This is a genomic window from Algoriphagus aquimarinus, assembly GCF_900112005.1.
GTDB lineage: Bacteria > Bacteroidota > Bacteroidia > Cytophagales > Cyclobacteriaceae > Algoriphagus > Algoriphagus aquimarinus.
This window is the reverse complement of the sequence record NZ_FOKK01000014.1, coordinates 57,672-115,342: the sequence shown is the minus strand read 5'-3', so window position 1 is coordinate 115,342 and position 57,671 is coordinate 57,672. Positions and strand designations below refer to the sequence as shown.

Below are 57,671 nucleotides of genomic sequence, written 5' to 3'. Positions count from 1 at the left end.
TATAGGTATAATATTCTCCCTAAGTGGCTGAACATTTTCGATCATATGGGTGAATCTGCCACCTTCAAAACCTAGAAGAGCCACAAGTAAAGTGTCATCCTCATCATTAGGTACAATTGTAGCAAAACCTGGTAATGGCTCTATTCCTTCAATTTTTTCAGATAGATCATTAAATACACTTTCAGCTTTAAATTGTTTTATATTATATGTAGACGGTTCTGCATATATTACGATTACATTTTTAGGAAAATCAATGCTTCCAAGATTATTTATTGCATTTTTTATTAGTGCAGCACATATTCTATTATCAAGCCCCGTAACATCAATATATAATGTTTCCGAAATTTTATTAGTTAATAATCCAAGAATTTGAGATGTGCTCCTAAGGGAAATATTCTGTCCATCATTTGCATCGCATATTGTTTCTTTATCTATTTCTTCTATACGAATAAAGTTAACGTCTGGGAAAAGTAATTTCAAATCATTTGGAAAAAGACTACGATCCTCTGGAGAATGTCCAAAAATATAGGTGCTTTGTTTAGCGAGTTTTATTTTTTCAACTTGGCTATAAATACGCGAATAGAGGTAGTCATTTTTCATTAAAATATACATCAAAAAGATTCATTTGATTAGGCAATGCTCCCATCGAATCAGGTTTAATATTTGATTTTTGAAGTATTTGAGGGATAGCAGTTTTTGGGTTATTAATTATATCGAGAATTTCAGCTGGACTAAAGATGATTTTTCGCTTCCTTCGATGACTATATTGAAAATATGCTGAGTAAAGAGGATGTATCATATAAATATAATCTCTCGTATTATAATCATCCCCCATCTTATTTCCTGGATATCTCACTAGCGCCAGATGCATAACCCCAGCTCTAATTAATTCTTCAAATTCTTCTGTGCTGAGCCCCGATTTTTCAATTTGAAATTGATTTTTCTCAGGCGCAGTTCTGCCCTCTCCTCTGGCCAAAACTTGAAAAATCCTTCCTAACCCAAGTAGAAGCTTAGTAAGTTGTGCGCCGTTTTTCCAAAGCCCTTCCAGCTCCATAAGATTTTTCTGGCCAGTATCTTGAGCAGCTAAGGTTTGATTTCTGGGGGAAATTTCCTTATCAAGCCCATTGTCATCCATTAAATGTTTTTCGTAAGCTCGATATACTAATTCCATCAAGTAACGGATATTTCCATTTGCTAATTTGGTATATGTACTCCAACCTGAATAGTATTTTTGAATTCCAGATTTTCCCCTTCCCCTTCTAATTTTAAAAAGCATCTCATATTTATAGTTCTCATATCTAACATCCCAATCTTTCATATTCTGCTCCCAGTCATCAACCCCCTGACGAATATCCATTTTATGATTGGACGACCAAAATGAAATGAAAAACAAATATAGCTTCGGTAGTGATTGAACTTTCTTTTGATAAAACTTGGGCAATGTTTCAAATTGTTTGACCTGCTGAGAGGTTTCAACTTCTAATAATTTTGCCTCATCTTCAATTGATATTCCTTTTAATGCTCTTTCAATGTCATAGATAGCATTATCTCCATCTTCGATAAGTTTCGCTATCCGCTGCTGACACACGTTTTTAGCGAAATCAGGGAATGTTGAATCATTTGCAGTAAGTTTTTTCTCAATATTAACCAAAACATAATCTGCCGGATCATGTAGTAATTCAGCGGGATTCAAGGTGTGTTTAACACGCCATCCCAATTCCCGAACACCAATTTTGAATGTGTAATTTTCCGAACTATGTTTCAGTAGAGTATTTATAATCTTTTGCTGATAGTCTTCAAAATTTTCATATTCATCTAATAAGATGAAAAAAGTTTTATCCTTAAATTGATTTAAAGCAGTTGCATATTCTGTTACTACCTTTATCGCATCCCCTGCCATAGAAAGCCTTGGAAGATTCCCATCAATTATATTATTAATCTGTGACTGGAAATTATACATTTCGATGTCAAATTTCTCTAGCAATACTTCCAAGCGGTCACAATCACCATCAATGTTTACGCAGTTCCCTATAAGTCGACATGCATGAGCTGAAAGATCTTCGTCTTCAGGTTGCAAATTTTTATGCCATTTTAAAAAAATTAGAATTTCACGGCAGATAAGGAGATTAAAATAGTGAGCGAAAACCCTCTCCCATTCCTTTTCTGTAATATTACCCCCTATAAATGCTCGTACATGATTAGTATTAACTCTATGATATATTCCTATGAAATTTGAATGGTCAAAAATATCGATGCTCTTATTATGGATAGAATATTGACCTTGATAAGACAATCCTCTCAAAGCAGTTGTTTTGCCTGTTCCGCGTCCTCCCTCTAATATACAAGGTCTATGATCTTGCAATGCTGTGAAATAATGAGGTTCTGCGAAAAGATCGAAAACCTTGGCCTTTAACCATTCAGCTCTGTAGCTCCCAAAAGATTCATTAAGCTTTTTTAAAATCTCTTTATTATTCATCTTTCGTAGTGTTTCCTCAGCAAGGGCGTCCAATTATCCGTTTTCCAATAAAAAAATGACGGGATCGCATCAGGCGCACCATGCTCAAAGGAGATTGCTAACCCCTGTCTATCAAATCCCTTTTCATCTCTAGTATCATCACCCTCAGTTGATGGAATACCTAGCAACTTACTTTTCGATAGTATAAGAGAAATGCCTTTACTAAATAATTCTGAATCATTTTTCCAACAGAAACATGTCTTATCAAAAAGATTATATTCAGGTCCTAAAACATGAGTTGCTGATAAATTTAAGGTAGGACAATGAGTTTTCATTACACTATTGCCCTTATAATTGACTATTAGAGGTGAATAAACTGCGCAATGTCCCGCACTATGAACATATTCTTTTAATGTTTTTCCATTACTAAGTTGATTCACATTCCACGCTTTATATACTTGTGATCCTGATCCAACAAAGTCATCAACAAATATTATAGGTGATTTAGGAGGAATTGATCTGATGTCTTGGTAACTAATGATTTTATCTTCAGGAATTAACAATTCATCGCGGAGCTTTCTTGTAAATAAATTACCGCTATCAGTTGGATGTTGACTTTCTCCAGGAATAAAACTATAGAAGCAACGGTCTTTGAAATTAGAATGCTCCCAGTCTGGAAAATAATCTAAAAAAAAATACCCTGAATTGGCGACTGAATTTGCTAGCATTTTATTTACCATCCTAGCCGGATAATGTACGAAAAAATCCAAAATAGAACACGCTATTACCTGCTCTTCCTCTTTACTAAAATTACTTAGCCATCCCTCATAATTTAGCTCCTCATCTAAAGGCCACGCCTGAATAGTTTGAAAAAACCGAGATCGCTGTAATGTTTCTTCGTATTGACGCGTATTGGAAGGCATAAAATCATCAGTTTTCTAATGAAACAAAACTAACAAAAATTGTGAGTATCTCATTATAATGATTAAGATACCAAACATCTTAATTTAGGTGTGGTCAGATTAATAATGGAACTGAGTGGGTTTTGAAATTGCACAGATTGGTACAGTCAAACACCTCGTGGTGACGGGGTTGGATTAGTAATTCTACCCTGATATCCATACCAATTTTCAATTGGTTTTTCTAACCCCACTAATCATCCATTTTCTGAATCTCTGTTTGAAATTCCATTTCAACCACACCTTTGAAGTTTTTCAAAGCTAACTTGTCAAAGAATTCCAAATATTCAATTTTTATACCTTCTGCCAATTCGGGATTGTCTCTCACCAATTCCCTATATTCGGTAGGATCATCAAACATCTCCATCACCTGTGGATAAATGGAGCACAAGGATCGGTCTCTGAGCGCTCGATTAATACTGAATTTTAAAAATTCTTTGGAGTCCTTTGTTGCCAAATACACTTTCATCTTAGTAATCATGCTATCCTCAAATTGCCATTCATTGTCATCTTGCGCTCCCTCATTATAATATTTTCTCGCACCCCAAAACAACCAAAGAGTATCCTTACTTAACCCATGACCGCTTTCAGCCATACGGGTGAAATATGAATATTGATGATTAGTCAACTTTTCTTTGGATAGAACAAACTCGCTACTTTTCTCTTTAAGGCGAAAAATCAATTCATTTTCAAACAGAAATGGAGGCAATGCATTTGAAAAAAGATCATTTATAAAATTGCCATATACAACCTTATCTTTCTTATAAAGAGAATCAGAAATGTAATTATGATAATTAGAGATTTTGGTCAGAAATCCCTCATAATCAAAACGAAACATGCCTTCTTTTTCTACAAACGTTCGTCCAAAAGAAAAAACCCATATTAGAACTTGTTCAAAGTGACGCCTATCTTTGGTAATATCTTCCTGCAGGAATCTCACCATCAATTCTTTATGCAGTCCGACATTAGCACATTGACTCATAAATTCCTGCATACCTCCTAAGGTCTTTGCTTGCTGATATTCTTTGTTAGAAAGATCATAATTTGAAAGTCTGTATCGGAAGTATATTTCAAAATACAGTGGGTAAGAAATTGAATTCTTTTGTTCTGGCCGTTTATATTCGCTACCATTAAAAAGTGACCTAAAAAGCCCATCGAGAATAGACACCTCTTCGTCACCAAATTCTAGTTTCTCTAGGTAAGTTTTAAAAACTGTTACATCTTCAGTTTTGTTTTTAACATCCTCCTGTTTAACCAAAAATGGAGAGTAAAATTGCTCATGAGTTGAAAGAAAGGATCTCTCAAACAAAAACTTATCAGATTGAGAATATATCAGTTCATAGATATCAGGAAAGCGAAATTTGATCAATTCCAGAAGCAGTAAACATTGGAAATCAACTTCCTTTCCAATCAAGTTATAGGCAATCTTAAAACTATTCAGAAAACGTACTACATCACGGTTTTGACGAAGTATTCCAACATAAGCCTTTTCATAGCGGTTTCTGAAACCATTGGGGATTATTGTATTTTCGAAGACATAGTAATGTTCTTCTGACAACATTTTCTTCAAACTTCCCTGTAAACCAACGAGCAAGTCATCCTTCTCATATTTGGGTAGAGGAATCTCCAATTGAAATATCTTATCCAAATAATTCTTTGCATTGCCGTTAAGTGTGCCAATTGCAGACTGTACATAGCCCTTGTCGTATCCAACCAAGTAAACCACATTAAAGAAATTTGCTGTATTGCGGATCAGTTTAAGTACTTCAATAATCTCAGGGGCATACAACCTATCCAAGTCATCAATAGTGATAATAACCTTGCGACCTGTAGCCTTCAGCATTTCGTTTATTTGTGCATATTCGGCTGAGCTCTGTGCAGAATCACTTCTTCTAAAAAAACCAAACCATTTAAACCACGACTGTGAGCGCCCATCAATTCCTGCCAATTTTCTTCCATAGCTATAAACTAGTGAAGACATTTTCATATCAATTGTAGCAACCTTGTCAGCCAGTAAATCAAAAAACTCCCGGCGGATCATATCAGGGTTTGCGACACTCCAAGGATCGAAAGAAATTGGTAGAACATTTTTATCTACCAAGGCAAGATTGATCAGGTTTAAAAAAGATGTTTTGCCACTTCCATATTGACCCAAAATTCCAATCGCAAAAGATTTTTTGTTATTTGTTCTTAGTATCAAACTTGCAATTTCTGTAGCCGCAATCTTTCGCTTGAAATGATCATTTTCGTATAGAATAACTGGATCGTCTTCAATAAAGCCTACTTTTGTTTCTGAAGGTGAAAGTGATTGATCTAGGTGCTCAAATAGAAAAAATAAAGGAATAGTAACCATGCCACTTAATGCTACAAGATCCCAATAAGCAAACATGGGTAGCAAAACGAGTTTGTTAAAATCCCAGTAATTATTCGCCTTCTGAAAGAGATAAAAAAGGATACCTAATGCAAACCCTCTACAAATAAATATAAGAGACTGCTCTTTTGCCAACCATCCTGAGACTATTAATAGTATAATTATGAAAAATAAATCTGCCCAAGCCCCTCCTTCAAAATAAGCAAACAAAGGACTTACAAGCAGCTTATCAAGCAGAATACTGACAGGAACTCTGAAAAACAAAAGAACTGCTGTGAGTAGTACACCACCAAGAATAGGGAATTTATTGAGCTTAAATTTCAAGTTTTTTTAGCTAAAGACATTACTTTATAAACATTCTTACCACAATATTACCATCTAAAATAGACCCCAAAGTTTAGACACTACCTGGAGATAATTTTATGAGCAAGGTATTTTTTACTAAACATCCCATACTTTACTTTCCCGGCTTATGCTTATGTGGCTTAAGGGACGGTGTGTTTCCAGGAGTATCTTTATTATCCCGTTGGCGCTTGTCTGGTTTTCCAGTTAAACTGCAATTCTCTTTGGCCCTGGTTTGATTCCATTTCTAGTGTTCATAATTAGTTGGTTTTGGTGAAACATGTATTGAATCTAACCGAAAAAATGACAGAAACTCCTAATTGACAAGACTTTGGACAGAAAATGTCGGAATATTTAACAATGATGAAACAAATCCCATTAACTAGTCAATAAGCCCCGCTTGGGTGTAGTCAAATCGTCATGGTTAATGGGTGGGATTTGAAATTCCACTCTAAGATTCTTATTAATTTGCAATTGGCCTGTCTATGTCAAAATCATCTATTAAAAGTAAATCAAGAATATCTAACCCGCTCCACTAACTATTTATTTTTTATTTAGAACAAAAACCTGATATAGAGCATTTGTAGAAAGGTTTATTCCATTAGCGGGCTCATATGTTTCATAAGTATAGTTCTCGCCTAAATACCTCAGAGTCTTATCGCTAGTCTTATCGTCGAACTCTTTGCCCTTAGTGATATTATTGAGCTCTTTGTTCAAATCATCCCAATACTTTTTATCTGCAGTTGAAAATGAAACGCTAGATAACTCACCAAAATTATTAACGTGAATCCAATGTTTTGGCTCATTATAGTCAAACATCTCCTCTGAAATGAACACCCCATTAAATTTTTTATTAAAAAAATTCATTTTCAATAACATCAGCAAAGAATCTTCTTTAGCCCTGTTTTCAAACAGCAGTTCTAGGTAATCTAAAGTAATAACAGCCTCCTTACTTGGTGGGACAATGATTTCAGTAATTTTTGTTTCCTGTGGCTGTGATTGGCAAGAAATGATAAAGGGACATAATATCCATCCTATCAAAAGCAAATAATATCTAGTCATATTTTATTTCAAAAATATTGTTAATATTCCCATGATTAAAAGTATCCCCCGTCTAATTGTAGTCAAATCATTAGGGTGACTGGGTGGGATTTGTAGTTCCACCCTGATATAATTACCAATTTGTAATTGGTAATATCGCTTTCTATCCATCATGCTGCCAACAATAACTACTCCCTGAATCTGCTTTTCGAGAACACCTGGATCCCGCTTTTGTAGTTGCTTTGCATTGGGAAGAAGTTGATTGAGCTGGCCTAGTTTCCTTGCTTGGTTCTGTTTTGCTCGATCCTGACGATAAAGGAAGAGGTTTCGTTTGACCTGTTTCCGTTGAGGAAGGTTTGCATACCAAGCAGGCGGTCAGTCCCTTCTTTTTGGCTGCTGCCAGATCTGAAGCCCAGCCTGTTTTGGCGTAGCGACAGGATTCTTTGTGATAATTCGCTCCTGTCTTAGTGATGAAAACGGTCTGCGCACTTAGCTGAGAAGCTAGTAGGAAGAATGCAATAAAGAGGAAAGATTGAAGTAGTCTCTTCGTCAAGGTTAGTTGGGTTGGTGGAACTAGGAACAACTTGTAAGCAAGAAACTGGTTTTTAAACTCAAAAAAAATACCCTGTATAGGGTATTTTTCATTAGTAATCTTCTGATTATCTTGTATTATGAAGATTTTTAATGGGGCATTTCTAATTTTTATATCTGTTTCATTGGCCTTAGGATCTTGTTCTGAAGACCAGAACCCTAGTATTCCAAAAGATCCGCTTATAGTAGAACGAGATAGTCTTCTTGGTATCTATGGAGATCATATTGATGCGAGAGAAATGGAATACCTGAAAGTATTTGAGTTGGGAAGCACAGATCACACTTATCTCTATGGTAAAACTGAGGGAAAATTCTGGCTGGGGTTATTTGCATCGCCAGTTCAAAAAACCGCTGAATACATTCTAGACCTAGACCCTCAATCATCTATTCAGAAAGTATTTTATAATCCTGTGGGCCACAGCTTTCTTACTACAGGATATGAATTGATTGAAATATTAGGATTTGATCCATCAGATAAGACTGAAGAAGCGCCGAATTCAAAAAGCATTATTAGAATAGTCTTGGATAATTTTGACCTTAAAAGCTCTACCTCATACTTACCATTAAACGAATTGACTATACTGGAATATGCAAGAAGGTGGAAGGGAGGGTTTCTGCTTGAGCACAGCGGTATAGTCAGCGAGTTTGGAAAAAGTAATACCCAATACCTGAGCACTGACTTATCAGAAAGTATTCTTTGGGACTGCAGAGCCCAGACCTACCCTCCTCTAGGTGTTTTATATTTTGATGTGGATTTCTATTTGACTGTTAGTGAGCATTCAGTTGGTGGATTTGACTATAGTAACTGTAAATCCTGGACTAAGAATATTTTGGATTTTTATGGAGAAGAAACCTGTCCTGGATGCACCTCCTCAATCAAGCTACTGAATCAGATAGATGATAGCATAACGGTCGAGGTGAATCTGAACGGGGAATTACGGAAAGTGATATTGATATATAGAACCGGAGAAGTGGTGAGTAGCGAGGTAGTAAAAGGATAAATACCTATTAACCAAATAAATATTAATAGAATCTTATAATCGCAAACTTGCACAAAGCTCAATTTTTATTCAATTTTTCCACATTCAGTTTCCCTCTTCAGAAGCTCGTAAAATTATTGTCAAACATAGCAGACTTCCTGATCTCCACATGAGTGTAACTGATTTATGATCAATCTACCCTCACCTCCCAAATAATCCCATCTATTCTTTCCGCTAAAAACTTTAAAGAAGACAAAATCTCCTCTACAGATGGTAAGTCACCATATACCAATCCGCTAAAATCTCTGGAATAAGTAGTCTCCAGTTCTTTCCATACCCCCTCTACATCCGCAAAAATCAATGCCTCTTTAGGATGATAGTTTAACCAAGCATTGTTACTTCTGTATCCTTCTACATCATCCCCGCCCACCCGATTGAGCATCTCTTCAAAATCCGAGGACAGTATAAAGGCTCTGAAATCTTCCTGTTCTAAAATTCTATGTAGATCATAGAGGTGACGAATTTTCATTTTCAGATCTGCAATGGGGTTTTCAGAATGACTAAAACGAACCAGACTCAGAATTTTTTCACACAAAGTCCTTCTGATGTCCAATACTTGGACAGTAAACGGCTTTAATTGATATTCTTCAACTAATGCACTCTGGCCAGCGCCCATCATCATCTCATAGATATAAGAATTTATTTCTTGCTTATGATACGGTTCATAATGACCAAGTGAGGAGGATTCTAAGATCACTTTATCTCTTACTTGGCCAAATTTCCCTGAAAAAAGTACCGGGTATTCATGAGCGGTTTTCCTTATCATTCCCAGTTTATTGGTTATACCCTTTATCTCCACTTCAGGCATGGTACCCTCCACCACGCTGGAGATAGCCTTCAATTTTTTCTTCAATTGATTCCCTGACTCTCCTGCTCTCTTGAGCACAACCAAATCTATATCCTCGGAAAACCGCTCTATCAAACCATAACATTTTGACAACGCTGTTCCTCCCTTGAAAACCACTTCTGAGCCAATCGAATCAGAAAATATAAGATGAAGGGCTCTGGTAACCCAATAGTCTTTTTCCACATAGATATCCAATATCCCCATCCGTTGTGCAGTAGCACGGACAGCTTCCATGAATAATTCGGGGTTTTCATGAAGATTCATACGATATTCCAGTTTTGTGCAGTAGATAAAACATCATCCACCCCAGGTAATTGATATTGTGTAATCGGGTTGAGAGATTTCCGGAGCGTATTCAAAAATTCAGTTCTTCCGAGTTGTTCCAGAATTGCTCCAAGTAACGCTCGACATGCTGGAGGATATTTCTGGGACAAACGTACTATCGTTTTGATTTCTGATTCTTCCATTACAAAAATCAATGCTATGAATCTGAAACAAGAACCAGAGATGGTAGTATCAGGGATTTTCTTCACATATCGCATTGCATCCAACAACTGAAGTAAGGGTATATTATCCTTGGTGATGGTATTTCGTTGTCGAATAAACGAAATCTTATATCTACCTCTCTTGAATGCAGGCCTCACCTCATTCTTCCCAATCTGGATGAGATTGCTTACCTGAGTGGTTAATCCCAGTTGATTATAAACACTGTATCCAGTAAGATACCCAATGACTTTTCCTTCATCCTCTAACAGATCTTTTACAATTTGAAACTGAGGAGGGGCCAATTCTCCAAAAGTTGTTTTCTCGGGCTTAAAATACTTTCCTTTGGAAAGCTTGTTAATCTTCCCAGACAAGGCCATCCTATTCAAAGCTTTGATCACTGCTTCCTTACTTTTCACCTCTCCCATAAAATCAGCATAGGTGAACACATAACCCTTAGGTAGTCTATCTATGCTATTCGCTATGTAATCAGTGATTTTCATGAATTTTGTAGGTTCTCAAAAATACAAAAATGTCCAGTTTTTTAATTAAAAAACTGGACATTTTTGCTCATTTTTAAAAAGAAAAAACTTTTCTGGAACTTTTTTAGTAGTGATCGCCTTATCCGAACGGTTATAACCGTTCGGATAAGGCGATCACTAGCTTCCATAGGATGCTGATCAAAGATCAGCATCCTTATATAAACAGTATTTTCCTTCAAATAACAACCTACCATTTTATCTTTTTGTTCATTATCAATTCAGTAAAAGGGATACTGAAATATTGCCTTAAGTGATTTTACAATAACCCCTTAGTCTATCTTCCATTCCTAACCGGTTGCATTTGATCTAGCAATTTTTCTGCTGAATCGAAATCAAAGTACTTCTGCTTCAAAAGCCTGATTTGATACGAAATGGGCAAGTATGCCGCCCACTTGGAAAAGCTCATAATACTAGGACTGGATTCCACTTTTTGTTGAATCTTTAGATCCAGCTCTACTTGTGAATCCTTCCAACTACCCCAACGTGCGTTAAACTCTTCATCGGAAACTTTAATTTCCAGTGCACTTTTCTGTTCTTCCACAAGATTTACAATTCCCACCATGTCAAATAAGAACTGAATGGTTCTATTAATCCGACTTCCTGTAAAGGTGAAAAACTCTAGCTTTTTTTCTGATACTTTCAAGGGTCTCTGGGAGGTTTGATCTATTATATCAAAGACGGAAAAGTCCTTCCTGAGTACGTTTAATTCAATAGCGCTTGGCTCATCCAGAAAATCATAGGATTCCGTTGAATAAAGTATCTCAAACATTTTCTCCCGGACTTTCGGATGTATGGCACCAGCCCCGCCAAAAAAGATCGGCTTTTTGCCATCATTTGCAGGGATGACTTCTACACGCTTTGCCTGCTCATCCACAAATTTGATTTTCCAGATACGGGCTGCCAGAAGAATATTTTCATTTTCAACCAACTGTGGTGAATAGGGCACCTCGCCGATATTGTTGCCCGCATTCACCACCTTAAAATTATCCTCGGATTGAAACATGCTGTAAAAATTCCGGCTATTGACCAGCTTTTCGCCCTCCACTCCAATAATCACTTCCTGCCTAAGCTTTTCCAATAAATCAATTTCGATCAAATGATCAATGATTTCCTTTATCTCACTCCCTTTGATGTGTTTGAAAGTGGAATTTGTTCCAAGCTGATCAATTAATTCCGCAATGGGTAACCCAGAATGCCCTTTGGTAATCGACAATGCCTGATGCAGCAAAATATCGAACGGTTTCTCCGTGACTTGGGACGGCTCTATAAATCCTTCTCTGTACAACAACCAGCATGCAATAGACTGCAGTAAACTCCAGGGTTCAGTAGCATACAGAAACAGATTACTCTGTTGATCGTCTTTCCTGCCACTTCTTCCTACCCGCTGGATCAGGGATGCAATACTATGGGTGGAATCTATCTGCACCACTTCATCCACTGAACCGATGTCAATACCCAACTCAAGCGTAGAAGTACAGGAAATACAGAAGTTCTGATAGGTGTTATTCTTGGCAAAGTATTCTACATATTCCCTTACCTGCCTGTCCACAGAGGAGTGGTGAGAAAAGTAATTTGGGTGACCCTTGACCCTGTCGGAGATTTTCTTCAGTTTGACGGCAACCTCCTCTGCCCTACCTCTACTGTTGGGAAAAATCAAAACTTTCGAATCCTTGGTCTCTTTGTACAAATCCTTCAACAACTCAAGAGGCAACTCTTCTCCATCGGCTTTGAAAAAACGAAAGACTGCATTTATTTCTTTAGGGGTTCTATCTATCAGAATCTTAGTATGACCCACATCTCCCGTGAAGGATTTAACTTCCAAAAATTTATTCGATTCACTCATAGTAGCAGACAATCCTACAAGTGAAAATCTTGAACTGTTTACTTGCTGGAGTCTTGAAAGAATTGACTGGAGCTGTATACCTCTATCGGTTCCAATAAAAGAATGGATCTCATCAATTACCACATATCTAAGATCAGAAAAAAGTGCCTTTACCTGATAAGGACGATTGACAAACATGGCTTCCAAAGACTCGGGCGTGATAAGTATAATACCACTAGGGTCTTTAACCAGTTTTTCCTTGACAGTTCTGTTAGCTTCACCGTGCCATTTGGTGACTTTTACATCCAGGTATTTGCAGAGGTCTTCCACCCTAGCGAACTGATCATTGATCAAGGCTATAAGAGGTGAAATATAAAGCACCTGAACTCCCTTATCCATAAAATTAACCTTGGAGAGAATCGGGAGAAAAGCTGCCTCTGTCTTTCCTGAGGCTGTTCTTGAGACCAGGATGTAATTATCTTCTGTGCCCAAGATCTTCGTGATAGCGGCATTCTGGATTGGCCGAAGACTTTCCCAGCCCTTGTCCCTAATAAATCTTCGAATAGGCTCTGAGAGCATTTGATAACTCATTACAATTCCTCTATCCCGTCAAGTCCCGATTCATCCGGCCTTTCGTCGGATACTTCTATTTCGCCGAAAAGATTGCTCTTATCGACATCGGGGTTTTGTCTGATGATATTGAGGATATTTAAGAAATCCCGAATGACCTCACGCGGGGTTAGGAATTCAGATGCACCAGGTTGATTGAACAGTTCTTCCATAAACTGCTGGATCTCGTCATCAGAAATATCTATGTGCGTCTTATAATTGAAATCAAAAATCTCTTTTAGCTTCTTAAGCAGTACAAATATTTCATTGTGGTCCAAAGGAAGAAGCTTAATCACTGGCTGTGCAAAATCCCTGATCTCAGCAGTTTCAAATTTATTGGTTGACAGCCTGGTTTTAAGCGCATCATAACTGAAAAAACCTCTCCTCGGGTTTTCAAGAACTTCTTTTGTTCCTGCAAAATTGATAAACAGGTTTCCTACTTTTCCCTGAAAACAGTCGTTGTAAATACTAAGGATTTTCTCGTAGTTTTTTTCTCTCATGGTAGAGGTAGAAATCTTATAGAGATTGATCGCCTCATCCAGATTGATCATAAACCCACTGTACCCCATGCTGACAAAGAGCTTGCAAAAATTCTTCAGCATGTCATAATAATTCAGGTCATTTATCACCTCACGAACTCCTAGGTCCTGACGAGCTTCTGTTTTGGTCTTGTATTCACCCTTAAGCCACTTGAGGGCATTTCTTCTCAGGCTCTCCTCATCTTTGATATATCCCTCATAATATTTCATCACCACAGTCCCAAAATCAAATCCACCAACCTCAGTGATCTCATTGATCGTTTTCATGATGTTGTTTTGAATCAGCATCAAATACTTTTCATCCCTTATCTCGGTTAAAAGAATAGCATTGTCTTCTGCTGTCTTAGTGATGATCTGCTCAATCCATTTTTCCAGAAGTGTAGGCAATGCCCCGCCTTCAGGCTTTGTCTGGATTGCTATGTTATCCATAATAGCCGCATACAAGGCTACTCCCTTTCCGTCATTTGAGTACAACCTATTGTCGGGAGTAAAATCAGCATTAGCTACAACAAACTTTTGTTTTAAAGCAACCGTATTCAAAAGATGGAGCATAAAGGACTTCCCGGATCCAAAATCACCAATCCAGAATTTGACCATGCTATGGCCATTTTTCACTTCTTCCAACGCAGTGACCATGGCATTGATCTCGGAAGATCTACCTACAGTAATATGTTGAACTCCTATTTTTGGGACGACTCCTCCTATAAGAGAATTGATAATAGAGGTGGCTTCTTTTGGTTTAATGTTCATAGTTATTTGTTCGTAATGGTCTGAAAATACATCGCTTCAATCGTATAAAAATCTTCTTCCTCCTCAATCAAAACATCATCTAGCAATTCATAGCAAGCCTCATTTATGCTATCGATAAGTTGGTTCCGAAAGACCCCGTTTGCTTTGGCAAAAGAGTCAATTTCACTAACCGGGATTGAAAAATTATTCTTTGAGAATAATTCCAAAGCTGAATAATGTATTGGTTTAAATTCAATTTCGTCCAAGAACGGGGATTCAGATACTTCTTCTTTCACTGAGGTGATGTGGATTTCTATTTCTTCATTAAAAGAATCCATATCATTTTCTTTCTTCTCGCCATCTTCTTCCTCATCATTTAAAAACTCATTGAGCAACTCCACAGTACCCGCATGCTGCTGCCTTACCTCTTCAATTGAATTTCTATCCAACTTAATCCTTTTCCTTTTAACAGCATAAAGCTCGGAGATAGCCGAGATAGCTTTATCCAAGTTCTGATACTTCAAAAAATCATTAACAATGACCTCGAACTGCTCTACCTGTTCCTGAGACTTAAAAAGGTTTTTCTGTATGGTTTTCGCGAGCCTTTTATTATCAAATTTGGCAGATTGGAGATCGTAATGAAGGTAATGTATATATAGGATCAGGGATGATTCTTTGTGTTTAGAGGCTATGTATTTTGATGCTTCAAAGAATATATTTTCAATCGAAGGATTCTTCGCATTGAGGTCACCTAGTCTCTTTATATCTTCTACAAACCTCTTCTCATCCCCTAAAAAATTATCGCAAATGCTTTGGAACTCATCTTTCCATCTACTGGTATTGAGTGCATTGAGTTCTTTTTGGGTTGCCTCATCCGGTTCAGGAATCTTCACAATAAGCTTATTAATCACATTCGAAAACGGAACGGATATCTTTGCCTTAAAATGCTCGGTAATTAAAGGTTCAGCATATCGAATTTCAGCACTTAACTTTCTCTTGTGACCGTAATGCTCCCTTACAGCATTCTCACATAGTTTAAAAATTGTAGAATATAATTCATCAGAGGTGTTTTTTACACTCATCTTATAATTCGCGCTTCCATTTCGATATCCAAAAATCTTCCTGGCAATCAAGTCGGAAACAATTAGAAATTCATTCTCCAAAGTGGACCCGGATTTTTCACATTGTTTAGCGAAAGCAGCTATAGTGTCTAGGTAAAGTCGTATCACCTGAAAATAACAGAATTCTACTCCACAGAAATTAGTGGTGGATTCCCACAGCTTGTTAAGAAGCTTTACTTCTTCCTCATTTAGCCCGAGTTTCTCTTTGTACTTGCTCCCAACCTTCCAATAGATATAGTCAGGTTCAGCCTCATAATAAAATTCGTCAGCAGGCTTTATTTCTATTTTCTGGCTTGTAAAATTTCCCGCAAACCCTGATTGTATTCCTAATTCTTTCTTGATGTCATTTAGGAACCGAACACCATATGACCTGGTCTTATAGTAGTTATTGCCCAAGCTAATGATTTGAGATTCAAGCAAGTTGAAGTTTTGATGATTTCTGTAGTCATCCAATAAATCAAAAAGTAATACAAAGGCGTAATTGGTATTTCCCAGGAGATCCAGAGAAGTACCATTTAAAAACTTCTGTTTAAAATGATAATAGAATATCTTTTGCTCTGAAGTTGCAGAGTTTAAATCGGATTTTGAATAAATATATTTATGGTTCCAAGTAGGAACCTGCATGAAACCTCGCTTATCATTTTTTGGTACCGGAGAAGGGCTTTCATTTGTAACGTCAATGATAGAGTCATCTCCAGATTTCACGCTATTAATCAATTGACTATCAATCAACTTCCTCAAAGAAGGAGAAAGAGTTCTTAATAGGGTATTTTCACTTACTTCAACCTTCCTCTCTTTATCAATATTGAATTCTGGATAGGAGTTTTGAAAATTTTTAATACTTTTTTGGATTCGCTTTTCTCGCATCCTTCTGGTGATTTCCAAAATAAGAAATAGAGCAAAAAATATAATCAATACCCCTGCAAATGGGTAAGACTCTTTCTCTTCCATCACAGGCACTTCTTCAACAGGATCAGGAGCTACAGGCTCTACAAACCTTACAAATTTGCTTGAGATGTATCCGACCTTTTCTTCAAATTCAATTTTATACCAGTTAGCATTTGACTTATCCAACACTTTAACCTGATCACCAGACTTTGCCACACCTATAGGCTCATTACTTGTTCCTATTCCTGATCTTACAAATACATCACTGGTGACTTCGTAGATTTCCGAAGCAACCACCCTGGTATTGAAAAAGAGAATCAGTAAAAAAATCAGAGTATTAATAAGGACCTTCATTTGAAATAATGGGATTAAACTATGTTTCAATACTTAGACCAGCGAATACTTAAGATCATGATATCCCATAAAATTTTACTATCCTGCTAATAAAAGAAAATTCTCAATTCCAAAAATACCCTATACAGGGTATTTAGGTGTCTTTTAATTTTAGTAAAATGGTAAAAAAATCAAAACTATGGAGGATCACTTTTTTGTCATTGATGTAGAAACTGCCAATCTGGACAATTCAAGCATTTGCCAAATTGGGCTTGCAGAGTATCAAGGGACTGAATTAATCTCTACTTGGGAATCTTTAGTGAATCCTGATCAATACTTTGATCCATATTTAAGCAGATTACATGGAATTACATTTGAACAAGTTATAGAGAAACCTCTATTTAAGGATTTGTCCAACGATATTGCCATGAAAGTTGAAGGTCGTCGATTGTTTTATCATATGCCGTTCGATAAGAATGCCATTAATAGAGCGTGTGAAAGATATGGTATGGAAATTTGGAAACCAAGATGGATGGACTCTGCCAGATTAGTGAGAAGAGCGTGGAGCGAATTTGCTCAATCTGGGTATGCACTGGGAAAAATCACAAAACATTTGGGCATTGAGTACATAGCGCATAATGCGCTACAAGATGCAATCGCTACAGGAAAAGTAATAAATGGAGCGATACTTCACTCTGCAATCTCCCTTCCCGAATGGGACGAGAGAATCTTGCAATCCACAAATCCATTTTACTCAACTACCAGAAAGGAAATAAGCTATAAATCAGAAGGCAATCCTGAAGGCTTGTTGCATGGAGAATCAGTTGTGTTTACAGGTACTTTAAGCCAACCCAGATCTGTTTATGCACAATTTGCCTCCGAATCAGGCTGTAAAGTACAAGATGGAGTAACCAAAGAGACAACAATTTTGGTAATTGGCTGGCAAGACTCATACAGATTAGCTGGATATGAAAAAAGTTCTAAACATCGAAGAGCTGAAAAACTAGCTGAGGCAGGTCAGGGAATACGTATCCTCAGTGAGGAAGATTTTTTGGCAATTACATCAGTTTAAGCCCAAAATATAACTGCACATACACAATAAACCTAACGATTCTGATTTCTCATAGCAGCAATAACGGCTTCAGTTCTTCGGTCGGCATACATTCTATTTAGTGAAGTAACAGCCCATATTGTGGCAGGAATCCATCCAATTATTGTGATTTGAAGAATCAGACATAGGATACCAGCTCCTATTTTACCTTGAAACATCAGAGAAAGCCAAGGAAGTAGAAAGGCAATTACATAACGCATAGTATGTGGTTGAATTAAAAATATGTTCTGCAAAACTATCGTATTAATTAAAAAGTCAAATTCCTTGTCAGGGTATTTTTGGTAAAAAGCCTGGAAATGTATATAACTTGACTTCTGCTTGGAATGCTCTATTAAAAAAGACCAGCAGCCAACGAGAGCGAGAAATAAGACCAGAACTTCATAAACCTGATCAAAAATGAAAAGAGTAATTTTTAAAAAAATAAGGGCTTTTAAAAATTAAATTACTCTAAGTTCTTGAATTTTAAATATCTTCTCAGAAGTAAAATATAGAATATTGGGAATAGGATCAAGAACCCAGGTGACATTGCTTCTGAATACGCAGATACAAAATAGATATATAGAAAAAATAACCAAAAGATAGGTGCCCCAACTAAAAAATAGTGCATTAACCGCATTAATCTTTCAATTTCTTCTGGAGTCTCAGGAAAAGTTTTCATATCAATCAAAATTAGTTATGTATTAAAATCCCGTGTTAAAATCATGTGACTCACGTAGACCTCGGGATAACTTTGAATACGCTAAATGAAATTTTACCATGAAAGTTTCATGTTTATTAACCTGCAAAATGGTCAAAATAGAGCCTAATACTTAGCTTTCATATTCACTAGCCAGTCCCCGTCTATTTTAACAACCTCCATCACTTCAGATCTTCCATTGGGGTTGGCAATGGTAATCCAGGCCCTATTTCCAACTATAGAATCCTTTAACATCTCAAACTTAAAATCAGGATCTACCGGAACAATCCCCATACTACTGGCCATATCCAACATAGTACCTGTGGACTCTGTTGCATACTTTTTAGCTTCCTCTACCTTGCCCTTGGTTAAGTTTTCAGTGAAATTTTTAACGGCTTCCTCCGGTCTTGAGGAACAGGAAATTAGGAAGACTGCTACTACTAAAATTGCGATTGATTTCTTCATGTCCGTACTGGTTAAATAGGTAAACACTACTACTTCTATTAATGCTATCTTTTATTTGCGTATAACTTCAGTTTCCTCTCAGGTTTCAACCCTGATTTATTCGCTTTCGCTTAGGACGAATTGCTGGTTCAGCTGCTATAGTATCAGCCGGGATTATTTGCTCGAGAATTAATTCATTTTGCTGTAAACCTGAAGTGTTGTGGTAAATCACCTGCCCTCCTATGATTACTTCTTTGACAATATGGCCTCTAACCAAATGGTAGTTCAGCACTTCATATGCCCGATCCCAGTCATGTTCATTGAGTCTGATAATATCCTGAAAAGTGATTACCGGTTTATCCATCGTCATAAAAAGATGCAACGAGCATTTTAATATCAGAAAAAATAATCATTAGTCAAACTAAATCAGATTCTTTAAACTTGTTTCACCCTGAAATACAATGTGTTGTTTCGGTCAGCAATACTAAAGATAGGTTTTAAAATCAATCAACATGAACAAAATCGCCCCTTTAAACATATAGGATTGAGAATTAGCTAACTGCTTGTTTATTTAAGACAGGAATGGTCATAACACCTTTTGGATCAAATTCGACCAAGAAGCTAACCAGGATAGAACTACTCTAATCTTCCTTTTTTCCTAGCATCGAGATGTTGTATCCTAACCCAAAACCAATCCAATGTCTACCTGAATAATTCCATTTTCTTCCTGTCTCTCCAAATCCAATGTCCCAACCTAAAAATAAACCAAAATCAAAGTCCATGATGTTATAAACAATGCCGGCGCCACTGGAAAGGGCAACTATTGTTTCTTTTTCTTTCAATGCCTTTTCTGCTTTCAAAGAAGTACTCGTTGAATCCAGTTCCACCACATTAAAACCTAAAAATCCTCCGACTGAAAATGCCTGTCCAGCTGGCTTTATTTTTTCAAAGGCCTGATTTTTATATTTCAGTCTACCCCAAGTCCGACCTATGTAAGTCGACACATTAAACTCAGTAGCAGCCTGGCTGGGAACTTTGGAAGAATTTTTTGAAATACCAGGTCTGTATTTAATAGGGATGGTAAGTGCCGCCATTTCCCAAGCGGCGAAATTTAATTTAATGTATTCCCTATTTTCCAGTTTTATGAATGAATTTTCAGGGTACTTTTTGAAGTAGATTGTAGATTCGTCAGGTTTATCGCCAGGAACCACTATTTTTTCTTTCGCATAAGCTGCCCAAAGAAAATTTTTATTTTGCTTATTGGTATAAATAGACTTCAATTCCTGTTCAAGTGAATTTTCCTTTTTTCTAAGTGCGTTTGCAAAAGTTAAAGCGTAAACTTTCGATTTAACTTCATTAACACCTATTTTCGCTTTTTTATTAGCTTCAAAAATCTTTTTGGCCTCAATATAGTTCTCTTGTTTAATACCATTATATCTCAATGAGGAGACACTATCTAACTTATTCTTGAGTGAATCTATTCTTTCAGGAAGCTTCTCAACAATTTCATAAATGTCAGATGGTACAGTGTAATAGTTTAACCCTTTGCTTTTCTCCAATTTTTCCACTGCCACTTTCTCGTCTTCAAAGTAATAATTCAAAATGGTACCAGTAGGAAAATAAGTTTTCGTCGTCAGCCAATAATCAATAAAAATCTTAGAATACTCATCTTCTTTTACATAGACATTAGCTCTGCCTGAGAGTCTCCGGTCATATGATTTAATTTTATCAAATGTAGTTGTATCATTTGCAGATAGAGTTTTCAGAGAGGTGAAAGTAATTTTCCTACCTCCTTTTTCAACCTCCTTGACTTCTTCAATTGTACTACCAGTTGGCAGGAACAAAGTATCTCCATTTTTAATAGTGTAAGAATCAACCACCAAATATTGTAAAGGGATTTTCTGCATGTATTGAAATCTACGTTTTTGAGCAAATGAGGAAATAGAAGTAAATAAAAGAACAATAAAAAGTAAATTTTTCATAATAATTAAAGTTAGCTTATACTTGAATGTTTAAATAAGTCACACAAGCGAAATTCAGCCTTCTGTAAATATTCCCTCAAGTGATCATCACAAAATTAGTACATGCCAAACCTAAAATAAATACCCTCTAGGGGGTATTTATGTGTTTATTTCATACCACCCCTCTATTAAATTTATTCCCAAAACCGGTTCTCTACTCCCCTGAACTGGCTTCATACCCATCTTGTATGAATTAATTCTGAACGCCTTGCGGCTACACATACCATTTCCTGTTCCAACTAAGATTCAGCAATCATAAATCACATGGCTAATTGCACTTTCCTATAGAAACCTGAATAAAGAATGGATTGGATGAACATATCCAGTATACAAAAGCAAACTGTAATATCTGTGAAATACTTTTTAAAAATATACCACCAAAGGGGTATATAGATTAGCTATATGAGGGGATTGTAAGGTTGCGTCTTAGTGTGGAATTTTGAGTCAAAATAAACATTTACTTACTTACTACATCAAAAATACACATTGAAAGAATACTCCTCTATTTGGCTATTGAATTGAAAAAACAAAAACAACTCAGATAAATTAATGGAGGGCCAAATCTTCTTTGAACCACTGATCCGGTAGAATCAATTTACAAATTAAAGTAAGTTTTATAGTCTAACCTGCAACCCGGTAATCCAAAGTTCAGGATGCTTCAACAACATAAATAATCCAATATTGCCTGGCACGAACCAATAGTTCTACCAGATGTCCAAACTCATTTAATCATAAACTTAAATTCACAAAAACATGAAAAAAATTGTAGTAAGGTTCAAAGAGGGTGAGGAGCCTAAAAACATGGGCAAATTTGCCCCAATGGATGACATTGAGGTTAAATTTAAACCCTTATACTCAATTGAACCGGATGTAACTAAGTTCATTGCCCGAAAAGGGCTAAAAGCGGGTGATTTCAAATCCCATTTAGCATTGTTCAACGAGGAATTGCTACCTCAGAAATCAGAAGAAGAGAAGAAGTTATTCCGTACTTACACCGTTGAAATTGAAAATGAAGAAGAGGCAAAACAAGCTATCTCAAAATTGCAGTCAGATCCAACAATTGAATATGTACAGGAGAGCAAGCTTAACAAACTTTATTATTTGCAGAATGACCCTTTGATGAAGGATTTATGGGGAATAACTAAAATAAATTGCCCTAAAGCCTGGGACAGTGCTCAGGGAGAGAACATTGTCATTGCTGTATTGGATACCGGGGTAGATTACCTTCACACGGATTTGTCCGGAAACATGTGGAAGGACAGTGCCGGTAATTTTGGAAGAGATTTCTCGGACAATAACTATGATCCTATGGATTATCACGGACATGGAACCCATGTAGCGGGAACTATCGCAGCTGTGGGCAACAATTCAATTGGTGTAGTCGGTGTGGCGCCAAAAGCAAAAATAATGGCAGTTAAAATATTTCCAAATGCCACAGATGATGTTTGCGCTGAGGCAATAAAATATGCTGTTGACAACGGAGCCCATGTAATAAATAACAGTTGGGGACCAACTGGAAGAAACCCTGTAAATAAAACGCTTGAGGATGCAATTGATTATGCACTATCCAAAGGAGTGGTAGTCGTATTTGCTGCCGGTAATGAGCACGATGAAGTAAAGTATTATTCTCCTGCAAATCACATGGGAGTAATTTGTGTAGGTGCAAGTGATATAAAGGATAACCGCTGTGGTTTTTCCAACTATGGTCCAGAGGTAACCGTTGCCGCACCGGGAGAGGAAATTCTTTCCACTCAAATAAATGGTGGTTATACAAAAAAAAGAGGGACTTCCATGGCCGCTCCCCATGTCAGTGGATTAGCTGCTTTAGTCATATCCGGAAGACCAACTGCCAATGCCAATCAAATTAAAGGTTTAATTGAGACTAATTCAGATAAAATCTATCCGGATAAACCTATTGGATTGGGTAGAATAAATGCTGCAAATTCCCTATAATCACTACAGTCATGAAAAATTCCGTCTCAGAATTGGTTAAGGAACTTGAGAACAACCCTGCCCTACAGGATGATTTCAAAAAAGATCCTTTGGGAGCAGTCAAAAAATTTGAAAACTCAGGCCCTGTTTACCTAAATGACATTTGGGTTTATAGGATTGTGATCGGGGTATTAGGTTTGGTAATACTTTCTGTTATCATTGGAGTCATTGCGATAATGGCTTCCAACATCGGAGAAGTCGACAGCAAAGTTCCGACTTTACTAACTGCCACCTGTTCAGCGGCAATTGGCGCATTGACAGGATTGTTAGCCCCTGCACCTAACCGAACTAATTAAAAATAATAATGAAAAGGGGAAGCCGAAAACCTTTGACAGAGTAGGCAAAATTCAAAACAAAAGTAATATGCCACACGGAAAACCAGTAAAATTGGATTTCGCCCAAACAAGCATCCAACAATTTATTGCCCAGGAGATTGGTAGAACATCTCAACAGGAAAACCAAGTTGTAGTTGGACACCGATTCGATTTGGCACTTCTAAAAGAATTTATGTTGGAAGTAGACAAACAGATAAGTAAAGGGGTTGAAATAGACAGCATTAGATTTTATCATGGACTTAATGTACGATCCGGAGGTACCACTCCAGAGTATGATCTAATCATAGTTCCTACCCTAAAGAATGGAAAAGATTGTGAGGAGGTTTATCAAAAAATTGATGAAATTAGTCCACTAATTCTTGGGGAGTCCACCCCTTGTCCAAATGTCTGTCAAACGGGCACAAAAACTATAAATTGTATTAGTGAATCTACTTGACTGGAACATATTTCTTGCCCACGTTTCAGATGTTTCTGATTGGCTCCCATTTATTGCATTTATATCATTGCCCAAAAAAGTAAGAGCTGAATTCAATTCACTGGGAGCTTATTTATTTATTATAGGCATTTTAAAAACCATCACTCTTGTTCTGTTGGTTTATAACGGTGTTTTCAACACCATGCAATTTTACCATCTTATGGCCTGTGTGGAAGTCACGTTTCTTTTTGTTTATCTCACACGTTATTTTGGTTTGAAAAAGAGTTCTAAAATTATGATTGTGGTCCTTTTATTACTGATGAACTTTTGTAACACCCTATTCTTTCAGGGTATTTTAGTGTTCAATTCAAATGCCTGGGCAATGAATACAATCATCTTAACAGGTTTGGGCTTATCCTCCTTAGGATTATTATTTAAGGATTTAGAATCCATAGCACTTGAGAAATCCCCCCAGTTTCTAATCATTACAGGGTTGCTACTTTATTTTTCCGGCTCTCTTTTTTTGTATATAGTCTCAAGTGAGGTATTGTCCAAAGAGGCCAATGGTTTTTTTCATAATGCTTGGCTAATTCGTAGTATGGCTGACATCATCAAAAGTTTCATTTTAACCTATGGCTTATGGATAGTATGCTCCCCCAGGATGATTTAGTTACATTGGTATTAGGAACATCTTCCATGCTCCTCATGCTAGCATCCATAATCTTCTTTGCATTTCTGTTTCAACGAAAATTAATCAAAAAACAGCGGGCATTTCGGGAAATAGAAAAGCTGCTGGAAAAGCAGGAACTCAAGTCAGCCTATGCGCTGATTGAGGGACAGGATCAGGAACGTAAGAGAATTGCAGCGGAAATCCACGACAATGTCGGCAACCTAATGGCAACATTGAAGATTTTCAGCGATTTGGTACTTCAGAAAGAACTGGACCCGGAAGTAAAACGGCTGAATTTAAAAATCAATGATATCACTGAAACGGTAACCACAGAAATCAGGAAAATCTCCCATAGCCTGGATGCCGGAACTATACAGAATTTTGGCTTCAAACCAGCAATCGCACAATTGAGGGAAGCTATTGAGAGTTCTGGGAAAATCGAACTCTTTACTCAGATTGACATAGATGGGAGATTCGCCAATACAACATCATTGCATCTATATCGAATCATTCAGGAGCTTATTACCAATACGTTAAAGCATGGAAAAGCCAGCAAATCACGATTGGAAATAACCCAATTGGAAAATGAAATCAGTATTATCTACGAAGACAACGGAATAGGATTTGACAGCAATGCTACTTCCAAAAGTGGAATAGGTTTACAGAATATCAAGTCAAGAATAAATTATTTGCAAGGGGAATTAACTATACACTCCAGTGAAAAAGGCTCAACGTTTATTATAGAAATCCCATACTTCCCTCACAATGAATAAGAAAATAAGTCTTTACATCGCAGATGATCACCCCATAGTAGTAGATGGATTACGGGAGATATTAAAATCTAACCAACAGTTAATTGTTAAGGATGTAGCTCACGATGGGGAGCAACTTATAAAATTGATAGAATCTGCGCCTGTGGATTTAGTCATTTTGGATATAAATATGCCAAAAATGAATGGTATTCAGTGCACCAAATGGATCAAGGATAACCAGCCTGATATAAGAGTTATTATTCTTACGATGTATCCTGAAAAAACCTATATAGATCAATTACTTAAAGCAGGGGCAGATGGATGTTTGCTAAAAAGCCGGGGAAGCAGCGACCTGCTGGAAGCCATAGATCGAGTGATGTATGGGAAATCCTATTTTGACTGGATCACAGACTTTAAAACTGATCTGGTCAAAAATGAATCAAAATTAAGTGAACGGGAAATTGAAATTGTTAAACTAATTGTGGGTGGCAAAACGAGTAGTGAAATTGCCAACCTTCTGTTTATCTCTGAGGCAACAGTGAAAACCCACAGAAAAAACATTTTCAAAAAACTTAAGATTCATCATGCCACAGAATTGTTGAATTTTGCATTGAACAATAGTCTATTATAGTTCAATTGTTACTTTTTGCACCTAAGGGCTTCTTGTAATAAATGGGATAAATATTACGTGGCTGAACTATGCTACTCTTTTACAAAACTTCATAGGATAGTTCCTTATCAACACATTTGTCAGAATATCCATACAGCTAATTAGTAAATCCAAAGAAAAGTAAAAAATGGATTAGGACTTCAATCATTAAGCCCACAATTTTAGAGTTATATAAACTAATCCTATATAATAGAACCCCCCAATTAGTTCATCTAACTGGGGGTCTTTGATGCTTAATTACTTGTCTTCCAAATTAAGATTAAGGTCTTAACCTCTCAACCAATTGATAAAAGTCTGGTAACCTACTCCGATTTCTCTGGCGAACGCAGCTTTGGTTTTCTTACCTGTGGCTTCTACTTTAGCCCACTCCCCCACTATTTTACTTTTCTCTGAATCGCTGAATGTCCTTCTTTTGGAAGATTTAGTAGCAACACTATTTCCTGTAACCAATGAGATTAATTCATTCAACTCATTTAGAAATTTAGCGTCATTTAAAGGTAATCCGGCTGCTTCCAATTTCTTGATTACCTCCTTCTTAGGGTTGACAGGGGTAACTGCTATTCCACTTGAGGCAGCTTCATGCAAATCAATCTGCTTTCCGTCAGCAGTTACATAAATAAATCCATCAGCTTTTTTAAGGTCAGCAATAGCCTCTTTAATTAATTCTTTCATTTCGTCTTTGTGTGTTAAAAACTTTCAATTTTATATATCATGAAATATACACTATTATATAAATTATGGTTCCATTGAGACCTTAAATAGTAAGGGTATTGTAGGTTCTCCACAGAAACCTGACAATTACCTGTATAAATCAAGGAGGCGTATAACTAGTATAATGACTCGTTAGTTAAATCGTTTACTATTGTACTCCCATCATTCCTTATAACAAAATGTATAACTGGGCCGAGTTATGCAGTGAACTTAAGGAACTCGAAAAGCGGGTAGATACAAAAATGAATCGCATCATCAGCGTGAGCGCCAATCCTTTTCCCTATGACCGATTAAAGAAAGGCAAGGAAATAATGACGCTTTCTATGGCTCTACGGATGTTTATAGACCAGGATCTGGAAAAGGATGCTACGGTGGTACTCTATATGCTCCAAGAAAAAGGCGTAAAATTAAAGTCAGTGAGGTGAAGTAGCAATCATTAAAGAGAAGTGGGAAAGCAATATCGAAAAAGTTGTATCCGAAATACCTCCATAAAACGAATAGGTATTAGATATACTTTTCTATCAAAAAAACTGTTTAGTTTTAATCAAAGAGAATTAATACAAATAGCGAATCCCTTCATCAACTAAATCATGTATCAATATCAAAGCCCCGAGGACAGAAAATACGTCAATACACTGATCAATTCAGCAAAGAAAGAAGCAGAAGCCTTCTTAAACCTCAAACATACTGCAGAGCGTTCAGATGGGGTAATCCCTGTAAAGTATCGAGAATTGATGTCCATTGCGGTAGCATTGACCACTCAGTGTCCCTACTGCATCGAATCTTATATTGAAAATGCAGTAAAAGCCGGTGCCTCCAAAGAGGAACTCGCGGAAACTGTCTTCATAGCTTCTGCTATAAGGGCTGGTGGGGCGGTGGGAAATGGACTATTGGCGATGAAAATTTTTGAAGAGACAACTGGAAAAGTCAGTAATACTTAGTCCTATGATCCATAAATCGTTTAGTAATTCGAAAAATCGCCAACTTGAATTAATGTTCAATTTCCTTGATGCATCTTTGCACTCCAACTAAGAGTTATTCATGAAGCGATTGCGAATTCTGTGTGCAAAAAAAATATCTGAAGGCCCACTGGTGGGAAGTATCACACATGTCGGAGGCGTAAATGGAACTGGTGACAAATGGACCATTTCTACCAAAGAGGCAATTGAGGGAATTAATTCGAGGACTTGGGAATTCTATATCACCGAAAATCGTGAAGAATTACAAGTTATTGTTTGCACCTCAACTGATTCCGAATCCATTCTAAGTGCGAAAGGCCATGGTTATTTACATAACTTATTGGAAGACTTGCCAGAATGTCCTTGATTTAATACTGGCAAAACTGTTCTAATTCTCTGTTGGTAACTCTTTGAAATGACCAAAAAAAGGGGATCGCTCCCCTTTTGCTAGAATGGGCACTCGTTCAGGATATAATCGACAGCCTTCTGCGCTTTGCTGGCTGCCTCGATCAATAGATGTGTGTCATTTCTGAGTTCCTTCAGCCAGTGTTGGATATAGGCTGCCGAGTTCTCCAATAGATTCCTATCCAATATCCCGGTGTAGTTGTTCAGGTATCCTGCCCCCATCTCCGCCAAAAGTTCTTCTTTTCCGTACTCGGCATCAGAAAATGGATGTGGCTCTGTAATCTCAGCTCTATTAAGTCTAGAGGAATGTCCTGTTGCATGGCAAAGCTCATGATAAAGAACTCCAAAATATTCCTTGCTGGATAGAAACAGATTTCTTTCCGGCATGGTGATCTGATCTAGATCCGTTCTGTAGTAAGCTGATGATCCAGTGTGAATCAACTCCGGAGGTCTTACCATTTCGGAATAAATTTTCTGGCAAGCCTCATTTATTAGAAACTCTTCTTTAGGTGAAGTCTCCGGAAACTCCCACGCTATCCCTTCGATCTGCTCTATGGGAAAAACCTTGAATTCTCTGAGAAACCCGGATCTACCGACCTGTTTGAGATCATAGAAGTCCAGTTTGCTTTCCGGAATCGTCTTCCCTGTCTTCTTATCTCTGAAGACAAAGTTCCAGTAGCAGATCGGAATCGCCTTCGCTCCTTTCTGGATTTTCCCTCCCAATGCATTGGCTTGTTTAAAGGTGAGGTAATAGGGATACTGATGTCCATAAGATAATAATACCCAGAGGTTAATTCCCTTATACGGTTTCTTCGTCAGATAATTTGCAGGCAAACCCATGTCGTTCCACGGTTGCTTCCAGGGAATAACTCCTTGTTCCAACTTCTCCATGATCAAATTGGTAAACTTCTGATAGATATCGGTTGAGCCTTTTGAGCTTTGCGAGTCGTTGCCCTTACTTCCAAAGGCATTTCGCTTTCTTCTCTTTGCTGATTTTTTTGCTTCAGTCTTCATAGCTTTTGTGTTTAGGTTTTACAAATACTTATGAAGCTGCACCAGCCTGAGTCCGGCACTAAGTGCAAGAGGAAACGGAATAAACCAGCAAAGGCAAGAGCGGGGGCTTTATGCCGTAGTCTCTTGCCTCGTGTGCTGGAATCAGGTTAAATTGGCGTAAGAAGGAATAGAAAAAATAATACTAATTAAAATATTCTACCTCTAAATGTTTGTAACGAGTCTAGGATTAAAAAATAAGCTGTAACTATTTTTTAGCTACTAAAAGCATATGTTTTGTCAATCTTTTATATCGGGCTGGACACCAAAAGTTAGATCCAGACTTTAATAGAATCTAATCCCATAATTTCATCCAGTTTAGATTTTCTTATACGGGTCAATCCATTTGCTTTATTTAAAAAAGTGTCTTTCCCCCTTCCTGTTAGACCCCATACTGATACTGTTTAGGCAAATCAATTATATGCAATTCTATCAATTCTTCTGGTAACCCAACAATCTTAAAGCATTGACTACTACAACTATGGTAGAACCTTCATGAATCAGCACAGCAACTCCTATGGAAGCGAACCCAAGTATGGTAGCCGGAATCAGTATCCCCACTATTCCTAAACTGATCCATAAATTTTGCTTAATGATCCCTTTGGCTTTTCTGCTCAGACCAATTGCAAAAGGCAAGACCTCCAGCTTATCTGCCATTAACGCAATATCTGCTGTTTCCAAGGCAACATCTGACCCTGCTGCACCCATTGCGATACCTACCGTACTTGCTGCCATGGCAGGGGCATCATTTACTCCATCACCAACCATGGCAATTTTAGATTCAGATTTCTTTAATTGTTTGATTGCTTCTACCTTTTCTTCAGGCAACAAGCTTCCTTTTGCTCCTGTCAGTCCCACTTCTCTGGCTATTGCATCAGCTACCTTTTGGTTGTCTCCGCTCAGCATGATCATTTTTTGAATTCCAATTTCCTTGAGCGCACTCAAGGTAGATTTGGCGGCTTCCCGAGGGGTATCCATCAACCCAATAATACCAATATAGGTCTCATTCTTTCTTATCAGGATAGTGGTATTCCCATTCGATTCCAGCTCTTCAATCTTTTTGACTATCTCTTCTGAAGGTTTGTTTGAATCCAATGCTTCATACAAATCCAAATTCCCTATATAGATTTTATCCGAACCCACACTGGCTTTTATTCCTTTGCCCAACACTGCCTCCAATGAATTTGCTTCGGGAATTTCTTTTCCTTCCATGCGTTGTTTACCATCACGCACAACTGCCTTGGCTAAAGGGTGATCACTAAGTCCTTCTACTGCGATTGCATTACTAAGTAATTCATCACTGGAAACCCCTTCCAAGGCAATCACCTCTGTGATTTTCGGTTTCCCTTCAGTCAGTGTGCCTGTTTTATCAAAAGCTATAGCATTGATCACGCCTAAGTCTTCCAAAGGCCTCCCTCCCTTAATCAGCACTCCACTTTTGGCAGCACGAGCTATGCCACTCAGCACTGCACTAGGTGTGGCTATGGCCAGCGCACAGGGGCTTGCTGCGACCAATACTGCCATGGCACGATAGAAACTTTCGCTAAAAGCCTCATCCAAAACCAGAAAGGCAAAACATAGAATCAATACCAGAACCAACACAGAGGGCACAAAATATTTCTCGAATTTATCGGTCAATAACTGGGTCGGGGATTTCTGTGCTTTGGCTTCATTAACTAACGTAATCAACCTGGAAACGGTAGAATCAACTGCAAGCTTCAGCACCTTAATCTCTAAAGTTCCATTCCCGTTTATAGTCCCTGAGAATGCGCGGCTTTCCTGGGGCACATCTTTAAGGGATAAATCAGTGGTATCAGCATTTTCCATAGGGAGTTTGTCCACTGGAATACTCTCTCCTGTAATAGGTGCCTGATCCACTGCGCTGCTTCCCTTGATTATCACTCCATCAGCTGCTATTCGTGTATTTGGTTTGACCAGTATAATATCCCCTAGCTGTAATTCTTCAATTCCCACTTCCTTGGTGCTTCCTCCCTCTTTTCTCAGAGCAGTTTTTGGGGCAAGTGAAGCAAGTGATTCAATCGATTTATGGGCTTTTCCCATCGCATAATGTTCCAGTGAATGACCAAGACTAAACAAGAACAATAACAAAGCTCCTTCCGCCCATTCTCCCAGAATCGCAGCTCCTATAGCTGCGACCAACATCAGAAAATCAATTTCAAAACCTCCTTTAAGAATGGTTTCTATTGCCTCCTTGGCGGTATAGAAGCCTCCAAAAAAATAGGCTCCTACATACATTCCAAGGCTAATCCATTGTGGCACAGAGTCTATAAAACTTAATCCAAACCCAATACCCAGTAGGACACCACAACAAATGGAAAAAATTAATTCACTATTTTTTCCGAAAATCCCTGAATGCACAACGTCTTCCTTTTCCATAAGTATGCTATTAAATTGCCGTTTATTACAATACTATTTTCATGATTCTTTAATGGTGTCCGCCCTCTTCTTCGCTGTTTTTAGCTTTCGAGAGTAATGTGAAAGCTCCTTTAGTAACAAGCTTTATATCCTGATAGGAAAGTCCGGAATCCAACAGTGTCACCTGAGTGTAACCATCTTCCTTATTTCCCATCTCCACCTCTATCATTTCATAGTCATAGGCAGGCTCACCATCGTCATCCCGCTGTCCCAAGTATGAAAATATAAAATGCTTCTCGCCAAACCGAACCACTGCATCATCCGGTGCTACCAAAACCTCTTCACTGGCTGTTTCTATCTTAGCTGTCACATACATACCAGGAAGCAAATCAGTATTTTTGCTGTCCAAATGCCCATGAACTGTGACTGATCTATCCTCCCTAACACCTTTACCTACCAAGAACACATGTGCCTCACGCCATTCCTCATTGGTATTGGCAATATTGAATTTGATGCGTTGACCTTTCTTGATCTTTGGAATGTCATTTTCATACACAGAAAGCTCTACATGCAAATCATCAGAATTTGTTAAATCCATGATTACATCTTGGGGGCTGACATATTTACCAATGTTGGTATATACATCCAGCACTGCGCCTGATACCGGTGAATAGATATTCACAACTGACATTATTTCCCCGGTCTCCACTTGCTTTGGATCAAAACCGATCATCGTCAATTTTGCTTTAGATGTATTAATCCTAGCTTCATTTACCAAGTAATTGCTTTTTGACTGTTCAAAGCTCTTTCCAGAAGCTACTTGCTCGCCATACAATTTTTCCTGACGTTCATATTCTGCTTTCAAAAAGGAGCTGTTAGCTAAGCTTTCTAAATAATCCTGTTGAAATTGTATGAAGTCCGGATTTTCAATAGTCACGAGCAACTGGCCTTTTTTGACGGCATCCCCTGGAAGTAGTGTAGTGTTTTTTACAAAGCCTCCATAAGGCATGGTTATGGAGATATTATTTTGTGGGGGAACATCAATCATCCCATTCACCATCAATTCACTGCCTATTGTCCTATATTCTAACTTTCCCAGCTCGATACCAGTCACTTCAAATTGTGCTTGGGAAAGCTCAACTCTGGATTCATCCTCCTTATGGTCGCCTTGGATCTCAATGCTGTCGACTTTAGAATTACATGAGGTTATTAAGATGATGGCCGCCAGTGTATATAGACTTTTTATGATATATTTTTTCATAGTATTTTCCTGTTAATGGTAATTAATTATTACCTGATAAGAATTCGATCTGAATAAGGGTTTGGTTTGACTTGTCCAGTAATTCCAAGTAATTAAAAGACACCGATAAACTTCTGTTGAGACCCTGAGTAAATTCAACATAGCCAATTTCCCCACTTTGAAATCCCCGCTGTGATTGTTTCAATATGAGCTCTGCCTGAGGCAAAGCACTGGTTTCATAAAAAGCCAAACTGGCTTGGTATTTTTCATATTCTAGAAGTAAAGCAGTAAATCGGTTTTCGAGCTCATTGGAAAAAGCCACTTCTTGATGTTCCGCTTCAGCTATCCTTATGGTTTTGGATTTTATGGTAGCTGACTGCGATTTCAAACTGAAAATCGGAATTGCCAAACCTATTTGAAACCCATCAAATCGGTCTTTGGAGGTGAAGAATTTTGGATCACCTGCTACAGTTTCTCCTGGCCCATTAAGGGATTGATTAAAATATCCCAGTTTGATATCGGGCATCAATCGGGATTTTTCAACAGCCTTTTCCTTCTCTGCTATGGCTATTTGCTGTTGAACCCAGACCAGAGTTGGATTTGCTGAAAGACTTGTAGAGTCTTTGGTTATCAGGGATTCTTTTTGCACAAGCTCTCCCATATCTGCTTCTATTTCTGATTCAGTGTTCAAAAGCATTTTCAATTTGTTGTAGTTGATCTTTACATCTGCCTCATTTTGAACCACCATTGCCTGAATTTCAGCTACCTGAGCCTCTGCAGTAGCCTTTTCAAGTAAATTTGTTTCACCTGTTTCAAATCTTAAAGAAGCAGCTTTTGCAAACCGGGTATATATACTGTCTTGTGTTGACAGTAATCGGGCTTTTTCGATTGATTTCCTTAGGGAATACCAGGTAGATTTGACTTCTCTGATCATTTCATTTTTGCTCATTTCTAAAGCAATCTCGCCGGATTCCACCTTTGCCTGTGCCAGTCCATTTCTTCTGCTATAAGTAGTGGGAAACTCAAAACTTTGCGAAACGGAAAAGCGTGAGTCATTTGTATAAGAGCTATTGGTCTGACCATATTCCATGTCCACAGCAGTTTTCCCCACGTTCCAACTGGCTCCTTTTAAAGCTCGCTGTTGTTCTAGCCTTAGTGCTTCTACTTTCACATTCGGATTGTTTTCCAATGCAACTTGAATCGCCTGATCCAAAGAAGTGACTTTAGAAGTTGTTTGCCCAAAAGCTTCTGCATTTACCAATGCCAATAGCCCCAATAGAATCAAGCCAACAGATCCTTTTGTTTTCTTAAATCCCTTTTCAAAATAGTAATACAAGACAGGCAGAACCACCAAAGTCAACATCGTAGCCGTAATAAGCCCTCCGATCACCACTGTTGCCAATGGTTTTTGAACTTCAGCCCCACTGGATGAAGAAAGAGCCATTGGTAAAAAACCCAGAGACGCTACTGAAGCAGTCATAATTACAGGTCTCAACCTGGTTCGTGTTCCTAAATAAATTCGCGCAAATACATCAGCTATTCCTTCCTTTTTGAGATGGTTAAATTCAGCAATTAACACAATCCCATTAAGCACTGCTACACCGAAAAGAGCGATAAAGCCTATCCCAGCAGAAATACTAAAAGGCATTCCACGCAATGTCAAAGCGAAAATTCCTCCAATGGCAGAAAGTGGGATCGCGGTAAATATTAGAATGCTTTGCTTGATCGACCCAAATGTGAAAAACAGCAAAACAAAAATGAGTAACAGGGCCATCGGTACAGCAATTCCGAGTCGTGCTTTGGCTTCAATTAAATTCTCAAATTGTCCTCCGAATGTCACAAAATAGCCAGGCCCGAAGGTCACCGTATTTTCAATTTTACCTTCCATCTCGTTGACAATACTTTCCACATCCCGATTTCTCACATTGAACGCTACCACTATTCTACGCTGGGTGTCATCACGCTGAATTTGATAAGGGCCTTCTTTTACAGACACATCTGCGACTTGGTAAAGAGGAATTTGATCGCCATTTGCCCGTGCAATAAATAAGTTTTGAACATCTTCCAGCTCGTTCCTTTTCGTTTGATCCAGTCGGATTACCAAATCAAATCGCTTTTCCCCTTCATAAACTTGTCCTGCCGAAGCACCGGCAAATGCGGCCTGAATGGAACGGTTTACTTCTTTGATACTCAATCCATATTTAGCCAACTGGGCTCGCTTATAATCAATGACGATTTGGGGAATTCCGGTAACCTCTTCAATATAGATATCCTCAGCGCCTTCCACTCCTCTAGCAATCTGCCCTATTTGATTAGCGTATCCAGATAGCTCATCCAAATCTTCTCCATAAATCTTAATTGCCACATCTTGACGAACTCCGGACATCAATTCATTAAATCGCATTTGAATGGGCTGCTGAAATCCAAAATTCACTCCTGGTAAAACGGATAAAGCTTCGGCCATTTTATTCGCCAAGTCTTCCCTATTCGATGCTGTCGTCCATTCACTTTTATCCTTTAATACAATCATCAAATCAGCTGCTTCCACAGGCATGGGGTCTGTTGGTATTTCACCTGCTCCGATCTTTGATACTACTTCTTCTACTTCGGGAAATTGATCCAATAAGATCTTTTCGGCCTGTGTAGTTGCTTTTATTGTATTTTGAAGGGAAGAGCCGGTCATCACCCGGGTTTCCACAGCAAAATCTCCTTCTTCAAGCGTTGGAATAAATTCGCCACCCATTCTGGAGAAAACCCAACCTGAAACCAATAATAAAACCAATGCAATAATTAAAATTATTGCTCTATGATGCATGGCCCATCGGATTGCAGGATCATAAAACCCATGGAAAAAATTCATGATCTTGTCAGAAATATTCGGTTTATCACTGATCTTTTTACTAAGAAAAAGAGCCGAGATCATTGGTACATAGGTAAGTGAGAGTATAAAAGCACCCAGAATAGCAAAGGCTACTGTCTGAGCCATAGGCCTAAACATTTTACCTTCTGTACCTACTAATGCCAAAATCGGGAGGTATACGATAAGAATTATGATCTCACCAAATGCAGCTGAGTTTCGGATTTTACTGGCAGATAGAAAAACTTCCTCATCCATCTCATCTTGAGTTAGCTTCCTTCCTATTTTTATCAAACCCAAGTGATGTAAAGTTGCTTCCACTATAATTACTGCTCCATCCACGATCAATCCAAAATCAATTGCTCCCAGACTCATTAGGTTACCGGATACTCCAAACAAATTCATAAGAGAAAAAGCAAATAAGAGTGCCAATGGAATCACAGATGCCACAATTAGGCCTGCTCGCATATTCCCCAGTAAAAGCAAGAGCACAAAAATCACAATCAAGGCCCCCTCAATTAAATTCTTGCTTACTGTCCCAATAGCCTTGTCCACCAATTTGGACCGGTCTAAAAAGGGTTCTAAGGTCACTCCTTCAGGTAGTGTTTTTTTGATTTCTTCAATTTTGGCTTTGACATTATCAATCACTTCAGCCGAATTTTCACCTTTCAGCATCATTACGATGGCGCTGACCACTTCTCCCTCTCCATTTCTGGTAGTAGCCCCATAGCGGACAGCATTTCCAAACTGGACTTTAGCTACATCTTTGATCAAAACTGGAATTCCATTCGAATTCACCCTTACTGGAATGTTCCTGATATCATCCAGCGATCCGACCAATCCTTCACTTCGGATAAAAAGTGCTGTAAGGTCCTTTTCAATGTAGGCACCTCCTGTATTCTCATTATTATCTGCTAATGCTTGAAAAATATCTGATATGGATACGTTCAGTGATTTCAGTCTATCAGGCTCTATTGCTATCTCATATTGCTTAACAAATCCCCCAAAACTACTGACATCAGCAACTCCCGGCGTGCCAAGAAGTTGTCTTTTCACAATCCAATCCTGAATAGTTCTCAGTTCTCTCGCGTCATATTTATCCTCATAGCCAGGGGCTACACCGACTACATATTGATAAATTTCGCCCAAACCAGTAGTAATCGGAGCCATTCCAGGCGAGCCTATTCCGGGAGGAATTTGTTCTTTGACATCGGCCATGCGTTCATTGACTTGCTGCCTGGCCCAATAAACATCTACTCCTTCCTTAAAAACGATTGTGACTACTGATAATCCAAATCGGGAAAAACTCCTGATCTCTTCGATATCAGGAATAGTAGCCATAGTGATTTCTATGGGAAATGTAATTAGACGCTCAACCTCCTCCGCTGCTAGCGATGGAGAAGTAGTGATTACTTGAACTTGATTATTGGTAATATCGGGAACGGCATCTATTGGGAGTTGGGTAAGTGAATACCCGCCAACAATGACTAATCCCATGGTCAGAAGCCCGATAATCAGTTTATTTTTAACTGAAAACCGGATTATATTATCCAGCATAAGAAATTAATTTTTAGGAATTAAAATAGAATTAGGCAGGTATGCCCAAAGAAAAAACCACACATAGAAGATCTGAACAGACACAAAACATGCTAGTCAAAGTAAAATACTATGAAATGATTGGGGAGAATTAGCCCTGAGGAGGCTGAAAAAGTTCACCTAAAGCTGGTGAGGTAAAAAGGAAATTATAATAACTCTCTGCTTGTATATTCTCAGTAAAAGACTGAGCTACCAAAAATTCAGCAATGGAAGAGAAATAGATCGGAGCGTGCGAACAAGTATGATTTCCATGAAAAGGTAAATTTTCATGGCTTTCTTCATCATGGCTAGTAGTATCAGTTCCATGATCTATATAATCTTCAACTACGAAATCTAATACCGAATCTCCGTGCAACACTTTATGCTCTCCAAAATGTGAAAGCAAAAAAGGAATTTTTTGAATCTGACAGCATAAATCAAAATTCATCGACAACATCCCCAAAAGGATTAGCGCAATAAACGATCTATTTCCAAGCAGTTTCATATACTGCAAAGCTATAAAATAAACTAGTGCAAGGCTATTGCATTTGCACATTCTTCGACTAACAGAGTCCCATTTAAAAGAATTAACTAAGTCTCTTCGATATATCCTTACCTATTATATGTATTTAAATGGCACCATAACATGCTTGAACACAAAAGGTAATTTGACAGCCATAAGTAAGAGCCCTAAAGCTCCCCTTCATCTGCAAAGGAATAGTATCCTTCAGCAGTCATGATCACATGATCCAGGACCGGGATATCCAGAATGAGGCCAGCTTGTTTGATCCTCTGAGTTAGTCTTTTATCCTGTTCTGAAGGTATTAGATTTCCGCTGGGATGATTATGTGCCAGGATGACAGAACTAGAATTTGATTTGATTGCAGCAGCATACACCAGCTTCACATCCACTATTGTTCCTGCTGTCCCTCCAGAACTGATAGTTACAATTCCAAGAACTCTATTGGCTCTAGATAGCAGCATCACTTTGAAATCCTCTACAAACTCAATTCGGTCATTATCCCAGGCCTGGGCAAATACTTCATATACCTGTCTTGAACTTTCCACTTTTGGCTGAAGTGAAATCTTTACGTTAGCACTGTAGCTTAGCTTGATTTCAGCTACTTCAAACAAATCATTTTTTCTTTCGAGCGTATCCATAATTTCTTTTCGTTTTGATGAACAATGAATTAGGACAGCTTCACAGGTCTTGGGGGAGATAAGGCCATGAGGAAAAGGAATAAATAATGAGCCGCAGGCGAATGGCTTTATGCCGGAAGCTCATGGACGCATCGCAGCCAAGGACTAACTTTGGAAGAATTCAAGTTTAAAAGCTATCTATATTACACATATAGGTTTTTAAAGATTTTAAAGAGGTTAACTCTCTTAAATTGACTCCAAAAAAAAATAACAAAACACAGAAATAACCCTCAAACAACTTAAAAGTAATATTATTGAGACCTTTGTAAAACCCAAAGTATTCATAAGTCTCTGAAAGACCCCGTTTCAAAGCGATCAAATCTCTAAGAGAATTTTTGATTAGCTAGGAAGCAAATTCTGATTAAGATTTTCTCTTGACTGAAATGGGTATATTTTGCAGTACCAAAACTATCCAAGTGGCTAATACAAAAGGGAAAGTGTAAGGGGGAATTCCAAAGTCTTTCATTACAATGTAGATAAACACACTTAAAGAACAACTGAGTGCTACCGCCAATCCATTACGCCGCCTTAAGCCAGAAAACACTATCGCACAAAGGATAGCATTGAAACCCAAGAGACCTTGAAATATCGAATAATTATCGAGTTTAAGAATATGTGCTACCAATATCGCAATAATGGATCCTATTATGCCATAGACACCTGCGATGGGGTCATTTAGATATACACCAAGTAAAAATAGTAATCCAGTAACTAAGCTACCCTGAAAGATTATTTGTCCATAACTATGGAGAGAATTTAGAAACTCATCATCCCCAAGGTCTTCTATATCATCCAACCGATCTTCCCACTCATCCAGATAGTTTACTTGTTCATCGTACCCATCATCTTCTTTCAAGTCAGAAGACTTTGAAAGAAGATTAATTTCTTTTGCAGGCTTTACGGGAGGTGTGGTGACAGCTGGCTCAATGATAAAGCTTCCGATTGCAGTGACAAATAACCATGAGGCAACAATAAAAGGAAAAGTAAACACTTTCCAGCCCTTGTTAATAGCATAGTGCATGATATACGTGGACAAAGCAGCTGCAGCAATGGTAATCAGTAAGGCTGTAAAACCAAATCCATATCCCAAAACCACCGCAGTACCTACCAATGCACCATTGAAGCCATATAGACCCATTTCCCATTCTTTCCTAAATCCTTTGAAAGTATAGCCTACTATCGTACCCACTAAAGTACCTATGGTTAGACCTATTCCCATTTGCCAAGAGCTATAAAAAACCCCTAATACAAAGAGCGCTCCTGTAATGGCATTTTCTTGAAGCATAATCTGAGCTACGCCTCTCAAGAATACTTTCCCAAATGTTTTAAAATCAAATGAATCCATAACGAGTTTAATTACCAATTTAAAAATATCATCCCCATACCGCAAATGGCTATTGATGCTCCTGAAATTGGAGTCATATATTTTTCCAGCCACTCAGTATTGAAGAACTTAAAGCCAGAGTAGATCAAGATCACTACGGTCACCATAGTGAGAAGTGTGAAAATCAAAAACACTCCTATCAAAGCCATCATATTGAAAGAAGATTGCTGAACTGCCGGATAGGTCATCAGTGGAAATAACGACTCACAAGGGCCTAATAAAAACACGATAAACAAAATCCACGGCGTTACTTTCTTACGATTGACTGGATAAGTCATTTGCTGATGGTCATGCTCAAAAACATAGACCGAACCATCATCATAGACATCGAAGTGCTTGTGCTTTTTATTTCTATACACTCCGTAAAGTCCATACAATAGATATAGGATACCAAAAGCAAACAAAATCCAACTAGCTACCCCACCTCTCAACTCATTAAGAAAATCAATTTTGGTCAATGAAAAGCCAAGTCCCGCTCCGACGAATGCTATTAGCACGGAAGTGAGCACATGCGCCACTCCACACAATATTGTCCAAAACAATATCCTCGGAAGCTTCCATCCTTTCGATTTTCCTATAGCAATAAAAGGAATGTAATGATCTGGTCCGGATACAGTGTGTAGGATACTTACCGAGATGGCAGTCCCCAAAAGAATGCTTAATTCTGTTTGCATAATTCTGTTTCTCTAGCGTTAATTAAACCATCTTCTTCTTTTCGGATTTTACTGAAAATCTTAAACAACTTTTCTCCTCCATTTCCAAGAATTCTTAGCAAATAGGCATTGTCTCTGATTTTAGAAATACCAAAGTCTATCCCTTCCACATTTTCCAACGAAGAATAAATCAGCTCAATTCGTTCAGAAATATCCGTATCAGGAGCTAAAAAAAACAAGCTTCCCTGATGCGTGTAGGATTCGTACAAACCAAGATCCTTGATGTTGATTTTCAGAGGTTCCACATATAGATTATCCTTAAAGACCAGTTCGTTATCGACATAGACTTTTGTCAAACTATGATGTTTCTTAAAGGTGAATTCCTCATTTCCCTCCATGAATTTCCTTCCGCAGGTCAAGATTTCTCCCCAAAGCAGGGTGCTACTTTTGGTTAAGTGAATGATGTTTTCCGCATAATACTTAGCTCCTGCATGAGGCACTACTGGATGGGGTACATGGCTGAAATAGGCTTTTTCCCCCACCTTAACATTCATCACCTGATTAGTACCACCCTCGGAAACGTAGATACGCTGATATGCTTGAGTTTGAAGATTCAAGTAGGAATTAGGGATCACCTCAATGGAAATATCATAGGTATCATTATTCAGCATCCCAGGGGATGAACTCATGACCATGACTTCCAACAAGGGATTCTTCTTGTTTTCTCGAACTTCTACCAATTTAAAAGGTGGAGTAAAAAAAGCCTCCTTCAAAATCGTCTGTTCCCTGAGTCCAGTTCTTAAACTGTATTTCTCCATTATCTAATTAGCTCAGGCTCTACAGCTTCTTCCTCTATTAAAGCATATTTCTTAATCCATAAGATCACCGCTTCCAAGCCGTCGTCATTCATCAAATTGGTGAAAACAAAAGGAGCTCCGTTTCTCATTCTTTTGGAGTCGCTTTCCATGATGCTCAAGTCTGCTTTGACCATCGGGGCTAGATCTGTTTTATTGATGACCAAAAGGTCAGATCTCGTAATTCCAGGGCCTCCTTTTCTAGGGATTTTTTCCCCCTCTGCTACAGATATGATGAATATGGTAATGTCGGCCAAATCAGGACTGAATGTGGCAGATAGATTATCTCCACCACTTTCTATAAACACAATCTCTATTTCCGGATGTCTTTCGACCATTTCATCCACGGCTTCCAGGTTCATACTTGCATCCTCACGGATGGCAGTATGGGGACATCCTCCGGTTTCAACTCCGATGATTCTATCTTCCGGGAGCAGGGAGTTTTGGCAAAGAAACATCGCATCTTCTTTGGTGTAAATATCATTTGTGATCACACCAATACTGTAATCCTGAGCCATCATTCTTGTCAATCGCTCAATTAAGGCTGTTTTGCCTGATCCTACCGGACCAGCCACGCCTATTTTGACATATTTTCTTTCTTCCATTGAATTAGTTATTAGGGTGATTAAGACATGTAAAGTCTTGAATATAGGCGCTCATGTTGCATGCACTTGATATCCAGTGCGGGATTGCAAACCCCGAGCATCGCTTTGTCCAAAACAAGAGTTTCTTCAGTTAATAAATTGATTAAAGGATGTAGCCCATACAGTATTCTTTGACCATCGATCTGACCCAGCGGCACAAGTTTCACCGCATTAGTCACCATGGACACTGCGGCGTTGTAGTAAAATGAGTTGACTGAGGAGCTGAGATCTACGCCAAGGATGGAAGTTATTAAACCATACACCACAGCATAATGACCGGAAATCTCCTTGGCTTTTACTTTATTGAAAAACTCAGTTACCAGCTCATTAGTGATCAGTTGGCTATAGATTTTCAATATTCTCGTGCCGAGTTTGACACTTCCTTCTCTGACTTCTCTAGGGGATTTCAGTGCAGAAATTTCATTATCTAGCCCGAATAGTTCCTCCATCTGATGAGCTGAGGCGTATTCATGCGCTAGCCTTAGCGTCAGACTATCATTATACTTATAATTATTTTTGAGCATGCTCTCAATAAACAACTGGGCACTGTCAGCATCCTTGACGATCCGTTGTTGCACGTAAGTTTCCAGACCATTAGAATGCGAGAAACCTCCAATGGGCAGCGTAGGATCAGCAATGTGAAGGATGTTGAGCAGACTATTGGCCGACATTTCCTTGGGTGAGTTTGACGTCATTATTTTTATTAAATTAATTAAGGGTTACAATAGCTTAATCGCGATCAAGCCATCAACCCTTTTGCTAAGTGGACTGGCAATAGCTCCCACAGATAAGTCAATGGAATAGGTAGGAGTAATCTGGAACTTTTTGGAACCAGTCAGCCCAAACTCTGTAAAACCATGGGAATCAGTGGAGTCGAATGTGCCGTAGAAATTTACCCCATCAACATTATTCAATACCAATCCATAAGAGCTGAAGAAATCCACTCCTATGGTTTCGTTGACTTTAAGCAGGTAATCCACCTTAAAATAAGTGGAGTATCTATTCTGATAATCTTCACCTACATAGTTTCCATCTCTGCCGTAAATGATGGTGGCAATAAAGAAGGACAAGGGGATTTTTTTCAACTTATAGCCAAAGTCAAGATCAATAAAATGCTGTGTTTCTGCATTTTTGAAATTGAAGAAATCGCGACTACGATTTTGAGCTACTCCAGAATAGGTGTACACATCCCAAAGAGAAACATTGAAATTGCCCCAATCATATTTCACATAGTAGCTGGCGTTCTTGTATCCTGAGCTGATGAACGACTGTCCCGTCCAAAACCCCGCAGTGAACCCTTTCTTGGCATAAGTCATCTCCGCGATCATGAGTGGAGCTGGAGTCTGCTCAGGAGTAGAAAACACGGAAAGTGGCGCTCCTCTCCAATAGAACATATTCTGGAGTGTAAAACTAAGATCCAACTTCCCCTTATCTGAATCTGATTCTTGCACGTGAGCGGAGTCTGATTCTTGCGCGTGAGCTGAGGAAATACAAAACACAAGCGACAAAGCAAACGCAATACGATAGTGATTTTTCATAGTTGCTGAGAGTAATCCAGCTCCCTCTACCCAGAAGGATAGAGGGAGCTGGAATGTATAAGTTATTCTTTGGCCGTAAGCTCAAGGATTTTTGAAAACAGCGATCCTCCCTGTCTTCCATGCTGATGAGGTTCTACATTCGCCTTCAGCATATTCAGAAGCTTACAATGTACTTTTGTGACCTGATACCCTGTCGCCACCATCAATCGCTCCAAAGGTTTTTCATAAGGAACCAGCACTTTGTCATCTTGAATAAAGAGTGGCAAATGCTTGTTGCCGATTTCGTAGCACACCGTCCCCATCTCATAAATATTTCTGGGAACGATCTCTATTGCGTCACATGGATTGACAGTGATTACGACTACTTTTTGATCATCCAGATACACGATGTCTCCTTCCAACAATCTGCTTCCCTCACGCAAAAACTTCATCACCACTTCCTGGCCTCCAATCGACTTCTTTCTCATAAGTCGCTTGGGAGTTTCAAACCATTCCAGTGGCAATACATCGATTTGCCTATTGCCTACTTCATGGCTTTTAATATTGCCGATTACTTCTTTACAGACCATAGTTGAATAAAACTAGTAATGCCAAACTTGGCTTTAGAACAAGAAGTATCGCTGAGCCAATGGTAGTACTTCCAGTGGTTCGCAGGTAAGAACTTCTCCTTTTATCGAAACTTCATAGTTTTCAGGATTTACATCTATTACAGGTGTAGCATCGTTGTGGATCAGATCCTTTTTACCCACATTTCTGCAATTCTCTACCGGCAGAACCTGTTTCTCCAATCCATATTTTTCCACTATGTTATTCTCAAGACTGGCTTTAGAAACAAAGGTTGCAGAAGTCTTTTTCAAGGCTACTCCATAAGCTCCAAACATATTTCTCATCACTACTGGCTGAGGAGTTGGTATAGAAGCATTTGGATCACCCATTTTACTGGCAGCGATCATTCCGCCTTTGATGATCATTTCTGGTTTCACACCAAAGAATGCCGGCTTCCATATCACTAAATCGGCCATTTTTCCTGGCTCTACCGAACCAACGTATTTGGAAATACCGTGAGATAAAGCTGGATTGATCGTGTATTTTGCCACATAACGTTTTACTCTGAAGTTATCGGCTTCGATCGCCTTGTCTTCTTCCAAGAACCCTCTCTGAATCTTGTTTTTATGAGCAGTTTGCCAAGTTCTTGTGATCACTTCTCCTACTCTACCCATAGCCTGAGAATCAGAACTCATCATACTGAAAACACCCATATCCTGAAGAATATCTTCCGCAGCAATAGTCTCCTTTCTAATTCTGGAATCTGCAAAAGCCACATCCTCCGGAATAGACTTACTTAAATGGTGACACACCATCAGCATATCCAAGTGCTCATCAATCGTATTGACAGTATAAGGTCTGGTAGGATTAGTAGAGCTAGGAAGCACATTTGGATAAGATGCTATCTTGATAATATCTGGAGCGTGCCCTCCTCCGGCTCCCTCGGTGTGGAAAGTGTGGATGGTACGTCCGTTGATTGCCTTTACGGTATCTTCCAAAAAGCCCGCTTCATTCAAGGTGTCTGTGTGAATAGCAACCTGCACATCGTATTCATCGGCCACTTTAAGCGAAGCATCTATTACAGCTGGAGTAGCACCCCAATCTTCATGGATTTTCAATCCCAGCGCGCCAGCTTTCACTTGCTCTACCAAAGGTTCTGTTGTGCTGCAATTACCTTTTCCAAAAAACCCCAAATTCATAGGGAAGGCCTCTGCTGATTGAAGCATTTTTTCAAGATTCCATGCACCAGGAGTCACAGTAGTAGCATTGGTGCCATCAGCAGGCCCGGTACCCCCACCGATCATAGTCGTAATTCCACTGTAAAGTGCATGCTCTATCTGCTGAGGGCAAATGAAGTGAATATGTGCATCGATTCCTCCGGCTGTCATGATATGACCAGCACCTGAGTGAACCTCTGTGGAAGCTCCAATGATCATATTTGAACTTACACCATCCATCGTGTCTGGATTACCCGCTTTTCCCACACCTACAATCTTCCCGTCTTTGATCCCTACATCACCTTTTACAATGCCCCAGTGATCAATGACGATAATATTTAAAATCACAAAATCAAGAACTCCTTCGTCACGCATTTTGGTGGAAGATTGAGACATTCCATCACGAACCGTTTTCCCACCTCCAAATTTGCTCTCTTGACCATAATGATCGCTGTTGAAATCCTTTTCTATTTCTATAAATAATTCTGTATCTCCCAATCTTACTTTATCACCTACAGTTGGCCCATAAATATTGGCATATTTGATTCTATCTACTTTGAAGCTCATGGTTAAAGGGTTTTAAAGTTTTCAGATTTCACTTTTTTCAGGGCTTTGTCCAGACTTCCTGAGTCAGTCGTACTTCCTTGTGTGAGGTTACTTGCTCCGAAAGCATTCCTATCTCCTCCTAGATTGATAAGATTAACTTCCATCGATTCACCCGGCTCAAATCTCATGGCTGTACCAGCCAAAATATCCATCCGTTTCCCAAAAGCTTTAGCTCTATCGAATGACATTTGCTTATTCGCTTCAAAAAAATGAAAATGGGATCCTATTTGAATTGGACGATCTCCGGTATTTGTCACTTCCAGCGTAATGCTCTCTTGACCAGCATTACACTCTATCTGTTCTTGTTTAAGAATATATTCTCCAGGAATCATATTAGTGTTAATTAAGGTTAGCGGATTGGATTATGTACTGTGACTAATTTGCTTCCATCAGGGAAAGTTGCTTCGATCTGAATATCATGGATCATCTCAGCAATTCCTTCCATGACATCTTCCTTGGTAAGAAATGTTGCCCCAGTCTGCATCAACTCTGCGACGGATTTGCCATCTCTAGCCAGTTCGTGAAGCCTAGAGCTAATGAGGGCAATAGATTCCGGGTAATTAAGTTTTACACCGCGGGCTTTTCGTTTTTCTGCAAGTTCTCCTGCTACGAAAAGCATCAGTTTTTCTGTTTCTCTTGAAGTTAACTTCATGGTTAGCTATTTAAAATATCGTGTATAAATTAAATCATCACATGAACACAAGAACCTAAAAGACTCGTATTCAATTGAATATGTCGTGATTTTGAAATATAGGAAGTAATCTATCTGATAGCCCTTTTGCTTAAAGGCTATCATAAACTCGCGCTAAATAATTGTAGTAATGCGCAATTAGTTTTGTTAAAAACTATGCAAAACCCAGTTATGCAACTGGATTAATAAAAAATTTTCAATCTATGGAAAAGTATGAAAAGCTTATTAGAGGTAATTGTTAAAATGTATTCTAAACTGGTTCGATCAATACTCGGTGGAAACCAGCCTAGTTTAAATTTAAAAATAGTATTGTAATTGGAAAAAAATTCTTTTTCCGTTTCTTCTTCAATTGAAGAAATGAATTCACTAAAGTCAATTCTTGAAAATTGATTTATAGCATTAATAAAATTTTTATTGGTTGCCTCAATTAAGCTGGTGTTAGGGGAAACAATATGATCTGCATCTATTATTTGTGATGCAAATTCTCTAGAATCAACTGCTGGCAGAGATATTTTGGATCCAAGCTGAGTCGTAAAGGACAATAATATCCCCAAGAACATAAAAAATGAAATACCGAATTTCGGTAGGTTTTTTCCTGGAAAACTATTGGTATCATTTCGCACAACAAGTACTATTTAAATGTTAACCATTGACATTTCAATTAGATTTGCAATGTATAAGTCTATAACTACTATTTAAAATAAACCTACTAAAAAAAACTCCTTAGTCATATAAAGTCCTTAAAATGAAGGGGAAAAATATTTTGAACAATTATTTTTCTCCTAATTTTTGGTCAAAACTCTCGAAATCAATTGAATTTAATGTGATCAATTAAGATAATTACGGATTAATTTAAAAAAGGCAAGATTGTTAAATCACAAAAAAACCCGACTAAGAAGCCGGGCCTTTTTCCCAAAAACAAAAGTTAATACATTCCACAAAGGCACCTAAACCCACTTGCCTTTCCCAGTTTTTGGGATTTTTAGAAATTCCTGAGAAACGAAAAGAGTAATCCTTATCGGACATAGCTACAGTTAAGAACATTAAAACCCCAAGTGTCATGGTGGTAATATGCCTTTATCCACTGATTAAAAAGCGGTTCCATCTGCAATAATCTATTCTCTCCTTCCAGAGATACGTTATCCAAGTCCTTTCTACAGCTCATCATAGACCTGGTTAGCGAATGCATCGATCATCATATCAACTGACATTAATTGGATTTTGATAATACAAGCCGACTTCAATTTCTAAATGAATTTGAATGCACCATGGAAAGCTCTCCTGCCATAGGTTCCTTAATAATTAAATTCAGTAAGTGTGAATAATCAAAAACCCTTATTAGACAACCAATGAATAGCCAAATAAGGATGATTTGAAGCGCAAACTTTCGGATCGTTTAGGACTGCCTAACTGGCACAGCAGCTCAATTCCGATACGTCTTTGCCAAAAGTTATCGCTGCTAATTTGATACCTTCTCCCAAAGTCAAATAAGGATAGAAACTGTCCGCCAATTCTTTTACAGTTATTCCGTATTTGATTGCCATACTTAATTGTTGAATAAGTTCTCCACCTTCGGGTGCAACTACTCTAGCACCTACCAATTTGTCGGTTTCAGTGTTGCGAATAAGTTTGATGAAACCTCTGGTATCATTTGCCGCTATGGCTCGTGGTACATCTTTGAGTTCCAATTTGGAAACTTCAAATGGAATTCCTTCAGCTTCTGCCTGCGCTTCGTCCAAACCTGCTCCTGCTACTTGTGGATCAGTAAAGACCACCCAAGGCAGCGAAGAATAATCAGCTTTGTTTTCTGCTCCCGAGAAGGCATTTTCTACCGCAATTTTCCCTTCAAATGCCGCGGTATAAACGTAGGCCGGGGTATTGGCTACATCGCCAACAGCGTAAATGTTCACCAAATTGGTTTCCATCTTTTCGTTTACCAAAATATGTCCAGTTTTGGTTAATTCTAAACCTACATTTTGCAAGCCCATTGTATGGGTATTAGGTTTTGTGCCTGTGGCAATCACTACTTTTCCATTTTCTACAATTTCCGTAAATGAACCATCAGGGCATTTGCAATGAATAATTATTTCTTCTTCTTTTTGCTCAAATTTCACGGCTCTAAAGTTGGGAAGGATTTCAATTCCCTCTTTTCGCATTTGGGTTTCCAATGCTTCGCTAATGTCAGGCATTTGTGACCGCAAAACCCGGTCGGTAAATTCTATGATCCGAACTTTTACCCCTAGGCGATTATAAGCCATAGCTATTTCCAATCCTATATAACCTGCTCCCATAATGGTGATACTTTCAGGCTTTTCTTCCAGATCGAAAAGGGAAACATTAGTCAAATAATCGATTTTGTCCAAGCCTTCAATATTCGGAATGTTGGTAGTAGCCCCTGTAGCAATTAAAAATTTAAGGGCTTTATATTCTTTCCCATCTACTTCAATTGTTTTGCTGTCTTTGAACTTTGCCCAACCTTTAAGCATAGTCAAGTTTTCAAAATCGCTTACTACATTCATGTACTTTTTCTCTTGAAGAGTGGCTACCAGCCTCTTTTTGTCTTTGATGATTTGGGCAAAATCAATGTCAACGCCTCTAGGTTTGATGCCTGCAAAGTTGGAATGGGTAGAATGATAAGCCGCTTCGCCTGCACGGATTAGGTTTTTGGAAGGCACACATCCTACATTCACGCAGGTCCCGCCAAAGTCTAATCTACCGTTGATCATTAATGTAGTCAAACCTAAACTTTCGGCTTTGATAGCTGCCGAAAATGCAGCCGAACCACCACCGATTATGATGAGGTTAAATTGGTTGTTGCCACCACTACCATTTTCGGGAATTTCACCTTTGACACGATAGTTTTTCGTGCCATTAATGGTTTTGATAATTTCTTCCTTGCTGGTTTTCGAAGGGTCATAAGCACACTCGCAAGTAGCTTTTGTATAACTCACATTGGTTTCTTTTATGCCTTCGTTTTTGGAAAGTAGTTTTTCAATACCTGTGGCACAATGGTCGCAGGTCATTCCAATGATGTCTAGATTTATGATTTCTTTATACATATTTTTTTCTAAATGTTTGAAATTTTAAGTGTTTAAACCATGTAAACAATATCAGCACTAGCTGACGGATACGTCAATATCATCGTTTTAATATCCTTCGAGGTCAATCTAGCCTTTATGGCCAAGGCAAAAAGGTTGATCACTTCTTCAGCGTGTGGACCAATGATATGTGCACCTAAAATTTTTCCAGTCTCCTTTTCTATCAGGGTTTTATAGGCGTAAGTATTCTCATTTATCCTTTTGGCCGTAAACCAGTCTGGAACAGCTTTTTTATTCACAATAAATTCAATTCCTTTTTCAGTCGCTTTTTCTTCCGAAAGGCCTACCGATGCCATGGTGGGTAAGGTAAATACTACGGTAGGAATAGCCGTATAATCGGGTTTTTTAATGTTACCATTTATAATATTGGAAGCTACGATATGCCCTTCCATGACTGCTACAGGTGTTAGTGGTATTCCATCCGTATCAGCAGCGTCTCCTGCAGCATATATGTTAGAATTGGTGGTGCTTTGCAAATATTCATTTACCTCGACCCCTCTTTTACTGAATGCGATATTCGCTTTTTTCAGATCTAGGTCAAAAATTGCTGGTGGTCTTCCGGCAGAATTGATCACAGCTTCTGCTTCCCATTTTTGTTCTCCGTTTTCATCCTTGCCTGTCACTGTAAAAGAATCTCCAAATTTTTCAACGGCTGTAACATTGGTGTTCAACACCACCTTAATATTTAATTTCTGGGTGGCTCCAGTCAACTGCTCCACGATAAACGGATCGAAACTTTCTAAAGGCTGTTTGCCTCGATGCAGGATGGTGACTTCGCTGCCAAAGCGGGCCGCCATATGCGCAAATTCAAAGGCGATATAACCACCCCCTATGAAAACAAGCGATTTTGGAAGTGTATCAAAATTCAGGAAGTCGGTACTGGTCAGCGTGTACTCCACGCCCGAGATTCCTAATACCCTAGGCCTTGCACCTGTAGCTATCACAATTTTTTTAGCCTCTATCGTTTTATCGCCTACCTGCAGTTGATTTTCTGAAATAAATTTAGCCGATTGGTGAAATGTTTCAATTCCATTGTGTTTATAGCCTTTTTCAATTTTGGGGGGCATTGCATCTACAAACTCCTGCTTTAATTTCATGGCAGCTTTCCAATGGATGGCCGGAACTTCAGCGATTTGTTTTTCATGAAGTCGGGCTGCAAAATCTTTCGCCTCCGTAGCACCCAGCATTATTTTTTTTGGATCGCAACCTCGTAGTGCACAGGTCCCCCCATAAGGCAGCTCATCCGTAATCCCCACTTTTAGTCCTTTACTGGCACATATGTTGGCAATATTCATTCCTGCCATTCCGGAACCCAAGACGAAAACATCATATTTATACATAATCAATTATTTAATTAAATTCTTAAATACAGTGCACAAAAAAATACTATTTCCTGCCCACCACTTTATAACCTGTACCATTGATGGCTTCTTCAATTTGAACCAAGCTTATTTTTGATTGATCAAATTCTACTTTGGCTGTCGCCTCTTCATAAATTGCGACTACCTTAACAATACCAGGCAGCTTATTCACATCATTTTCTACATGTGAGGCACAGCCAGCGCAAGTCATTCCTTTTATATCAAAGGTTACCGATTGAATGTCTGAGGCATTGACAATTATAATTTCTTTGTGATCATTTGAAGGGTAGAAAATGTGCGCGTAGTTTGGAAAAGCAAGCATTAAAGCTGAAAACACGGTTACAATGCCTAAAAATGTTTTAGTCTGCATAAAAGGCTTTTTCTCATCATCATCGCAATCGCATTGAATTTCTTCCGCGGTCCTGGGCTTGATTTTCTGATACCAAGCAAAACCCAATACTAAAACGGTGATTCCGATAAGATATGGTCTTGCGGGTTCCATCCACGAAAAGCTTGCTGCTACACCTGATGCTCCTGAAATAAGCGCTAATACAGGGGTAATGCAGCAAAGTGAAGCAGCTACTGCTGATAGCATTCCCGCTCCGACAAGTTTGCTGTTTTTCTCGCTCATACTGTAACTATGTTTGAATTATTAATGATGTGTTTGAAAAAGGGGTGAAATAAGGTCAGTTGTTCTTGTTTTAATGAGTAGAAAATAGTTTGACCCTCTCTTCGACCTTCAATGACATTTTTGTCTTTGAGTTTTCTGAGATGTTGAGAAACTGCAGGGATGCTCATTCCTAAAATGTCTGATAAGTCGCATGGGCAGAGTTCGTTTTCTTCCTCTAAAAGAAACAAAATCTTCAGCCTCACTTCATTCCCTGCGAGCGCCAGCAAACCACTCAATTGACCAAATGCCGAGCCATTGGCTTGTAGTAGTTCTCGGCAATGGTTTATCTGATCTTTATCGGCAAATACTCTGATACAGGATTGATTGTTTTCCATGGTTTCCTCTTTAGAATTTAATAGCGTCATAAATATAACAATAGATTTCTTATTTAAGCAACTTCTTAAATATAAAACGACAATTCTATTTTTTAGTGGTGACTGAAGTAGAACTTTTCATTCTAAAAAAAGCGGCTTCATCCTAAATTAAACTTAGATAAAGCCGCTTACCGTATTATTTTTGAAATCAACCAGCTACTTTTTCACTTCTAGTCCACTTTCTTCCACTGAATACCGGATCGATTTCCGTGTGGAAAATATGATTCGAATAGTTACTCAACGTCTTCACTGCAATTGCCAGAACAATTTCTAGAATCTGTTTTTCTAACATTTGTGGTACTTGATGGGATTTGCCTCTTCTGCTTACTGACCCAATACTAAAACAATCCAATGGATTATTTCTTGATGCCCGACCCTAATATCCTAACCAATTTGTAATAGGTTTCTTTACCTCACCCCAAGCCTATGCCCGCAAGCCTGTGGTACAGGCTCTTTAGTAGAGGGTGGTTGGCTCTGTTAAATAATAGCTCTCTGTGACTAAAAGTCTAAAGTAAGACAAAGAAGAATTTTTAGGACTCCCAGTGCGGAGGCTGGGTACTACGCTGAATCACTGAAGAGATTGTTTCTTTATAGATCATGATTTCACATCAAAATAATTTATCAGTAGTTTTAGCAAGTGAGAAAATTCTCTTCCATATTTCTGCTCAGTTGTTTTTGCCTGTATTTCTTCGGATACATTGTCTACTTCTTTGCCTATCAATACCGACTAACTAGAGAATGGGAGGAGAATATATGGGAAGAATCCTACGATAATTCTCTCACTGAAATGATGGAAATTCCGCTTTCGCTACCTTACATGGCCAATCAGGATGATTTCCAGACTACAAACCTATCTATGGAAGTTGATGGCCAATTTCTTCGGGTGGTCAAACAACGCTATCAAAACGACACACTTCAAGTTGTTTATATTAAAGATCAACAAAAACAAAAATTAAACGAGCAGGTTTCTGACTGGATTAGATCTATTACTGACAACGCTCATAATAACAATCAAAACCATAAACTACTTTTTGCCAAGTTTTTCCCTAAAGACTTTATAGCCAATGAAATATCCAACTTTGAGATTTGGTCTTCCAAATTAGATTCAACTAATATTAATACCAGTCAGACTGATTATAGGGACATTTTTCTCAGTCTAAAGACACCTCCCCCACAATTCGGATAAAGCATATACTGTCATTTTTATGGCCGGTCCAGTAATTAAGCCCGACTGGCTTTTTGTATATATTTTATCCAAACTTATGAATATTAAAAAACTACTTATTCTTGGGCTTTTCCAAGGCTTGATGGCATGCGCGTATGCCCAAAATGACACCATCAAAACACTGGACTTAAAGGAATTCCAGCTGAGAGATTTTCGGGATTTATCACCGATAGCACCTCTTCCAAATGTAAGTCGAAACTTCCTGATCGGCGGAAGAAAAACCGAATCTATCCAAATCAGTCTACTCCCGGCTAACCTTGCTGAGAAAACGGGAAGGCAGCTGTTTGCTAAAATACCGGGCGGGTTTATTTACGACATGGATGGCTCGGGCAACCAAATAAATTTCTCCGTCCGCGGACTGGATGGCCATAGAAGCTGGGAATTCAACATTCGTCAAAACGGAGTGATGATCAATACCGATATCTACGGATATCCCGCCAGTCATTATTCTATGCCAATAGAAGCTGTTGAGAAGATCGAACTGATCCGAGGAACCGGTGCGCTTCAATATGGACAGCAGTTTGGAGGTATGCTGAATTACATTCTAAAGGAACCCGATTCTACGAAAAGATTTTCATTTGAAAACTTAAGCACCGTAGGATCCTTTGGCCTGCTCTCTACCTTCAATGCTATCGGAGGAAAAGTGGGCAAGTTGACTTACTATGCCTATTACCAAAAGCGGGTTTCTGAAGGCTATCGTGACAATTCAAACTCTACCTCAGATGCTCAACACATAGACTTGACCTATCAATTCAACGATAGGCTAAAATTACGTGGCGAATTGTCCAGAAGCACCTATTTATACCAGATCCCTGGTCCATTGAATGATGAAATGTTTACAGATAATCCTAAACAATCTACACGAGCAAGGAATTATTACAGCCCTGAAATATGGATTCCAGCAGTTATTCTTGATTTTCAGATATCTCCACATACCTCCCTTAACTGGACTGTTTCAGGAGTTTTCGGTGAACGAGCATCTGTGACCTTTGATGGTTTTGCCAATAAACCTGACGTCATCGATTTAGCTACCGAAGAATATGCTGCTAGAAACGTGGACATAGACAATTACCATACACGTACCACCGAAGGAAGACTGATGCATACTTATCAGTTAGGAAATATGAAGAACAACTTCTCAGCGAACTTCCGCTATTTCAATAATAGTATGGATAGAAGGCAACGTGGAAAAGGATCGACAGGCACAGATTACGATATTAAAGTGGAAGGTAATTTTCAAAGGGACATGAACCTTAAAAGTGAAAGCTTCGCGCTTGCTCTGGAAAATCAGTTTTACCTAACAGACCAATTCAGCGTCACTCCTGGTATACGTGTTGAAATGGGATCATCAAAAATGACTGGACGGATAGATTACATCGAAGATGCATATGTGCCAAAGACTATAGACTACGACTTTATAGCGCTTGGCATTAATGCTAATTACCAATTGAATTCAAATTCACGATTTTATACTGGTTTTTCCCAAGCCAACCGGCCTGTAATTTTTCAGGATATTATTCCAGGAAATCCTATGACCTTGATCTCTGACGAGCTGGAAGATAGCTTTGGTTACAACGCCGAAGTAGGCTGGGAAAACTCCTCGATCCCTGGTCTGAAGTACAACATCACTTTCTTCAGAACTTATATTGGCAATCGTCTTGGGAATATCTTTGTTGAGCATGAAGGGCAGACTTTCATCCAAAAGTCAAATATTGGCAACAGCCTGAACAATGGCATAGAATTCTACTTGGATTACGAGTTCATGAAGGGGAAAAATTGGGGGCTTAATTTCTATACCTCAACTAGCCTCATGGATGCAAAATACACATCAGGGGAAGTAGCAGTGGCAGAAGGAAATCAAAATATCACAGGTAACCGAATTGAAGCTGCTCCAAAATGGCTAAGCAGAAATGGAGTTTCGGGACATTTTAGAGCATTACGGGTACTTCTTCAGCATCAATTCGTGGGAAACACTTATGCCGATGCACTCAACACTAAAACTCCACCCGAGACTGGCGCGGTTGGAATCGTGCCATCCTATAATGTCTGGGATCTAAACACTTCCTATCAGGTCTCTTCAAAATTTATTTTGCGCGTAGGAATCAATAACCTATTGAATAAGAGATACTTTACTAAAAGGCCACAAATGTACCCAGGTCCAGGAATCTGGACTTCGGATGGAAGAAGTTTTGTTGCATCGATAGGTTTTAAACTTTAACAGAAAATATATTCCTTAACCTGTCCAGTTAAATCTTAAACTGGTTGATAGCAGTAAATTTCTAGTATGAATTTATTTGCTGCATTGAATGCACATTATTTGCTTACAGGATTCTTCTGCAAGAATTACTGATAAAATGGAAGGAGCAAAGACTCCTTCCATTTCTTATTCAAATAGAATAAATATCTGACAATATGTTAATGTAACTTTCGGAATTAGATAAATACGGATGAATTTTCGGAATAATTAATTTCACTTTTATAAGTACCCTCCAGATAAATTAGTGGATTTTCATCCTCCTTATCACAGGAAAACAATGCGAATACCATTAAGGGCAGATGGAATAATTCATTCAATAAGATTAGAGAAAGCTCTGGTAAAAAAGTCTTAAGAGGGTATAAAGTATCAACAACCCCAGTACGAAACCTGCAGCAACATCGGTAAACCAGTGCGCACCTAAATAAACCCTTGAAAAAGGAACGGTAAGAATTAAAAACAAGGAAAAAATAATTATTGTATACCGTATTAACTTAGGAATCTCATTTCTGAAAAGCATTAAAAATATTATAAAACCAAAAAAAACGACATAAAAGGATGTGTGTCCACTTGGAAAACTTTGATGTTCTGCATTAACCATAACATCAACAAAGTCTTCTGAAGGCCTTGGCCTGTTTATAAGAACTTTTATCCCAAATGTGATGACCCATATAATAGAGGTGAGTACCACAAAAAGGGCCTCTTTGTAATGCTTGAAAAGTATGAACACCAGGGCAGTTCCGATCACCAACGCCACAGATACCCACGTATAACCAAACCAACTTATAGCCAACATGGCATGGTGAAGCAGTGGACTTTTATGTTCCTGAACCTCCTCAGAGAATTCATAGTCGATAATTGTGGTGGGAAGAAAATAAACGATGGCAGTCAGTAAAATAAATAATCCAGCAAATGCCACGATGAAATAATGTATTCTTCTTTTGCTGAAATGTTTGAAGTACTTCAATACATCCATAGGTGAATTGTAATTAGAATTGATATTGAAACCTGAATTTTAGAAAGTTGGATTGCTTGTAGTTGTTATTTTCTACATTAATTAAGGACGAAAATTTGAGCCTTTCATAGTTGAGAACTATTCTTACATCATCATTCGGATACCAGTTTATTCCACCCGAAAGGGGCCTCGTTCGATTGGCACCTTCATTTGGTTGAGCCAATAAATTCTGATCTGATAATTCCAGCACTTCATAACGAAATGCAAGCTCAAAAGCGCCCCAATATCCCTTTTTGGGATCCAATTCTCTGTTTGGTTTCACCGGACTGTTTCTTTGCTGTTTTTCTCCACTTAAAAGATAAGTGAAATCAATATAATACCCTTTGTCCGTTAGTATGGCCTTCTTAGTGTCCTTACTAATATTATCCGTTCTTTGAATGTACTCAGCACGGAACGAAGCACTTCCGATAATCCATTCCATATCGAAACCCACTCGTTCTCTCTTGTTTAAAATTGATGTAGTGTCGGACCTGGAGAAAAAGACTATGCCTGAACCCGTTTCAAAATTATTTGTGGAGTAAGGTTGGTCCTTCAGCCCATAAGAGCCTGATATGCCAAAATAGAGTTGCTGGAAAAGGCTGTTAAAGTTAGTTTTGAAAGGTGCCACTACCAACCTGCCAATAAAATCTTTATGGCTGTTAACTTCATTCATATTCCGCCCTTCGCCATTAAAGATACCCATCGCATAATCAATTCGCTCTTTGAAAGCTTGCCCAAAAAGCATTGCCCCTATATCATATGCGGGGGATAAGTTGTCAACTACCAAGGGTCTCTCTACAAAGTTTATTTGTGAGCTGGAGGTAAGATTGGAAAGACTGAAAGGAACTTTAAACTGCCCGACCCGCAGGTGTGCAAAAGCTAAATGCCTCGATTCTAAAAAAGCTTCGTTTAATTGGACTTTTCCTCCATCGAAGCGTGTGTACAACATATATCGGAAGTTTTGCTGCAAATATCCAGTGGCAGCAAGCCGTGCCCTTCTAATAAGGAATTCTGAATGGCCAGGGCTTTCACTTAAAGGTGTATAAAAATCCATTTGGGCATATCCCTTAAATTTAAGCAAATCGTCGGGTCCCACGAAGAAATAGCCTTCGTCAAAAGGACTTGGAAGCAATACAGTATCCTTTTGTTGGGCAAAGGTTCCAAATACGATTAAATATAATACCCCTGATATAATTAATTTTTCCTTCATTTTATATGGGGCTTGCTGGATAATTTTAAGAAAAGAAAAAGCGTGAAACCAAGCCATATTAAGGCCACAAGTATGCCTCCCACTAAGCTTCTTTTTTTATTCCATTTGTACTCTTGCCCTTTTACCTTTGCATTTTCGATTACTTCTTTTGGAATCAATTTTAAGGCGAAATAAATACCTA

The 57,671-nt window shown here is 38.4% G+C and carries 54 protein-coding genes (2 of these 54 cut by a window edge); 13 read left to right on the top strand and 41 right to left on the bottom strand.

Annotation, left to right across the window (positions count from 1 at the left end; all coding sequences use genetic code 11):
* The 6 genes from BM291_RS16700 to BM291_RS16675 all read right to left on the bottom strand — a co-directional run.
* Positions 1–600, bottom strand: partial view of a hypothetical protein gene (locus BM291_RS16700; RefSeq protein WP_139229120.1) — the 5' portion only. The gene continues 348 nt to the left of window position 1, outside the view; the window shows 600 of its 948 coding nt (coding positions 1–600); the start codon lies at positions 598–600; its stop codon lies off the left edge, out of view.
* Positions 590–2,476: an ORC-CDC6 family AAA ATPase gene (locus tag BM291_RS16695; RefSeq protein WP_092899517.1), complete on the bottom strand. Its 1,887-nt coding sequence runs from the start codon at positions 2,474–2,476 to the stop codon at positions 590–592. Before BM291_RS16695 ends, BM291_RS16700 begins: the two co-directional genes overlap by 11 nt.
* Positions 2,473–3,378: a phosphoribosyltransferase-like protein gene (locus BM291_RS16690; RefSeq protein WP_092899515.1), complete on the bottom strand. Its 906-nt coding sequence runs from the start codon at positions 3,376–3,378 to the stop codon at positions 2,473–2,475. The genes BM291_RS16695 and BM291_RS16690 overlap by 4 nt, the downstream gene beginning before the upstream one ends.
* A gap of 229 nt (positions 3,379–3,607) precedes the next feature.
* Positions 3,608–6,109 carry a KAP family P-loop NTPase fold protein gene (locus BM291_RS16685; protein ID WP_092899513.1) on the bottom strand — a complete coding sequence of 834 codons (2,502 nt, stop codon included), beginning with the start codon at positions 6,107–6,109 and terminating at the stop codon, positions 3,608–3,610.
* Between the two features lie 561 nt (positions 6,110–6,670).
* Positions 6,671–7,189 (bottom strand): hypothetical protein, encoded by a 519-nt coding sequence (locus BM291_RS16680; RefSeq protein WP_092899511.1) that lies wholly within the window; start codon positions 7,187–7,189, stop codon positions 6,671–6,673.
* A 142-nt stretch (positions 7,190–7,331) separates the two neighbouring features.
* Positions 7,332–7,721, bottom strand: coding sequence for a DUF5763 domain-containing protein (locus BM291_RS16675; RefSeq protein ID WP_139229119.1), 390 nt, complete (start codon positions 7,719–7,721; stop codon positions 7,332–7,334).
* Between the two features lie 118 nt (positions 7,722–7,839).
* Between BM291_RS16675 and BM291_RS16670 the strand changes: the two genes are divergently transcribed.
* Positions 7,840–8,760 (top strand): hypothetical protein, encoded by a 921-nt coding sequence (locus BM291_RS16670; RefSeq protein WP_092899507.1) that lies wholly within the window; start codon positions 7,840–7,842, stop codon positions 8,758–8,760.
* 169 nt (positions 8,761–8,929) lie between these two features.
* Here BM291_RS16670 and BM291_RS16665 read toward each other — a convergent pair whose 3' ends face one another.
* The 5 genes from BM291_RS16665 to BM291_RS16640 all read right to left on the bottom strand — a co-directional run bounded on the left by BM291_RS16665 (position 8,930) and on the right by BM291_RS16640 (position 16,733).
* On the bottom strand, positions 8,930–9,910 hold the full coding sequence (locus BM291_RS16665) for a nucleotidyl transferase AbiEii/AbiGii toxin family protein (RefSeq protein WP_092899505.1): 981 nt from the start codon (positions 9,908–9,910) through the stop codon (positions 8,930–8,932).
* Positions 9,907–10,632 (bottom strand): DUF6088 family protein, encoded by a 726-nt coding sequence (locus BM291_RS16660; RefSeq protein ID WP_092899503.1) that lies wholly within the window; start codon positions 10,630–10,632, stop codon positions 9,907–9,909. The genes BM291_RS16665 and BM291_RS16660 overlap by 4 nt, the downstream gene beginning before the upstream one ends.
* A 313-nt stretch (positions 10,633–10,945) precedes the next feature.
* Positions 10,946–13,084 (bottom strand): DEAD/DEAH box helicase, encoded by a 2,139-nt coding sequence (locus BM291_RS16650; RefSeq protein WP_092899499.1) that lies wholly within the window; start codon positions 13,082–13,084, stop codon positions 10,946–10,948.
* Positions 13,084–14,391 (bottom strand): ATP-binding protein, encoded by a 1,308-nt coding sequence (locus tag BM291_RS16645; protein WP_217647334.1) that lies wholly within the window; start codon positions 14,389–14,391, stop codon positions 13,084–13,086. The genes BM291_RS16650 and BM291_RS16645 overlap by 1 nt, the downstream gene beginning before the upstream one ends.
* A 2-nt stretch (positions 14,392–14,393) precedes the next feature.
* Positions 14,394–16,733, bottom strand: a complete 2,340-nt coding sequence (locus tag BM291_RS16640) for a tellurite resistance TerB C-terminal domain-containing protein (protein WP_092899495.1) — start codon at positions 16,731–16,733, stop codon at positions 14,394–14,396.
* A 178-nt stretch (positions 16,734–16,911) separates the two neighbouring features.
* On the opposite strand from BM291_RS16640, the gene BM291_RS16635 reads away from it, so the two are divergent.
* On the top strand, positions 16,912–17,784 hold the full coding sequence (locus tag BM291_RS16635) for an exonuclease domain-containing protein (protein WP_092899493.1): 873 nt from the start codon (positions 16,912–16,914) through the stop codon (positions 17,782–17,784).
* A 32-nt stretch (positions 17,785–17,816) separates the two neighbouring features.
* On the opposite strand, the gene BM291_RS16630 is transcribed toward BM291_RS16635, so the two are convergent.
* The 4 genes from BM291_RS16630 to BM291_RS16610 all read right to left on the bottom strand — a co-directional run bounded on the left by BM291_RS16630 (position 17,817) and on the right by BM291_RS16610 (position 20,925).
* A complete protein-coding gene (locus tag BM291_RS16630) occupies positions 17,817–18,023 on the bottom strand; it encodes a YqaE/Pmp3 family membrane protein (protein WP_092899491.1) in 207 nt (68 codons plus the stop codon).
* A 602-nt stretch (positions 18,024–18,625) separates the two neighbouring features.
* Positions 18,626–18,964, bottom strand: coding sequence for a nuclear transport factor 2 family protein (locus BM291_RS16620; RefSeq protein WP_092899487.1), 339 nt, complete (start codon positions 18,962–18,964; stop codon positions 18,626–18,628).
* Between the two features lie 85 nt (positions 18,965–19,049).
* Positions 19,050–19,307, bottom strand: a complete 258-nt coding sequence (locus BM291_RS16615) for a hypothetical protein (protein WP_139229118.1) — start codon at positions 19,305–19,307, stop codon at positions 19,050–19,052.
* Between the two features lie 277 nt (positions 19,308–19,584).
* Positions 19,585–20,925, bottom strand: coding sequence for a hypothetical protein (locus BM291_RS16610; protein ID WP_092899483.1), 1,341 nt, complete (start codon positions 20,923–20,925; stop codon positions 19,585–19,587).
* A 792-nt stretch (positions 20,926–21,717) separates the two neighbouring features.
* Here BM291_RS16610 and BM291_RS16605 point away from each other — a divergent pair.
* The 6 genes from BM291_RS16605 (at position 21,718) to BM291_RS16580 (ending at position 25,759) form a co-directional block, all read left to right on the top strand.
* Positions 21,718–22,917, top strand: a complete 1,200-nt coding sequence (locus BM291_RS16605; protein WP_092899481.1) for a S8 family peptidase — start codon at positions 21,718–21,720, stop codon at positions 22,915–22,917.
* Between the two features lie 11 nt (positions 22,918–22,928).
* Positions 22,929–23,252: a hypothetical protein gene (locus tag BM291_RS16600; protein ID WP_092899479.1), complete on the top strand. Its 324-nt coding sequence runs from the start codon at positions 22,929–22,931 to the stop codon at positions 23,250–23,252.
* 67 nt (positions 23,253–23,319) lie between these two features.
* Entirely contained in the window at positions 23,320–23,727 is a 408-nt protein-coding gene (locus tag BM291_RS16595) for a hypothetical protein (protein WP_092899476.1), read from the top strand.
* Positions 23,714–24,376, top strand: a complete 663-nt coding sequence (locus BM291_RS16590; protein ID WP_092899474.1) for a hypothetical protein — start codon at positions 23,714–23,716, stop codon at positions 24,374–24,376. The genes BM291_RS16595 and BM291_RS16590 overlap by 14 nt, the downstream gene beginning before the upstream one ends.
* The gene (locus tag BM291_RS16585) at positions 24,346–25,149 is read left to right on the top strand and encodes a sensor histidine kinase (RefSeq protein ID WP_092899472.1); all 804 of its coding nucleotides are present in this window, start codon (positions 24,346–24,348) and stop codon (positions 25,147–25,149) included. Before BM291_RS16590 ends, BM291_RS16585 begins: the two co-directional genes overlap by 31 nt.
* Positions 25,142–25,759 (top strand): response regulator transcription factor, encoded by a 618-nt coding sequence (locus BM291_RS16580; RefSeq protein ID WP_092899470.1) that lies wholly within the window; start codon positions 25,142–25,144, stop codon positions 25,757–25,759. The genes BM291_RS16585 and BM291_RS16580 overlap by 8 nt, the downstream gene beginning before the upstream one ends.
* A 306-nt stretch (positions 25,760–26,065) precedes the next feature.
* On the opposite strand, the gene BM291_RS16575 is transcribed toward BM291_RS16580, so the two are convergent.
* Positions 26,066–26,470, bottom strand: coding sequence for a hypothetical protein (locus tag BM291_RS16575; RefSeq protein WP_092899468.1), 405 nt, complete (start codon positions 26,468–26,470; stop codon positions 26,066–26,068).
* Positions 26,471–26,688: 218 nt separating this feature from the next.
* On the opposite strand from BM291_RS16575, the gene BM291_RS16570 reads away from it, so the two are divergent.
* The 3 genes from BM291_RS16570 (at position 26,689) to BM291_RS16560 (ending at position 27,835) form a co-directional block, all read left to right on the top strand.
* Positions 26,689–26,934, top strand: a complete 246-nt coding sequence (locus BM291_RS16570) for a hypothetical protein (protein ID WP_092899466.1) — start codon at positions 26,689–26,691, stop codon at positions 26,932–26,934.
* Between the two features lie 165 nt (positions 26,935–27,099).
* Positions 27,100–27,450 (top strand): carboxymuconolactone decarboxylase family protein, encoded by a 351-nt coding sequence (locus BM291_RS16565; protein WP_092899464.1) that lies wholly within the window; start codon positions 27,100–27,102, stop codon positions 27,448–27,450.
* Between the two features lie 100 nt (positions 27,451–27,550).
* The gene (locus tag BM291_RS16560; protein WP_092899462.1) at positions 27,551–27,835 is read left to right on the top strand and encodes a DUF3892 domain-containing protein; all 285 of its coding nucleotides are present in this window, start codon (positions 27,551–27,553) and stop codon (positions 27,833–27,835) included.
* 80 nt (positions 27,836–27,915) lie between these two features.
* On the opposite strand, the gene BM291_RS16555 is transcribed toward BM291_RS16560, so the two are convergent.
* The 22 genes from BM291_RS16555 to BM291_RS22170 form a co-directional block, all read right to left on the bottom strand.
* The gene (locus BM291_RS16555; protein WP_092899460.1) at positions 27,916–28,887 is read right to left on the bottom strand and encodes an ArdC family protein; all 972 of its coding nucleotides are present in this window, start codon (positions 28,885–28,887) and stop codon (positions 27,916–27,918) included.
* A 468-nt stretch (positions 28,888–29,355) separates the two neighbouring features.
* The gene (locus tag BM291_RS16550; protein ID WP_092899458.1) at positions 29,356–31,320 is read right to left on the bottom strand and encodes a heavy metal translocating P-type ATPase; all 1,965 of its coding nucleotides are present in this window, start codon (positions 31,318–31,320) and stop codon (positions 29,356–29,358) included.
* Between the two features lie 49 nt (positions 31,321–31,369).
* Complete coding sequence (locus BM291_RS16545; RefSeq protein ID WP_092899456.1) at positions 31,370–32,560, bottom strand: efflux RND transporter periplasmic adaptor subunit; 1,191 nt, start codon at positions 32,558–32,560, stop codon at positions 31,370–31,372.
* Between the two features lie 22 nt (positions 32,561–32,582).
* On the bottom strand, positions 32,583–36,953 hold the full coding sequence (locus BM291_RS16540) for a CusA/CzcA family heavy metal efflux RND transporter (RefSeq protein WP_092899454.1): 4,371 nt from the start codon (positions 36,951–36,953) through the stop codon (positions 32,583–32,585).
* A gap of 130 nt (positions 36,954–37,083) precedes the next feature.
* Positions 37,084–37,476: a hypothetical protein gene (locus BM291_RS16535; protein WP_092899452.1), complete on the bottom strand. Its 393-nt coding sequence runs from the start codon at positions 37,474–37,476 to the stop codon at positions 37,084–37,086.
* Between the two features lie 185 nt (positions 37,477–37,661).
* Positions 37,662–38,132, bottom strand: coding sequence for a JAB domain-containing protein (locus BM291_RS16530; RefSeq protein ID WP_092899450.1), 471 nt, complete (start codon positions 38,130–38,132; stop codon positions 37,662–37,664).
* A 400-nt stretch (positions 38,133–38,532) separates the two neighbouring features.
* Positions 38,533–39,516 (bottom strand): urea transporter, encoded by a 984-nt coding sequence (locus tag BM291_RS16525; RefSeq protein WP_092899448.1) that lies wholly within the window; start codon positions 39,514–39,516, stop codon positions 38,533–38,535.
* An 11-nt stretch (positions 39,517–39,527) separates the two neighbouring features.
* On the bottom strand, positions 39,528–40,229 hold the full coding sequence (locus tag BM291_RS16520; RefSeq protein WP_092899446.1) for a hypothetical protein: 702 nt from the start codon (positions 40,227–40,229) through the stop codon (positions 39,528–39,530).
* The gene (locus tag BM291_RS16515) at positions 40,214–41,026 is read right to left on the bottom strand and encodes an urease accessory protein UreD (protein ID WP_092899444.1); all 813 of its coding nucleotides are present in this window, start codon (positions 41,024–41,026) and stop codon (positions 40,214–40,216) included. The genes BM291_RS16520 and BM291_RS16515 overlap by 16 nt, the downstream gene beginning before the upstream one ends.
* Complete coding sequence (ureG, locus tag BM291_RS16510; RefSeq protein ID WP_092899442.1) at positions 41,026–41,667, bottom strand: urease accessory protein UreG; 642 nt, start codon at positions 41,665–41,667, stop codon at positions 41,026–41,028. The genes BM291_RS16515 and ureG overlap by 1 nt, the downstream gene beginning before the upstream one ends.
* A 20-nt stretch (positions 41,668–41,687) precedes the next feature.
* Positions 41,688–42,401: an urease accessory protein UreF gene (locus BM291_RS16505; RefSeq protein WP_245786902.1), complete on the bottom strand. Its 714-nt coding sequence runs from the start codon at positions 42,399–42,401 to the stop codon at positions 41,688–41,690.
* 24 nt (positions 42,402–42,425) lie between these two features.
* Complete coding sequence (locus BM291_RS16500) at positions 42,426–43,244, bottom strand: hypothetical protein (protein ID WP_092899438.1); 819 nt, start codon at positions 43,242–43,244, stop codon at positions 42,426–42,428.
* A gap of 62 nt (positions 43,245–43,306) precedes the next feature.
* Entirely contained in the window at positions 43,307–43,813 is a 507-nt protein-coding gene (gene ureE / locus BM291_RS16495; RefSeq protein WP_092899436.1) for an urease accessory protein UreE, read from the bottom strand.
* Positions 43,814–43,846: 33 nt separating this feature from the next.
* Positions 43,847–45,574 carry an urease subunit alpha gene (gene ureC, locus BM291_RS16490; protein ID WP_092899434.1) on the bottom strand — a complete coding sequence of 576 codons (1,728 nt, stop codon included), beginning with the start codon at positions 45,572–45,574 and terminating at the stop codon, positions 43,847–43,849.
* A gap of 2 nt (positions 45,575–45,576) precedes the next feature.
* Positions 45,577–45,945: an urease subunit beta gene (locus tag BM291_RS16485; protein ID WP_092899432.1), complete on the bottom strand. Its 369-nt coding sequence runs from the start codon at positions 45,943–45,945 to the stop codon at positions 45,577–45,579.
* A 17-nt stretch (positions 45,946–45,962) separates the two neighbouring features.
* Positions 45,963–46,265, bottom strand: a complete 303-nt coding sequence (gene ureA, locus BM291_RS16480) for an urease subunit gamma (RefSeq protein ID WP_092899430.1) — start codon at positions 46,263–46,265, stop codon at positions 45,963–45,965.
* Between the two features lie 221 nt (positions 46,266–46,486).
* Positions 46,487–46,927, bottom strand: coding sequence for a hypothetical protein (locus BM291_RS16475; protein ID WP_092899428.1), 441 nt, complete (start codon positions 46,925–46,927; stop codon positions 46,487–46,489).
* 783 nt (positions 46,928–47,710) lie between these two features.
* On the bottom strand, positions 47,711–49,363 hold the full coding sequence (gene merA / locus BM291_RS16470) for a mercury(II) reductase (RefSeq protein ID WP_092899427.1): 1,653 nt from the start codon (positions 49,361–49,363) through the stop codon (positions 47,711–47,713).
* Between the two features lie 32 nt (positions 49,364–49,395).
* Positions 49,396–50,742, bottom strand: a complete 1,347-nt coding sequence (locus BM291_RS16465) for a dihydrolipoyl dehydrogenase family protein (RefSeq protein WP_092899425.1) — start codon at positions 50,740–50,742, stop codon at positions 49,396–49,398.
* 46 nt (positions 50,743–50,788) lie between these two features.
* A complete protein-coding gene (merTP, locus tag BM291_RS16460; protein WP_092899423.1) occupies positions 50,789–51,394 on the bottom strand; it encodes a mercuric transport protein MerTP in 606 nt (201 codons plus the stop codon).
* Positions 51,391–51,768 carry an ArsR/SmtB family transcription factor gene (locus tag BM291_RS16455; RefSeq protein ID WP_092899532.1) on the bottom strand — a complete coding sequence of 126 codons (378 nt, stop codon included), beginning with the start codon at positions 51,766–51,768 and terminating at the stop codon, positions 51,391–51,393. The genes merTP and BM291_RS16455 overlap by 4 nt, the downstream gene beginning before the upstream one ends.
* Before the next feature lie 187 nt (positions 51,769–51,955).
* Entirely contained in the window at positions 51,956–52,099 is a 144-nt protein-coding gene (locus BM291_RS22170; protein WP_217647333.1) for a carboxymuconolactone decarboxylase family protein, read from the bottom strand.
* 345 nt (positions 52,100–52,444) lie between these two features.
* Here BM291_RS22170 and BM291_RS16445 point away from each other — a divergent pair, with 345 nt between their 5' ends.
* On the top strand, positions 52,445–52,993 hold the full coding sequence (locus BM291_RS16445; protein ID WP_139229117.1) for a hypothetical protein: 549 nt from the start codon (positions 52,445–52,447) through the stop codon (positions 52,991–52,993).
* A 76-nt stretch (positions 52,994–53,069) separates the two neighbouring features.
* On the top strand, positions 53,070–55,250 hold the full coding sequence (locus BM291_RS16440) for a TonB-dependent receptor family protein (RefSeq protein WP_175499731.1): 2,181 nt from the start codon (positions 53,070–53,072) through the stop codon (positions 55,248–55,250).
* 361 nt (positions 55,251–55,611) lie between these two features.
* Here the strand turns inward: BM291_RS16440 and BM291_RS16435 are convergent, their stop codons facing one another.
* The 3 genes in view from BM291_RS16435 to BM291_RS22535 are tightly spaced (at most 13 nt apart) and all read right to left on the bottom strand, a layout consistent with a single transcriptional unit that may run on beyond the window.
* Entirely contained in the window at positions 55,612–56,262 is a 651-nt protein-coding gene (locus BM291_RS16435) for a phosphatase PAP2 family protein (RefSeq protein ID WP_092899417.1), read from the bottom strand.
* A 13-nt stretch (positions 56,263–56,275) separates the two neighbouring features.
* Positions 56,276–57,490 (bottom strand): OprO/OprP family phosphate-selective porin, encoded by a 1,215-nt coding sequence (locus BM291_RS16430; protein ID WP_175499730.1) that lies wholly within the window; start codon positions 57,488–57,490, stop codon positions 56,276–56,278.
* Positions 57,487–57,671, bottom strand: partial view of a YkvA family protein gene (locus tag BM291_RS22535; protein ID WP_092899413.1) — the 3' portion only. It continues 217 nt past the right edge of the window; the window shows 185 of its 402 coding nt (coding positions 218–402); the start codon falls outside the window, past its right edge — the gene reads right to left on this strand; the stop codon is at positions 57,487–57,489. The genes BM291_RS16430 and BM291_RS22535 overlap by 4 nt, the downstream gene beginning before the upstream one ends.

Bases quoted from the DNA above. Each gene is read 5' to 3' on its own strand.
- BM291_RS16695 (WP_092899517.1), bottom strand. From the start codon at position 2,476: ATGAATAATAAAGAGATTTTAAAAAAGCTTAATGAATCTTTTGGGAGC.
- BM291_RS16690 (WP_092899515.1), bottom strand. From the start codon at position 3,378: ATGCCTTCCAATACGCGTCAATACGAAGAAACATTACAGCGATCTCGG.
- BM291_RS16680 (WP_092899511.1), bottom strand. From the start codon at position 7,189: ATGACTAGATATTATTTGCTTTTGATAGGATGGATATTATGTCCCTTT.
- BM291_RS16670 (WP_092899507.1), top strand. From the start codon at position 7,840: ATGAAGATTTTTAATGGGGCATTTCTAATTTTTATATCTGTTTCATTG.
- BM291_RS16665 (WP_092899505.1), bottom strand. From the start codon at position 9,910: ATGAATCTTCATGAAAACCCCGAATTATTCATGGAAGCTGTCCGTGCT.
- BM291_RS16660 (WP_092899503.1), bottom strand. From the start codon at position 10,632: ATGAAAATCACTGATTACATAGCGAATAGCATAGATAGACTACCTAAG.
- BM291_RS16650 (WP_092899499.1), bottom strand. From the start codon at position 13,084: ATGAGTTATCAAATGCTCTCAGAGCCTATTCGAAGATTTATTAGGGAC.
- BM291_RS16645 (WP_217647334.1), bottom strand. From the start codon at position 14,391: ATGAACATTAAACCAAAAGAAGCCACCTCTATTATCAATTCTCTTATA.
- BM291_RS16640 (WP_092899495.1), bottom strand. From the start codon at position 16,733: ATGAAGGTCCTTATTAATACTCTGATTTTTTTACTGATTCTCTTTTTC.
- BM291_RS16635 (WP_092899493.1), top strand. From the start codon at position 16,912: ATGGAGGATCACTTTTTTGTCATTGATGTAGAAACTGCCAATCTGGAC.
- BM291_RS16630 (WP_092899491.1), bottom strand. From the start codon at position 18,023: ATGCGTTATGTAATTGCCTTTCTACTTCCTTGGCTTTCTCTGATGTTT.
- BM291_RS16620 (WP_092899487.1), bottom strand. From the start codon at position 18,964: ATGAAGAAATCAATCGCAATTTTAGTAGTAGCAGTCTTCCTAATTTCC.
- BM291_RS16615 (WP_139229118.1), bottom strand. From the start codon at position 19,307: ATGGATAAACCGGTAATCACTTTTCAGGATATTATCAGACTCAATGAA.
- BM291_RS16610 (WP_092899483.1), bottom strand. From the start codon at position 20,925: ATGAAAAATTTACTTTTTATTGTTCTTTTATTTACTTCTATTTCCTCA.
- BM291_RS16605 (WP_092899481.1), top strand. From the start codon at position 21,718: ATGAAAAAAATTGTAGTAAGGTTCAAAGAGGGTGAGGAGCCTAAAAAC.
- BM291_RS16600 (WP_092899479.1), top strand. From the start codon at position 22,929: ATGAAAAATTCCGTCTCAGAATTGGTTAAGGAACTTGAGAACAACCCT.
- BM291_RS16595 (WP_092899476.1), top strand. From the start codon at position 23,320: ATGCCACACGGAAAACCAGTAAAATTGGATTTCGCCCAAACAAGCATC.
- BM291_RS16585 (WP_092899472.1), top strand. From the start codon at position 24,346: ATGGATAGTATGCTCCCCCAGGATGATTTAGTTACATTGGTATTAGGA.
- BM291_RS16580 (WP_092899470.1), top strand. From the start codon at position 25,142: ATGAATAAGAAAATAAGTCTTTACATCGCAGATGATCACCCCATAGTA.
- BM291_RS16575 (WP_092899468.1), bottom strand. From the start codon at position 26,470: ATGAAAGAATTAATTAAAGAGGCTATTGCTGACCTTAAAAAAGCTGAT.
- BM291_RS16570 (WP_092899466.1), top strand. From the start codon at position 26,689: ATGTATAACTGGGCCGAGTTATGCAGTGAACTTAAGGAACTCGAAAAG.
- BM291_RS16565 (WP_092899464.1), top strand. From the start codon at position 27,100: ATGTATCAATATCAAAGCCCCGAGGACAGAAAATACGTCAATACACTG.
- BM291_RS16560 (WP_092899462.1), top strand. From the start codon at position 27,551: ATGAAGCGATTGCGAATTCTGTGTGCAAAAAAAATATCTGAAGGCCCA.
- BM291_RS16555 (WP_092899460.1), bottom strand. From the start codon at position 28,887: ATGAAGACTGAAGCAAAAAAATCAGCAAAGAGAAGAAAGCGAAATGCC.
- BM291_RS16550 (WP_092899458.1), bottom strand. From the start codon at position 31,320: ATGGAAAAGGAAGACGTTGTGCATTCAGGGATTTTCGGAAAAAATAGT.
- BM291_RS16545 (WP_092899456.1), bottom strand. From the start codon at position 32,560: ATGAAAAAATATATCATAAAAAGTCTATATACACTGGCGGCCATCATC.
- BM291_RS16540 (WP_092899454.1), bottom strand. From the start codon at position 36,953: ATGCTGGATAATATAATCCGGTTTTCAGTTAAAAATAAACTGATTATC.
- BM291_RS16535 (WP_092899452.1), bottom strand. From the start codon at position 37,476: ATGAAACTGCTTGGAAATAGATCGTTTATTGCGCTAATCCTTTTGGGG.
- BM291_RS16530 (WP_092899450.1), bottom strand. From the start codon at position 38,132: ATGGATACGCTCGAAAGAAAAAATGATTTGTTTGAAGTAGCTGAAATC.
- BM291_RS16525 (WP_092899448.1), bottom strand. From the start codon at position 39,516: ATGGATTCATTTGATTTTAAAACATTTGGGAAAGTATTCTTGAGAGGC.
- BM291_RS16520 (WP_092899446.1), bottom strand. From the start codon at position 40,229: ATGCAAACAGAATTAAGCATTCTTTTGGGGACTGCCATCTCGGTAAGT.
- BM291_RS16515 (WP_092899444.1), bottom strand. From the start codon at position 41,026: ATGGAGAAATACAGTTTAAGAACTGGACTCAGGGAACAGACGATTTTG.
- ureG (WP_092899442.1), bottom strand. From the start codon at position 41,667: ATGGAAGAAAGAAAATATGTCAAAATAGGCGTGGCTGGTCCGGTAGGA.
- BM291_RS16505 (WP_245786902.1), bottom strand. From the start codon at position 42,401: ATGACGTCAAACTCACCCAAGGAAATGTCGGCCAATAGTCTGCTCAAC.
- BM291_RS16500 (WP_092899438.1), bottom strand. From the start codon at position 43,244: ATGAAAAATCACTATCGTATTGCGTTTGCTTTGTCGCTTGTGTTTTGT.
- ureE (WP_092899436.1), bottom strand. From the start codon at position 43,813: ATGGTCTGTAAAGAAGTAATCGGCAATATTAAAAGCCATGAAGTAGGC.
- ureC (WP_092899434.1), bottom strand. From the start codon at position 45,574: ATGAGCTTCAAAGTAGATAGAATCAAATATGCCAATATTTATGGGCCA.
- BM291_RS16485 (WP_092899432.1), bottom strand. From the start codon at position 45,945: ATGATTCCTGGAGAATATATTCTTAAACAAGAACAGATAGAGTGTAAT.
- ureA (WP_092899430.1), bottom strand. From the start codon at position 46,265: ATGAAGTTAACTTCAAGAGAAACAGAAAAACTGATGCTTTTCGTAGCA.
- merA (WP_092899427.1), bottom strand. From the start codon at position 49,363: ATGTATAAAGAAATCATAAATCTAGACATCATTGGAATGACCTGCGAC.
- BM291_RS16465 (WP_092899425.1), bottom strand. From the start codon at position 50,742: ATGTATAAATATGATGTTTTCGTCTTGGGTTCCGGAATGGCAGGAATG.
- merTP (WP_092899423.1), bottom strand. From the start codon at position 51,394: ATGAGCGAGAAAAACAGCAAACTTGTCGGAGCGGGAATGCTATCAGCA.
- BM291_RS16455 (WP_092899532.1), bottom strand. From the start codon at position 51,768: ATGGAAAACAATCAATCCTGTATCAGAGTATTTGCCGATAAAGATCAG.
- BM291_RS22170 (WP_217647333.1), bottom strand. From the start codon at position 52,099: ATGTTAGAAAAACAGATTCTAGAAATTGTTCTGGCAATTGCAGTGAAG.
- BM291_RS16440 (WP_175499731.1), top strand. From the start codon at position 53,070: ATGAATATTAAAAAACTACTTATTCTTGGGCTTTTCCAAGGCTTGATG.
- BM291_RS16435 (WP_092899417.1), bottom strand. From the start codon at position 56,262: ATGGATGTATTGAAGTACTTCAAACATTTCAGCAAAAGAAGAATACAT.
- BM291_RS16430 (WP_175499730.1), bottom strand. From the start codon at position 57,490: ATGAAGGAAAAATTAATTATATCAGGGGTATTATATTTAATCGTATTT.